Origin of the sequence: Curtobacterium sp. MCLR17_054, assembly GCF_003234335.2 — a bacterium.
GTDB lineage: Bacteria > Actinomycetota > Actinomycetes > Actinomycetales > Microbacteriaceae > Curtobacterium > Curtobacterium flaccumfaciens.
In genome coordinates this window covers 1645600-1702810 of record NZ_CP126263.1, presented here as the reverse complement: position 1 = coordinate 1702810, position 57211 = coordinate 1645600, and the positions used below count along the sequence as shown (strand labels likewise).

General features: G+C 71.4%; 55 protein-coding genes and 3 tRNA genes (2 of these 58 running past the window's edge). 27 read left to right on the top strand and 31 right to left on the bottom strand.

Going from position 1 to position 57211, the window contains the following annotated elements; genetic code table 11:
- Together DEJ08_RS08115 and DEJ08_RS08110 are read left to right on the top strand one after the other, a co-directional pair.
- Nucleotides 1-700 carry the 3' portion of an aldo/keto reductase gene (locus tag DEJ08_RS08115; RefSeq protein ID WP_181438999.1) on the top strand. Its footprint begins 260 nt before the window's first position, so only the last 700 of its 960 coding nucleotides appear in the window; its start codon lies beyond the left edge, outside the window; the stop codon is at nt 698-700.
- A gap of 152 nt (nt 701-852) precedes the next feature.
- A complete protein-coding gene (locus DEJ08_RS08110) occupies nt 853-1119 on the top strand; it encodes a hypothetical protein (protein WP_111046934.1) in 267 nt (88 codons plus the stop codon).
- Nucleotides 1120-1193: 74 nt separating this feature from the next.
- On the opposite strand, the gene DEJ08_RS08105 is transcribed toward DEJ08_RS08110, so the two are convergent.
- A complete protein-coding gene (locus tag DEJ08_RS08105; RefSeq protein ID WP_181439000.1) occupies nt 1194-2351 on the bottom strand; it encodes an alpha/beta hydrolase in 1158 nt (385 codons plus the stop codon).
- A 188-nt stretch (nt 2352-2539) separates the two neighbouring features.
- Between DEJ08_RS08105 and DEJ08_RS08100 the strand changes: the two genes are divergently transcribed.
- On the top strand, nt 2540-3196 hold the full coding sequence (locus tag DEJ08_RS08100) for a TetR/AcrR family transcriptional regulator (protein ID WP_111054659.1): 657 nt from the start codon (nt 2540-2542) through the stop codon (nt 3194-3196).
- A 45-nt stretch (nt 3197-3241) separates the two neighbouring features.
- Here the strand turns inward: DEJ08_RS08100 and DEJ08_RS08095 are convergent, their stop codons facing one another.
- Nucleotides 3242-4084: a hypothetical protein gene (locus tag DEJ08_RS08095; RefSeq protein WP_111054660.1), complete on the bottom strand. Its 843-nt coding sequence runs from the start codon at nt 4082-4084 to the stop codon at nt 3242-3244.
- Nucleotides 4085-4213: 129 nt separating this feature from the next.
- On the opposite strand from DEJ08_RS08095, the gene DEJ08_RS08090 reads away from it, so the two are divergent.
- A complete protein-coding gene (locus DEJ08_RS08090) occupies nt 4214-4726 on the top strand; it encodes a hypothetical protein (protein WP_146248500.1) in 513 nt (170 codons plus the stop codon).
- Nucleotides 4727-4741: 15 nt separating this feature from the next.
- Here the strand turns inward: DEJ08_RS08090 and DEJ08_RS08085 are convergent, their stop codons facing one another.
- The 5 genes from DEJ08_RS08085 to DEJ08_RS08065 all read right to left on the bottom strand — a co-directional run bounded on the left by DEJ08_RS08085 (nt 4742) and on the right by DEJ08_RS08065 (nt 10953).
- Nucleotides 4742-6100 carry a cation:dicarboxylate symporter family transporter gene (locus DEJ08_RS08085; protein ID WP_111054662.1) on the bottom strand — a complete coding sequence of 453 codons (1359 nt, stop codon included), beginning with the start codon at nt 6098-6100 and terminating at the stop codon, nt 4742-4744.
- A 105-nt stretch (nt 6101-6205) separates the two neighbouring features.
- Entirely contained in the window at nt 6206-7207 is a 1002-nt protein-coding gene (locus tag DEJ08_RS08080; RefSeq protein ID WP_146248501.1) for an endonuclease/exonuclease/phosphatase family protein, read from the bottom strand.
- A gap of 222 nt (nt 7208-7429) precedes the next feature.
- Nucleotides 7430-8110 (bottom strand): hypothetical protein, encoded by a 681-nt coding sequence (locus DEJ08_RS08075; RefSeq protein WP_111054665.1) that lies wholly within the window; start codon nt 8108-8110, stop codon nt 7430-7432.
- A 46-nt stretch (nt 8111-8156) separates the two neighbouring features.
- On the bottom strand, nt 8157-9401 hold the full coding sequence (locus tag DEJ08_RS08070; RefSeq protein ID WP_111046968.1) for a cytochrome P450: 1245 nt from the start codon (nt 9399-9401) through the stop codon (nt 8157-8159).
- 52 nt (nt 9402-9453) lie between these two features.
- Entirely contained in the window at nt 9454-10953 is a 1500-nt protein-coding gene (locus tag DEJ08_RS08065) for an FAD-dependent oxidoreductase (RefSeq protein WP_111054666.1), read from the bottom strand.
- A gap of 234 nt (nt 10954-11187) precedes the next feature.
- Between DEJ08_RS08065 and DEJ08_RS08060 the strand changes: the two genes are divergently transcribed.
- Nucleotides 11188-12516 (top strand): nucleotide disphospho-sugar-binding domain-containing protein, encoded by a 1329-nt coding sequence (locus tag DEJ08_RS08060; RefSeq protein WP_111054667.1) that lies wholly within the window; start codon nt 11188-11190, stop codon nt 12514-12516.
- Nucleotides 12517-12600: 84 nt separating this feature from the next.
- On the opposite strand, the gene DEJ08_RS08055 is transcribed toward DEJ08_RS08060, so the two are convergent.
- On the bottom strand, nt 12601-13356 hold the full coding sequence (locus DEJ08_RS08055) for a GntR family transcriptional regulator (RefSeq protein ID WP_111054668.1): 756 nt from the start codon (nt 13354-13356) through the stop codon (nt 12601-12603).
- Nucleotides 13357-13596: 240 nt separating this feature from the next.
- On the opposite strand from DEJ08_RS08055, the gene DEJ08_RS08050 reads away from it, so the two are divergent.
- A complete protein-coding gene (locus tag DEJ08_RS08050) occupies nt 13597-15768 on the top strand; it encodes a phosphocholine-specific phospholipase C (RefSeq protein WP_111054669.1) in 2172 nt (723 codons plus the stop codon).
- Nucleotides 15769-15933: 165 nt separating this feature from the next.
- A protein-coding gene (locus tag DEJ08_RS08045) for an IS5 family transposase (protein ID WP_284180522.1) occupies nt 15934-16828 on the top strand; the annotation gives its coding sequence in 2 pieces (ribosomal slippage) (nt 15934-16284 and nt 16286-16828; 894 coding nt in all).
- On the opposite strand, the gene DEJ08_RS08040 is transcribed toward DEJ08_RS08045, so the two are convergent.
- From DEJ08_RS08040 to DEJ08_RS08025, 4 genes are all read right to left on the bottom strand, one after another.
- Nucleotides 16825-17490, bottom strand: a complete 666-nt coding sequence (locus DEJ08_RS08040; RefSeq protein WP_111055362.1) for a hypothetical protein — start codon at nt 17488-17490, stop codon at nt 16825-16827. The genes DEJ08_RS08045 and DEJ08_RS08040 overlap by 4 nt on opposite strands.
- An 89-nt stretch (nt 17491-17579) precedes the next feature.
- Nucleotides 17580-18119, bottom strand: coding sequence for a GNAT family N-acetyltransferase (locus DEJ08_RS08035; RefSeq protein WP_111055363.1), 540 nt, complete (start codon nt 18117-18119; stop codon nt 17580-17582).
- 119 nt (nt 18120-18238) lie between these two features.
- Entirely contained in the window at nt 18239-18481 is a 243-nt protein-coding gene (locus DEJ08_RS08030) for a hypothetical protein (RefSeq protein WP_111055364.1), read from the bottom strand.
- 203 nt (nt 18482-18684) lie between these two features.
- Entirely contained in the window at nt 18685-19656 is a 972-nt protein-coding gene (locus tag DEJ08_RS08025; RefSeq protein WP_111055365.1) for an SDR family NAD(P)-dependent oxidoreductase, read from the bottom strand.
- A gap of 106 nt (nt 19657-19762) precedes the next feature.
- Between DEJ08_RS08025 and DEJ08_RS08020 the strand changes: the two genes are divergently transcribed.
- A complete protein-coding gene (locus DEJ08_RS08020) occupies nt 19763-20608 on the top strand; it encodes a helix-turn-helix transcriptional regulator (RefSeq protein ID WP_258367258.1) in 846 nt (281 codons plus the stop codon).
- A gap of 8 nt (nt 20609-20616) precedes the next feature.
- Here DEJ08_RS08020 and DEJ08_RS08015 read toward each other — a convergent pair whose 3' ends face one another.
- Nucleotides 20617-21549, bottom strand: coding sequence for an AraC family transcriptional regulator (locus tag DEJ08_RS08015; protein WP_111055367.1), 933 nt, complete (start codon nt 21547-21549; stop codon nt 20617-20619).
- A gap of 172 nt (nt 21550-21721) precedes the next feature.
- Between DEJ08_RS08015 and DEJ08_RS08010 the strand changes: the two genes are divergently transcribed.
- The gene (locus DEJ08_RS08010) at nt 21722-22078 is read left to right on the top strand and encodes a putative quinol monooxygenase (RefSeq protein ID WP_111030246.1); all 357 of its coding nucleotides are present in this window, start codon (nt 21722-21724) and stop codon (nt 22076-22078) included.
- A gap of 47 nt (nt 22079-22125) precedes the next feature.
- Here DEJ08_RS08010 and DEJ08_RS08005 read toward each other — a convergent pair.
- Together DEJ08_RS08005 and DEJ08_RS08000 are read right to left on the bottom strand one after the other, a co-directional pair.
- Nucleotides 22126-22198, bottom strand: a tRNA-Val gene (locus tag DEJ08_RS08005).
- A gap of 54 nt (nt 22199-22252) precedes the next feature.
- Nucleotides 22253-24427 (bottom strand): hypothetical protein, encoded by a 2175-nt coding sequence (locus tag DEJ08_RS08000; protein WP_111055368.1) that lies wholly within the window; start codon nt 24425-24427, stop codon nt 22253-22255.
- A 248-nt stretch (nt 24428-24675) separates the two neighbouring features.
- On the opposite strand from DEJ08_RS08000, the gene DEJ08_RS07995 reads away from it, so the two are divergent.
- The 5 genes from DEJ08_RS07995 to DEJ08_RS07975 are packed head-to-tail and all read left to right on the top strand — an operon-like array spanning nt 24676 to nt 28320.
- Nucleotides 24676-25320, top strand: a complete 645-nt coding sequence (locus DEJ08_RS07995; protein ID WP_111055369.1) for a SatD family protein — start codon at nt 24676-24678, stop codon at nt 25318-25320.
- On the top strand, nt 25320-26180 hold the full coding sequence (locus DEJ08_RS07990; RefSeq protein ID WP_111055370.1) for a hypothetical protein: 861 nt from the start codon (nt 25320-25322) through the stop codon (nt 26178-26180). Before DEJ08_RS07995 ends, DEJ08_RS07990 begins: the two co-directional genes overlap by 1 nt.
- 42 nt (nt 26181-26222) lie before the next feature.
- Nucleotides 26223-26756: a hypothetical protein gene (locus tag DEJ08_RS07985; protein WP_071405333.1), complete on the top strand. Its 534-nt coding sequence runs from the start codon at nt 26223-26225 to the stop codon at nt 26754-26756.
- 35 nt (nt 26757-26791) lie between these two features.
- Nucleotides 26792-27772, top strand: coding sequence for an aldo/keto reductase (locus tag DEJ08_RS07980; protein ID WP_111055371.1), 981 nt, complete (start codon nt 26792-26794; stop codon nt 27770-27772).
- On the top strand, nt 27769-28320 hold the full coding sequence (locus DEJ08_RS07975; RefSeq protein WP_111055372.1) for a hypothetical protein: 552 nt from the start codon (nt 27769-27771) through the stop codon (nt 28318-28320). Before DEJ08_RS07980 ends, DEJ08_RS07975 begins: the two co-directional genes overlap by 4 nt.
- An 18-nt stretch (nt 28321-28338) precedes the next feature.
- Here the strand turns inward: DEJ08_RS07975 and DEJ08_RS07970 are convergent, their stop codons facing one another.
- Both DEJ08_RS07970 and DEJ08_RS07965 read right to left on the bottom strand, forming a co-directional pair.
- Nucleotides 28339-29913 carry a phenylacetate--CoA ligase family protein gene (locus DEJ08_RS07970; RefSeq protein WP_258367252.1) on the bottom strand — a complete coding sequence of 525 codons (1575 nt, stop codon included), beginning with the start codon at nt 29911-29913 and terminating at the stop codon, nt 28339-28341.
- Complete coding sequence (locus DEJ08_RS07965; RefSeq protein ID WP_111055373.1) at nt 29910-30947, bottom strand: nitroreductase family protein; 1038 nt, start codon at nt 30945-30947, stop codon at nt 29910-29912. Before DEJ08_RS07965 ends, DEJ08_RS07970 begins: the two co-directional genes overlap by 4 nt.
- 106 nt (nt 30948-31053) lie before the next feature.
- Between DEJ08_RS07965 and DEJ08_RS07960 the strand changes: the two genes are divergently transcribed.
- The 5 genes from DEJ08_RS07960 (at nt 31054) to DEJ08_RS07940 (ending at nt 35532) form a co-directional block, all read left to right on the top strand.
- The gene (locus DEJ08_RS07960; RefSeq protein WP_181439057.1) at nt 31054-31428 is read left to right on the top strand and encodes a holo-ACP synthase; all 375 of its coding nucleotides are present in this window, start codon (nt 31054-31056) and stop codon (nt 31426-31428) included.
- An 81-nt stretch (nt 31429-31509) separates the two neighbouring features.
- Entirely contained in the window at nt 31510-31809 is a 300-nt protein-coding gene (locus tag DEJ08_RS07955; RefSeq protein WP_111055374.1) for an acyl carrier protein, read from the top strand.
- Nucleotides 31806-32981: an acyl-CoA dehydrogenase family protein gene (locus DEJ08_RS07950; RefSeq protein WP_111055375.1), complete on the top strand. Its 1176-nt coding sequence runs from the start codon at nt 31806-31808 to the stop codon at nt 32979-32981. The genes DEJ08_RS07955 and DEJ08_RS07950 overlap by 4 nt, the downstream gene beginning before the upstream one ends.
- Nucleotides 32978-33949: an amino acid--[acyl-carrier-protein] ligase gene (locus tag DEJ08_RS07945; RefSeq protein ID WP_220035473.1), complete on the top strand. Its 972-nt coding sequence runs from the start codon at nt 32978-32980 to the stop codon at nt 33947-33949. The genes DEJ08_RS07950 and DEJ08_RS07945 overlap by 4 nt, the downstream gene beginning before the upstream one ends.
- Nucleotides 33946-35532, top strand: a complete 1587-nt coding sequence (locus tag DEJ08_RS07940; RefSeq protein WP_111030254.1) for an alpha/beta fold hydrolase — start codon at nt 33946-33948, stop codon at nt 35530-35532. The genes DEJ08_RS07945 and DEJ08_RS07940 overlap by 4 nt, the downstream gene beginning before the upstream one ends.
- 173 nt (nt 35533-35705) lie before the next feature.
- On the opposite strand, the gene DEJ08_RS07935 is transcribed toward DEJ08_RS07940, so the two are convergent.
- Nucleotides 35706-36632, bottom strand: a complete 927-nt coding sequence (locus tag DEJ08_RS07935; RefSeq protein ID WP_181439058.1) for an alpha/beta fold hydrolase — start codon at nt 36630-36632, stop codon at nt 35706-35708.
- Between the two features lie 56 nt (nt 36633-36688).
- Nucleotides 36689-37177 carry a peroxiredoxin gene (locus DEJ08_RS07930; RefSeq protein ID WP_111055376.1) on the bottom strand — a complete coding sequence of 163 codons (489 nt, stop codon included), beginning with the start codon at nt 37175-37177 and terminating at the stop codon, nt 36689-36691.
- A gap of 241 nt (nt 37178-37418) precedes the next feature.
- Between DEJ08_RS07930 and aceE the strand changes: the two genes are divergently transcribed.
- The 6 genes from aceE to DEJ08_RS07900 all read left to right on the top strand — a co-directional run bounded on the left by aceE (nt 37419) and on the right by DEJ08_RS07900 (nt 45203).
- Nucleotides 37419-40163, top strand: coding sequence for a pyruvate dehydrogenase (acetyl-transferring), homodimeric type (gene aceE, locus DEJ08_RS07925; protein WP_071405343.1), 2745 nt, complete (start codon nt 37419-37421; stop codon nt 40161-40163).
- Nucleotides 40164-40170: 7 nt separating this feature from the next.
- Nucleotides 40171-41397, top strand: a complete 1227-nt coding sequence (locus DEJ08_RS07920) for a PucR family transcriptional regulator (protein ID WP_111055377.1) — start codon at nt 40171-40173, stop codon at nt 41395-41397.
- A gap of 112 nt (nt 41398-41509) precedes the next feature.
- On the top strand, nt 41510-42451 hold the full coding sequence (locus tag DEJ08_RS07915; protein WP_071405344.1) for an ACP S-malonyltransferase: 942 nt from the start codon (nt 41510-41512) through the stop codon (nt 42449-42451).
- Nucleotides 42448-43500 carry a beta-ketoacyl-ACP synthase III gene (locus tag DEJ08_RS07910; protein ID WP_071405345.1) on the top strand — a complete coding sequence of 351 codons (1053 nt, stop codon included), beginning with the start codon at nt 42448-42450 and terminating at the stop codon, nt 43498-43500. The genes DEJ08_RS07915 and DEJ08_RS07910 overlap by 4 nt, the downstream gene beginning before the upstream one ends.
- A 122-nt stretch (nt 43501-43622) precedes the next feature.
- Nucleotides 43623-43871 (top strand): acyl carrier protein, encoded by a 249-nt coding sequence (locus tag DEJ08_RS07905; protein ID WP_017886710.1) that lies wholly within the window; start codon nt 43623-43625, stop codon nt 43869-43871.
- An 87-nt stretch (nt 43872-43958) separates the two neighbouring features.
- Complete coding sequence (locus DEJ08_RS07900) at nt 43959-45203, top strand: beta-ketoacyl-[acyl-carrier-protein] synthase family protein (protein ID WP_027465338.1); 1245 nt, start codon at nt 43959-43961, stop codon at nt 45201-45203.
- 241 nt (nt 45204-45444) lie between these two features.
- Here the strand turns inward: DEJ08_RS07900 and DEJ08_RS07895 are convergent, their stop codons facing one another.
- The 6 genes from DEJ08_RS07895 to DEJ08_RS07870 form a co-directional block, all read right to left on the bottom strand.
- Nucleotides 45445-45924 carry a DUF3145 domain-containing protein gene (locus tag DEJ08_RS07895; RefSeq protein ID WP_081827276.1) on the bottom strand — a complete coding sequence of 160 codons (480 nt, stop codon included), beginning with the start codon at nt 45922-45924 and terminating at the stop codon, nt 45445-45447.
- Between the two features lie 179 nt (nt 45925-46103).
- Entirely contained in the window at nt 46104-46949 is an 846-nt protein-coding gene (locus tag DEJ08_RS07890; protein ID WP_111055378.1) for a DUF1684 domain-containing protein, read from the bottom strand.
- Nucleotides 46946-47980: an AI-2E family transporter gene (locus DEJ08_RS07885; RefSeq protein ID WP_309147174.1), complete on the bottom strand. Its 1035-nt coding sequence runs from the start codon at nt 47978-47980 to the stop codon at nt 46946-46948. The genes DEJ08_RS07890 and DEJ08_RS07885 overlap by 4 nt, the downstream gene beginning before the upstream one ends.
- 97 nt (nt 47981-48077) lie before the next feature.
- Nucleotides 48078-48152, bottom strand: a tRNA-Ile gene (locus DEJ08_RS07880).
- 13 nt (nt 48153-48165) lie between these two features.
- On the bottom strand, nt 48166-49377 hold the full coding sequence (locus tag DEJ08_RS07875) for a glycosyltransferase (RefSeq protein WP_111046959.1): 1212 nt from the start codon (nt 49375-49377) through the stop codon (nt 48166-48168).
- 158 nt (nt 49378-49535) lie between these two features.
- The gene (locus DEJ08_RS07870) at nt 49536-50450 is read right to left on the bottom strand and encodes a DMT family transporter (RefSeq protein WP_171907811.1); all 915 of its coding nucleotides are present in this window, start codon (nt 50448-50450) and stop codon (nt 49536-49538) included.
- A gap of 39 nt (nt 50451-50489) precedes the next feature.
- Here DEJ08_RS07870 and def point away from each other — a divergent pair, with 39 nt between their 5' ends.
- Nucleotides 50490-51065: a peptide deformylase gene (gene def / locus DEJ08_RS07865; RefSeq protein WP_111055379.1), complete on the top strand. Its 576-nt coding sequence runs from the start codon at nt 50490-50492 to the stop codon at nt 51063-51065.
- Between the two features lie 70 nt (nt 51066-51135).
- On the opposite strand, the gene DEJ08_RS07860 is transcribed toward def, so the two are convergent.
- Nucleotides 51136-51624 carry a hypothetical protein gene (locus DEJ08_RS07860; protein ID WP_071405350.1) on the bottom strand — a complete coding sequence of 163 codons (489 nt, stop codon included), beginning with the start codon at nt 51622-51624 and terminating at the stop codon, nt 51136-51138.
- 52 nt (nt 51625-51676) lie between these two features.
- Here DEJ08_RS07860 and DEJ08_RS07855 point away from each other — a divergent pair, with 52 nt between their 5' ends.
- Nucleotides 51677-53179, top strand: a complete 1503-nt coding sequence (locus DEJ08_RS07855) for an ArnT family glycosyltransferase (protein WP_111055380.1) — start codon at nt 51677-51679, stop codon at nt 53177-53179.
- A 13-nt stretch (nt 53180-53192) separates the two neighbouring features.
- Here the strand turns inward: DEJ08_RS07855 and DEJ08_RS07850 are convergent, their stop codons facing one another.
- The 5 genes from DEJ08_RS07850 to DEJ08_RS07830 all read right to left on the bottom strand — a co-directional run.
- Nucleotides 53193-53768: a pentapeptide repeat-containing protein gene (locus DEJ08_RS07850; RefSeq protein ID WP_244993470.1), complete on the bottom strand. Its 576-nt coding sequence runs from the start codon at nt 53766-53768 to the stop codon at nt 53193-53195.
- A gap of 131 nt (nt 53769-53899) precedes the next feature.
- Nucleotides 53900-55432, bottom strand: a complete 1533-nt coding sequence (locus DEJ08_RS07845) for a hypothetical protein (RefSeq protein ID WP_111055381.1) — start codon at nt 55430-55432, stop codon at nt 53900-53902.
- Between the two features lie 86 nt (nt 55433-55518).
- Nucleotides 55519-55591, bottom strand: a tRNA-Asn gene (locus DEJ08_RS07840).
- Between the two features lie 115 nt (nt 55592-55706).
- Entirely contained in the window at nt 55707-56717 is a 1011-nt protein-coding gene (locus tag DEJ08_RS07835) for a D-isomer specific 2-hydroxyacid dehydrogenase family protein (protein WP_258367255.1), read from the bottom strand.
- Nucleotides 56714-57211, bottom strand: partial view of an ATP-binding cassette domain-containing protein gene (locus DEJ08_RS07830; protein ID WP_111055382.1) — the 3' portion only. Its footprint extends 432 nt past the window's final position; 498 of the gene's 930 nt are visible here — the last part of the coding sequence; its start codon lies beyond the right edge, outside the window; its stop codon occupies nt 56714-56716. The genes DEJ08_RS07835 and DEJ08_RS07830 overlap by 4 nt, the downstream gene beginning before the upstream one ends.

Here is a 57211-nt window from a genome sequence, read left to right as displayed (position 1 = left end):
CCAGACGAAGACCGGTGTGACCGCGAACGGGCCGGATCTGGACCCGGAACGGATCCGGAGGCAACTCGCAAACAGCACGAAGACCCTCGGGCACGTCGACCTCTACCTCGCGCACACCACCGATCCCTCCACCCCCTGGGAACGATCGCTCCCGGTGTTCAGCGACGCCGTCGACGACGGCAGGATCCGCGCGTACGGCCTGTCCAACGTGAACGCCATCCAACTAGCCGACGCACTCGCGACCGCAGATCGCCTCGGACTCCACCGACCCGAGATCGTGCAAAACTCCTACTCCCTGCTCGACCGGAGCGACGACCGGGACGTCCTGCCTCTGGTCACAGCAGAAGGCCTCGCGTACACGCCGTTCTCCCCACTCGCGAACGGCATCCTTGCGGGACGCTACAGCGATGGGCAGCGACCACAGACCGGCAGCCGCGCCAGCACTGCGCCCCACGCGGAACGGCGCCTCGGCGACGCCGAGCTGATAAACACCGTACGTCGCTTCGACACACTCGCCGCCGACCACGGCATCTCACCCGCCGGACTCGCCCTCGCTTGGTTGCTCAACCACGCCGCTGTCACCGCTCCCATCGTCGCTTTCAGCAAGGAGCACCACTGGCGCAGTGTCGACGAGTCGCGTGCCTTCGACTGGGACACGAACCTCGACGACGCACTCGACACCCTGTTCGCGATCTCGTGACCTTCAGCGCTCCTGTCCCATGGACGCCGGACAACCAGCCGGAGGATCAGTGAGCCGACGACCATGCGGGCGATCGACCGAGGAGGACCGAACCAAGCTCAAACACCGAAAGCGGCAGCGTCCGGGCATCCGCCTCCTTGGACAGCTTTCGCGTGACCACCCTCTACAACTTCACCAACCCAACGGCGAAGCCCGGCCTGAACTCGGGCATGATCTCGACGGTGACGGACAAGAACATCGGTGGCACCGGCTCGGTGCTGAACATCGACTTCCTGGTCCGCGCTATCGACGGCCAGACGATCATGACGGCCAGCGCGAACGTCGAGAACGACTTCGGTTCCTCAGGGCGCCGGCACGCGTGCGCGCAGTGGGAGCACGACCAGTGGTCTCGCGTCGCTGCGCAACTCCAACGCGGCTAGCCCGCTAGGGCGCACGAGCCGCGGCACACCTGCGGCTCCGCCGCCTCAGTAGCAGGCGGGTTACGGGGCGTGGCCTAGGGGGCGAGGTTGCGCTTCTCCAGCCAGTTCTCGGTGACGGTCATCTTGACCTGGCCGCCGATGCTGTCCTCTGTGGCGTCGAATCCGTGCCAAGCGAAGGGGACCTGCACGATCGTCGCGTCGGCGCCCGCTTGTTTCGCCTGTTTCATCACCTCGTCGTTGCCCTTGGCGGGGATGAAGTCATCTCGCTCGGGCTGCAGGACGAGAGTCGCCGGGATCGCGGCGCTGAGGTAGGTCGAGGGCGACACTGCTCGGACGTGGTCGGGGACATCAGCAGGTGCGCCACCGAGGAAGAACCGCGTGAACTCCTGCGGGTTGAAGCTCGGCAGGGGTGAGGCGCCGTGGTCGTACGTGTAGTCGATGTTGCTCACGGGATACCCGGCCACGACGGCGTCGGGAACGGGGACCTTGCCAGCTCCGGGGCACGTGGAGGGGGCGGCACCCGCGGCGGCGGACCAGCCGAGGAGCATGGCGAGGTGGCCGCCTGCGGAGTCACCCATGACGGTCAGCCTGCCGGTGTCAGCGCCGACGTCCTTCGCCAGCTTGTCCGTCCAGGCCAGGGCGCAGGCGACGTCGGCGGGGGCTTCGTCCCATGTTGCGTGCGTGGCGTCCGCGAGCCGGTAGTCGACGTTGACGACGTACCAACCCCGATCGGCCCACCGCTGCGCGAGACTGTCGGACTCTTCCGCAGTACCGCCGTACCAGCCGCCGCCATGGATGTACATCATCACCGGCGCGCCCTTCGGGCCGCCCTTGGGTTCGTAGATGCGCGCTTGCTGGGCCTTGCCGCCAGCCGTGACGTAGGTCGTGATCTTGGTCGGGGTCACGGGCGTGTTCGTCAGCGCCAGAGTGCGGGCGAAGTTCACGGAACCGCCGTTCGCCGTCGCCGAATGCACCAGGGCTGCGGTGATGCCGGTCGAGGCGACCAGCGCCCCAAGGGCGAGAACAGAGGCGATGCCCCGGATCACGGGTCGTCGCCGTGCCCGCCAGAGGGGAACGCAGAGAAGAACAGCGATGACACTGACGATCACCAGGTGTGGCGCGAAATAGCCCCAGGCCATCGAGCCGCCGAGCGTCACGATGTTGCTCGTCGCGGGAACGAGGTTCCCGGCAGCGAGGACGACAACAAGGCCCCCCAGGACGGCGCCGACCACGGCAGCGACGGTCCGCGCCCACCGGAAACGCGCCGGACGGTCTCTGCCAGTCCGCTCGTCCTGCGGAGGTAGGGACTGGGGTGACTGCTCGTTCGTGCTCATGGTGCCCTTCATGCAAGCCGACGTGGTGAATCGAGACTACGTCTAAACATCGACGCCGTCTAGCTCTTGGGCGTTACACTCGGCGTATGAGTTCCCCTGCAATCCCGCGCGGACGCCGCGAGATGTTGAAGGCCCGCTCACGACGCGCGATCCTCGACGCGGCCATCGCGTTGGTCGCCGAGCGGGGTGGCCCCGCCTTCACCGTCGAAGAACTCGCCGAGCGTGCTGACATGTCTCGGGCGACGGTGTTCAACTACTTCCCTTCGGTGTCAGACGTCTTGGTAACGGCGAGTGTCGAGCAGTTCGAGACTGCGTGGGCGACGTTCGACGAAGTGAGTGCGGCCGCGCCAGGGACCGACGGTTCTCGTGCCGCTGTCTTTGACGAGGTGTCTCGGTCATTGCGCGCCACGAGCATGCCCGACGTGATCGTGTCCGTCGGAGCAGTCGTCGGGCGAGGCGACGAAGCGTCACCCCGGCACGAAGCCCTGCTCCGACAGGTCATGGACCGAACCTCGCTGCACCTGGCCGAGCACGTCTCCACCCGCTACCCGAGTTGGAGCCGTCTCGAAGTCGATCTGCTCGTTGGATCGCTCATGAGCGGCGTCACGGTCGCCTCGAGCCACTGGCTCCTGAACGAGGGCGGGAACCTCAGCACAGAGTCCAGGGCCACCTGGACCCGGATGCTCGACAGCGCAATCGAGGGGTCACGAACCGGCTACGGCGAGAACAACCGACCCACCTGAGCTGTCGATCCACTGCGCCGGAGCGACGACCCGACGACTCCCGGGTCAGCGCACGAGGCAGATCGTGCGGAAGTCGACGTCCGGACCGGGCCGTGTGTACGACGAGCCGCTCTCGAGCCAGTCGGCGGTCGGCGCGATCTGGTCGGGCACCATGTCCTCTTCCGACCGCGCGTCGATGCCCTCGGACGCCCAGTACTCCCGGACTCCGTCCACGTCGCGGTTCGCACCCTCGATCAACGTGTGGTCCTCGGGCAGCAACTCGTTGCCCTGCTCGTCGGTGTACTCCCCCGGGTCGTACCAGTACATCCACCGCACCCCCTGGTGGGCGTTCGACAGCTGGCACTCCTCGCTGTACGCGCCACCGGCTCGCTCACCATCGCGGTAGGCGGACTTCCGGTCGCCGCCGAGGATCCGCACCGTGCGGTCCCCGATCCGCTCGAGCGTGGCCCGGGCGTCACCGTCGGCGAAGTGCCGCTCGGCGGCGGTCGCCGGCTGCGCCCACTGCCGGGCATCGGCGACCATGCTCCGCACCTGTGACGTCAGGACCAGGCCGTTCCACGGTACGGCGATGACCAGCACGACGATCGCCGCGACCACGGCGGCCAGCGAGTGCCGCGGTTCGCGCCGACGAGCCCGGACCTGCACGACGAGCACCACCACGGGGATCCCCACGGCGAGCACGGCGCCGATGACCAGCCGCGTCAGGACGCCCCCTGCTCCGAGCCGGTCGTCCATCGACCCGAAGTCGCGCGCCAGGTACGCCCCGATCTGGACCGCCCAGCTCACGACGAGCAGCACCGGCAGCACGAGCGCGATGGTGATCGCGTTCCCTCGCCCCGTCGTCGGGCCCGTCCGCTGGTCTCGCCAGTCCTGCTGTTCCGTGCCCATGCCGGCCCCCGCCCCCGTGGTGTCCGGACCATCCTGTCAGCAGAACGCGATCGGGGCCCGAGCGACGCATCCGCCCACCCCCGAATCGGTGGTGCCGGAGTAGCCCTGGTTGCTGCCAAGATGACCGACGTGACCACGACCACGCCTCGCGCCGATCCCGACGCCGCTGCCGACGGCTTCGAAGGCGGCTGGTTCCGCATCGACGACGACGTGGAGCACCTGGACGACGTGGTGTGGCGACCCGCCACGGACGCGGACGACACAGCTCCCACCCCCGGCCCTGCCGCCGTCATCGTCGGTGGCGAGCCGCGCGACCACATCGGTTCGACGCTGCCGTTGGCGCAGCTGGCGGAGATCGACGTGGCACGTCAACGCACCGTGCGGAAGCTCTGGCTCAGCCCGATCACCTTCGTGGTTTGTCTGCTCGTATTCACCGCGCTCGAGGTCTCGGGTCTGCCGTGGCGGACGGACCTCGGCAGGGAGCTCCTGGTCGGACTCGGCACGGCCCTGCCCATCGACGCAATCTGTGTCGGCGTGTGGTGGCGCATCACCCGTGACCCCTCGGGCGCAGTCGTCCGCAAGATGGGCGGCCACCGAACCCGCCAGCAGTACGACCAGCAGCGCGCCGTCCTCGAACGCTGACCGCGCCGCGAGCCCTCACCGAACCGGCGCCGACACCGCGGCTGCACCCGCAGCACCCGCAGCAGACTCCGCCTCCGACGACGGCCGCACCCCTCGACCGGGCCGCAGCACCGCCTCCACCCGCTCCCGGTCGAGCTCGCCCTGCCACCGCGCCACCACGAGCGTCGCGACGCAGTTGCCGAGCAGGTTGACGCTCACCCGCATCGCGTCCATGATCCGGTCGGCACCGAGCAGCAGCGCGACGCCCGCGACCGGGAACAGCCCGAGGCTCGTCGCCGTCGCGGACAGCGCCAGGAACGACGACCCCGGCACCCCGGCCATGCCCTTGGACGTCAGCAGGAGCACCCCGAGTGCGGCGACCTGCTGCTCGAGCGTCAGCGGCACCCCGAACGCCTGGGTCAGGAACAGCAGCGAGATCGACAGGTAGATCGCGGCCCCGTCGAGGTTGAACGAGTACCCCGTCGGCACGACGAGCCCGGCAACACTGCGGGAGACACCGACCTCGGTGAGCCGGGTGATCATCCGCGGCAGCACGGCCTCGGTCGACGCCGTCCCCAGGGCCAGCCCGAACTCCGCGCGGGTGTGCCAGACGAACCGCCAGATCGGCACCCCGGACAGCAGCCGCCCGCCGACGAGCAGCGCCACGATGAACACCGCCGCTGCGCCGTAGCAGGCCGCGATCAGCAGCCCGTACGACCCCAGGGTGTCGATGCCGTACTGCCCGACCACGTACGCCATCGCCCCGAACGCACCGAGCGGCGACAGACGCATCACCCAGCCCAGGATCCGGTAGACGACCTCCAGGCACAGGTCGAGGCCCCGCACGAGCGGCCGCGCACGGTCACTGCCGATGGCGGCGATCGCCGCGCCGACGAACACCGCGAAGACGAGCACCTGCAGGATGTCGTTCGTCGCGAACGCGTTCACGACGCTCGACGGGATGAGGTCGAGGATGAACGTCCCCGCGTCCGGAGCCGTGCCGCCCGCGGTCTTCGCCGCCACGGCCGAGGCGTCGAGCGACGACGGGTCGATCCGCAGGCCGGCCCCGGGGCGCACGAGGTTGCCGACCAGCAGGCCGAACACGAGCGCGCACGACGACGCGAGCAGGAAGTAGATCATCGCCTTGCCGGCGATCCGTCCCACGGAGCGCAGGTCACCGACGTGCACGATGCCCGTCACCACGACGATGAACACGAGCGGCGCGATGACCATCTCGATCAGCCGGATGAACCCCTGCCCCACCACGTTGAGCACCGGCGCGGCCGCGGGGAAGCAGACCCCGACGGCGATGCCGAGGGCCACCCCGATCGCGATCTGCACGAACAGTGAGTGGTACCAGCGAGCGGGAGCACGATCCGTGGTGATGACGTCCATGCATCCACCCCACAGGGCGCGTGTTTCGTCGACGTTGCGAGTCTGTTCCCACCTCCCGCACCGCGCGCCCACCGAAACAGCGCCGCACGCCCACCGGAACAGGGGTCAGCTGCCGCCGACGACCGTCAGGGTCGGCCGGTGCCGAGCACCGGACTCGTCCTGGCTCGTCAGCACGCTCCACGACCGGACGACTCCGACCGACGGACCGACCAGGGTGTGGTCGATGGGCATCGCCAGCCGCGGATCGAGCCACGTCGGCCACGTACCGAGCGCCGCGGCGTGCACGGTGGACGCGGCGTCCCGGCACGAACCGAGACGTCCGTCGTCGAAGCTGTCGACCGATCCGTTGAAATCCCCCGACACGACCACGTCAGCGCCGCGGCCGCACTGCTCGCCGATCCACCGCAGATCGGTCCGCCAGCCCGCCAGGCCCCGCCCGATCGGTTGCGGCGCGTGCACGGCGACGATCGTCGGGATCGACGGCCCGGACACCGTCATCGTCTTCACCCGATCGATGCCGGGCGACATCGAGGCGCCGGACGCGCGGTCGGCCCCGACGAGCACCGCCACCTGCGTGCCGGCACCACCCATGAACACCCGCACCGGCCGACCGTGCTGCCCCATCGACCGCGCCACCGCGGTGGCGGCCCGTCGGTCCCCCGCGTCGGGGAGCACGACGACGTCCGCCCGTGCGGTCAGTGCCGCGGGGGCGATGCCCTGCGCACCGACGAGTCCTCCGTTGGTGTTCCACTCGAACACCCGGAGCGCACCCCGGGCACCGTCGCCCGGCCGCACGTCCCATCCCCGCACGCCGAGCACCGCCGTGTTCGCCACGGCGACGACGAGCAGGAGCGCACCGAGCGACGCTGCAACCAGCCGCACGAGTCGCGTGCGTCGCAGGACGACGGCGACGAGCACCAGGGCGAGACCGGCAGCGACCAGTCCCGCGGTCACGAGAGACCGGGCCGGCAGCACGGCGGCGAGCACCGGAGCCCGCCCCACACCGAGCCACGGAGCAGCGACGAAGACGGCACCGAGGACGGCACCGACCAGCAGCACGGTCACGACCGCCACGGCGGTCCGGACGGCAGCGCGACGACGAGGCACCCTCGGATCATCGTGGACGGCAGCCTGCAGCCGCCGGTGAACGACGACCTCGCGCTGAGGATCCTGCTGGATCCCAGCACCCGCCGCGCCCGCAGCGGCGCGGGGCACCGGCTCACGCCGTGGGGCGTCACGACACCGGACTGGAGGCCCGGTGCCAGCTGGTACCGGGCCTCCAGTCCGTCACCCGCCCACGTCGCGAGCCGCACGCGCGACCGCGGGCAGCTAGCTGCCGTTCGCCTCGACCACGCGCCACAAGAGCATGCCGACCGTCACGAGGGTGCCGAGCACCGAGACGACCGCCGCGACGACGCCGAGCCGGCGTCCGCGACCGGGCCGCACGATCGCGACCACCGCGAGGATCGACGCGACGAACTGGAACGGCCACCCGAGCACGAACACCGACGGCCAGCAGCTGCTGTACAGCCCGGTCAACGCGAGGAACAGCGCGAGCAGGGCGATCCCGAGCCGGTTCGCCCCGGCGGTCTCGGCGGTCCCGCCGTCCGAGTCGTCGTCGAGCGGGCCGCCCGGGTACGGGTTGTCGGGGCGGAGCGCCTGCAGCGCGTGGATCCGTTCGGCGTCGAGCGCACCGTCGCGGGCACGGGCGGCATCGGCCAGCGCGAGGGCGTCGTTGCCGTGCCCCGCGGCCTCGTGCTGGGCGATGGCCCACGCGAAGAGCGCGCGCTGTCGGGGGTCCGAGCGGGTCGCGGCGTCGACCGCCCAGCCGAGCGTGGTGAGGAAGAGCAGGCCCCCGAACGCGAGCAGGACCGCCCGCCCCGGCTCGTCGGGGTCCACCCGGAAGAGCACCACGCTGCACGCCACCATGCCGACGCCGAACAGGGCCGTCGCCCCGATCTGGCCGCGCCAGTAGCCGTTGCCCGAACTCGCCCCCGCGGGTGTGGTCATGCAGCGACCCTAGCCCCCGGGCTCCGCGACGCCGACACGGCTCCGGTCAGGCGGCGGGAAGGACTCCGTCGAAGGTGACACGGAGCTCACTCGGACCCCGGAGGAGCGCGTTGCGGCGGTACGGCGGCGGGTCGAGCACCAGCCTCGGGTTGACGAGCCGCCGGAACAGGGTGGCGAGGGCGATCTGGGTCTCCAACCGGGCCAGTGGGGCGCCGAAGCACGCGTGGATCCCGGCGCCGAAGCTCAGGTGGTCGTTGCCCGCGCGGTGCGGGTCGAACCGGTCCGGCTCGGGGAAGTGCCGTGGGTCGCGGTTCGCTGCAGCCCAGGCGATCCACACGGGTGCGCCCTCGGGGATGGTGACGCCTGCGACGGTGACGTCGGCGAGGGCGATGTACTTCGGGGTCACCTGCGCCGGCGGTTCGACTCGGATGAGCTCCTCGAACACCTGCGCGATGGTGTGCGGGTTGTCGCGGATCAGCTCGATGGTGTCGGGGTGGCGCAGCATGGTCAGGGTGCCGTTGGCGATCATGTTGACGGTGGTCTCGTGCCCACCGACGAGCAGCATGATCGACGTGTTGAGCACCTCCGTCTGCGACATCGGGCCGTCGGGGCCGTGGTCGTTGACGAGTCCGGAGAGCAGATCGCCCTGCGGTGTGCCGCGCCGCGACTCGGCGAGTGCGCCGAGGTACGCAGCCAGCTCACGGCTGGCCTCGTCTGCTTCGCGCCGCTTGACCGCGGCGTCGGCGTCGTCCGTGGCCTCCGGCGGCGCGATGATGGCTGAACTCCAGGCGTGGAAGCGGGGCTCGTCCTCCGGGGGGACGCCGAGCACGTCGCAGATCATCGCGACGGGCAGCGGGTACGCGAACGACTCCACGACGTCGATCTCGGTGCGTCCGGCGAAGCCGTCGATGAGGTCGTTCGTGATGGCATCGATGTCCTGTCGGAGCCCGTCGATGTAGTCGGCGGCGTGCGGCGGTCCGAAGTGGCGCATCGTCTGCCGGCGCAGGCGGTCGTGCACGGGCGGGTCCGTCATGACGAACGCCGACGTCAGCGCGGGTTCGCCCGGATCGGCACCCTCGGCGCGGTGCTTCGCCATGGGGTCGGAGCTGATCCGCGGGTCGTGCATGAGCTGCACGACCTCGTCGTACCCGGTGACGAGGAACGCACCGTTGTCGAGTTGCTGCACCGGGTGGGTGCGCAGCTGCGCGTAGAGGGGGTTGGGGTCGTGCCGGTTGTCCTGCTCGAGCAACGTGTCCCACGTCGTCGACGCGGTGTGCGGGTTGTTCGTCATCGTGTTCTGCTCCTGTCGTCTGGCTCTGATCGGTGGTGTCGGGAGCGGTCCGCTAGCGTGCTGCGGCCACTCCGGGGTTCCGTGACGGGTCGACGGTCGGGTCCTCGAGCGGGAAGGACGCACCAGCGGCGATCTGCGCGCGGTAGTACGGCAGCCACTTCGCCTGGTTGACGGCGACGGCGGCCACCAGGCGTCCGTCCCGGCCGAACGTGACGACGCCGGATCGCTCGTCGAGGGAACCCTGCGCGACCTGCGCGGAGTCCGCGACGGACGGCTCTCCGACGGCCTTGAGGACGTTGCCGAACTGCATCGTCCAGAAGACCGCGGTGCTCTCGTGCGGCACGTTGCCGTCGTGCACGAGGTTCCGCGCTGCGACGTCGGCCTGGCTGACCGCGGCGCCCCAGTGCTCGCTCGTCCAGGGGCCGGGGCCCGCCGACGGGTTCGGGTGCCGCGCGATGTCGCCGGCGACGAAGACGTCGTCCATCGGTTGCCCGTCGGTGTCGAGCGCCCGCTGCGCGACGTCGCACAGCACCCCACCGGCGTCCTGTGCGACACCGGACCCGGTGAGCCATTCACTGTTGGGAACGGCCCCGACAGCGACGACCGCCAGGTCGACGTCGACGGTGGAACCGTCGGTGAGTCGAGCACCGCAGAGCCGTCCGCTGTCGTCGTCGAGCAACGACGCCACGCCGGTGCCGGTCCGGAGGTCCACACCGTGTTCGCGCTGGACATCCGCCATCATCCGTCCGATCGCGGTCCCGAAGACCTTCACCATCGGAGCCGGCCCGCGATCGACGACGGTGACGGGGATGCCGAGCGTGCTGCACGACGACGCGATCTCGCCGCCGGTGAACCCACCGCCGATCACCAGCACTCGACCAGGTCGGTCCTCCAACCGGGTGCGGATCCGTGCGGCGTCGTCTGCCGTCCGCAGCACGAAGACGCCGTCCAGGGCGGCCTCGGACTCGACGGGCCACGGCCGGGAGCGACGTCCGGTGGCGATCAGCAACCGGGTGTACCGGATGCGTTCCCCACCGTCGAGGACGACCTCCCGGCCCGACGTGTCCAGCGAGACCGCTGCGTGGCCCAGGCGCCAGTCGACGTCCAGGTCGGCAGCGTGCGGGAGGGTCGTCGTGGTGGTGCCGACCACGCCGGTGAGCACCTGTTTCGACAGCGGCGGGCGGTCGTAGGGCCGGTGCGGCTCGTCCCCGACGATCGTCAGCTGGCCGGTGAACCCCGCTGCGCGCACCGTCTCTGCGGCTCGGAGGCCGGCGAGCGATGCACCGACGATGACGACCGCGTCGCTGGACGTCAACGGCGCGGCACCGCGCACGGCGGGGTCGGCGTGCCGGACCGGGAGGCGCGTTCCCCCGACACGGATCGCCTGCACCGGACACGCCGCCGCGGACTCCAGGACGCGAGAGCGTTCCTCGTCGCTCGGGTTCGGGTTGTAGACCAACGCTTCCTCCCCCTCGAACCGGAACACGCCGGGTGCGAGGAAGCAGCACTGGGCGTAGCTCTGGCACTTCGTCATGTCGACTGCGATGTCCATGGAGTCCTCTCGTCGGGGTGTGGTGGTCCTCAGCGTGCGCCGATCCGGAGCGCGAGCGGTACTGCAGCGGGAGCGCCCCGACTACTGCGGACGCAGTACGTCACCCGGGCGCCGACGTGTGTGCCGTCGTGTGCTCGAGGACTCTCACCCACACCCAGTCCGTGCCGCGCCACACGCCTGCTCGCCGCGCCTACGCTCCGAACGTCCGGCCATCCCCCGACGGAAGCGGCCCCCGTGTCCTCGTACCTGCTCTGCGCCCCGCCCGTCTACGGCCACCTCGCGCCCCTCGTCGACGTGGGCCGCGACCTCGCCGAACGCGGCCACCAGATCACCGTGCTGACGGGGTCCAAGTACCGCGAGCTCGTCGTCGGCGCCGGGCTCCGGTTCGTGGGGCTCCCGGCCGACGTCGACTTCGACGACGCCGACCTGCAGGACCGGCTCGCCGACGCCACTGCTGCCCGCGGGATCGCGGTCGTCCGCGAGGGCATCATCGCGATGTTCGTCCGGCCGATCCCCTCCCAGTACCGCGCGCTGACGGCCCTGCTGGCAACGAGCCGGTTCGACGCGGTGCTCGGCGAGGCGACGTTCACCGGGCTCGCCCCGTACCTCGCGCTGCCGCCGGGCGACCGCCTGCCCGTGCTCGGGATCGCGACCACCCCGGTGACGCTCACGAGCGTCGACGCCGCCCCCTTCGGCACCGCACTCGCGCCGGGTCGCGGGCCACTGGCGCGGGTGCGCAACCGACTGCTCACCGCCGCGATCCACCCCGTGCTCACCCGCCCGCTGCAACAGGCCGTCGACGCCGTGCTCGCCGAGGTGGGGGCGCCGCCGTCGCAGACCGGGACGTTCGACTTCGCCTACCGCTGCTTCGACACCCTGTTCCAGCTGAGCGTCGCGGAGCTCGAGTACCCCCGGCGCGAGCTCCCCGACTCGGTCCGGTTCGTCGGTCCGGTCGTGGCCCGCGCGGCACCGACGCCCGCGGCCGACCTGCCCGCGTGGTGGGGCGACCTGGACACCGACACTCCGGTGGTGCTCGTGACCCAGGGCACGATCGACACCGTCGACCTCGGCCGGCTCATCGCGCCGACACTCCGCGCGCTGGCGGACGAGGACGTCCTCGTCGTCGCGACCACCGGTGGCCGCCCCGTCGACCAGGTCGACCGCGCGCTCGGCACGGCACTGCCCGCCAACGCCCGGGTGGCGACCTTCCTGCCCTACGACCAGCTGCTGCCGCGGTGCAGCGCCGTCGTCACGAACGGCGGGTTCGGCGGCGTGCAGCGTGCCCTCGCACACGGCGTGCCGCTCGTGGTCGCAGGGTCGACCGAGGACAAGCCGGAGGTCGCCACCCGGGTCGCGTGGGCCGGGTGCGGGCAGAACCTGCGCTCCGGGACGCCACGGCCGGCGGCGATCCGTCGGGCGGTCCGCGAGGTCCTGGTGACGCCGACCCACCGCACCCGCAGCCGTCAGGTCGCCGCGTCGATCGCGGCCCTGCCGGACCCCGTCGACGTCATCGAGGCCGGGTTGGCAGCGGCCGCCGCCGCGGACGGCGCACAGCGACGCTGACCCCGCCTGCCGGCCCACGTCGTGGGGTCGCGTGGAGACGGACGGGAGGCCCGGTACCAGCTGGCACCGGGCCTCCCGTCCGGCTCATCCCGCGTCGTCGTGCCCGGTGCCGGTCCGCGGTGCCGGTGCCGTTGCGGACGCCGTCCGGATCCGGAGCGGCACGGTCCCGGCGACGTACCGGTCGTCGCCCGCCTCGAGCGGGCGGCCGTCCTCGGCGGTGCTGGACCGGCGCACCTGCAGGAGCGCCGCGCCGGGCCGGACCCCGAGGAGCGCGGCGTCGGCGTCGTCGGCCAGCAGCGCGTCCACGGTGGTGACGGCGGCACCGACCCGGATGCTGAACCGGTCCTCCAGGGTCGCCGACACCGACGTCTGCCCGCCCGGGATCGTCCGGATGACGGCGGCGACCCACGGCGCGTAGGCGGTGCGCTCGAGCATGACGTCGACACCGTCGAGGGAGCGCACCCGCACGACGTGCAGGACGGGCTCGTCGTGCGCGGCCCGGAACAGGCGCCGCTCGCGCACGGTGGCCGGTCGTTCCTCGACCGCCACGACCCGCCCGCCGGGCTCGTGCCCCCTGGCCCTGGCCAGCTGACCGAAGGACTCGAGTGCGCCGGCTTCGTGGCCGAGCGTCGTGGTGCGCACGCGCCAGCGGGAGCCGGCACGTGCCGTCAGGACCTGCCGGTCGCGGAGCAGCTCGAGCGCGTTCCGCACGGTGCCGCGCGCGACGGCGTAGTCGGCCGCCAGGTCGTGCTCGGCCGGCAGGAAACCCGTGGCGTCGAACTCACCGCGGAGCACCCGGTCGGCGATGTCCTCGGCGATGTCCCGGAACAGTGGTCGCACCCGGTGATCCTCCCCCGCCGCGGCAGGAGCTGTCCAGGTGGGTCGGAGTCTTCGCGGGGCCGACACCGGAACAACGGGGCCCAGCCGCGGCACACCTGGACAGGTCGATCCTGACTCCACCGGACGCGTTCACCCCGCCGCCACGGCCGGGCAAGGCACGGTTCAGCGCACCTCGTTGTCATGCTGACGGGCGCTCCTCCCCCGCAGCGCCCGCACTCCCACCGACCTGGAAGGCCCGCGATGAGCACGAGGAAGCCCGAACACGGCGCACCCGACGTCAGCCTGGACGCCGCACCACCGCTGACCCCGGACGCGCCGTACACCGCAGCGGTCCGCCCCGGCCTGAGCCGCCGGACGGTCCTGGTCGGCGGCGCAGCAGCGATCATGGTCGGCGTCGCCGCAGGGTCTGCGTTCGGACCGGGCGCGGCCGACCGCGCCAGCGCCGCAACCGCTCGTGCCGTCCCCACCGGCACGATCGCCGATGTCAAGCACGTCGTCGTGCTCATGCAGGAGAACCGGTCCTTCGACCACTACTACGGCACGATGCCCGGGGTCCGCGGGTTCTCGGACAAGCAGGCGCTCGAGCTGCCGACCGGACACGACGTCTTCCACCAGCCGGCGGCGGCCCGCACCGACGGAGGCGCCATGCTGCCGTTCCGGCTCGACACCACCCGGTTCAACGCGCAGAACGCCGACGGCCTCGACCACTCCTGGGGCGGTGGGCACACCGCGTGGAACGGCGGTGCCTGGAACCGGTGGGTCGACGCGAAGAGCGCCCAGACGATGGGCTACTTCACCAGCGAGGACATCCCCTACCAGCGCGCACTCGCCGGGGCGTTCACGGTCTGCGACGACTACCACTGCTCGCTCAACGGTCCGACGACGCCGAACCGCCTGTACCAGTGGTCCGGCACCATCGACCCCCGCGGCGCCCAGGGCGGACCGGCGACCGACAACCCGGCGGACTACGAACCGGTGTTCGCCTGGACCACCTACGCCGAACGACTGCAGGCGGCCGGCGTCACCTGGAAGACCTACGCCAACGACGAGGTCGGCGACAGCTCCGCCGACCCGTACGTCGGCGACTACGGCGACAACCCGCTCTGGCTGTTCGAGCAGTACCACCGCGCGCTCGCGTCCTCCGACCCCGCCCAGCAGGACCTCGCCGCACGTGCCGGGCTGCACGACGGGTGGAAGCCGAACTCCGGCAAGGGCCTCGACGTCACCCACCTGCTCAGCCAGTTCGGCCAGGACTGCGCGACCAACAGCCTGCCGACCGTGTCGTACGTCGTCGCCCCCTACGGCTGGAGCGAGCACCCGGCGGCCAGCCCGGACTACGGCGCCCACTACACGAACGCCGTCGTGCAGGCGCTCTTCAGCAACCCGGACACCTGGGCCTCGACCGTCCTGCTCATCAACTACGACGAGAACGACGGGTACTTCGACCACGTCGTCCCCCCGTTCGCCGAACCCGGCACCCCCGACGAGTACGTCGACGGCCTGCCCATCGGCATGGGCGCCCGCGTGCCGATGACCGTGGTGTCCCCGTGGAGCCGTGGCGGGTGGGTCAACTCGCAGGTGGCGGACCACACCTCCGTGATCCAGTTCCTCGAACACGTCACGGGCGTCCGCGAGCCGAACATCTCCGACTGGCGGCGGACCGTCTCCGGGGACCTGACGAGCTGCTTCGACTTCAGCGCCCCCGACGCGAGCATCCCCGGCGCCGACGTGGTCCCCGGCATCGAGCAGACCCGCGCGCTCGTCGCGGCCGCCGACGCCGACCAGGCGAAGCCGCCCATCGAGGAACCCGCGATCGGCGCGCAGACCGTGCCCGTCCAGGAGCCCGGCACCGTCCGCCGTCGGAGCCTGCCCTACCGACAGCACGCGGACGCGACCATCGACCACCGGACCGGTCGGGTCACCGTGACGCTCGCGAACGACGGTCGCCAGGGGGTCAACTTCCTGGTGTACCCGAACATCGCGATGCCGTTCGCCGCCCACCCGAAGACCGTCCCGGTGGGCGCCACCGCCGACTGGGCATGGGACACCACGACGACCGCCGGCGCCTACGACGTGAGCGTCTACGGACCCGACCGGTTCCTCCGGCGCTTCGCCGGCACCGTCGCGGTCGGTGGTCCGGCGACCGGCGGCGTCCCGCACGTCTCGGTCGTCCGGGACACCCGCGGTCGGCGCACCCTGCAGCTCCTGCTCGAGAACACCGGCAGGGCCGAGCTCCGCTTCGTGCTCGTGGCCAACGACTTCGTGGAGCACCGCGAGACCGCGCACGTCCGCGGTTCCGGGCACAAGACGATGCACTGGCCGCTCGACGAGTGGGGGTACTACGACGTGGTCGTCACCGCCGACGGTGTGCCCGGGTTCCGGTACCGCTTCGCCGGGCGCGCGGAGCGCTGAGGCGGGCCGACCCGCGTGGGTCGGCAGGGGCGGTCAGGCCGCGTCCACGACGGACGGGAGGCCCGGTGCCAGCTGGCACCGGGCCTCCCGTCCGCCTCGCGTCCCGTCGCTCGCGCTAGGGCGTGTCTTGTAATCGGTTGCTCGTGATTCCTGGATGCTGTTGGGGTGCCTCGCTTCCAGTTGCTCTCGGATGCTCAGTGGGTGTTGATCGCTGATTTGTTGCCCGGTCGGACGGGTCGCGCGGGGCGGCCGTTCGCGGACGCCAGGAGCATGGTCGAGGGCATCATCTACCGGTACCGGACCGGGATCGCGTGGCGGGACCTGCCGCGGACGTTCGGGCCGTGGCAGACGGTATGGGCTTGGCATCGCCGGCTCGCTGGCGATGACACCTGGGATATCGTCCTCGACCGGCTCTTGACCGCGGCGGACGCGGCCGGGCAGGTGGACTGGTCGGTGTCGGTGGACTCCACGATCGCCCGTGCGCATCAGCACGCCACGAACATCACCCGCACCACAGGGGGCTTCATCGAATTACACGGATCCTCGGTCCGAGCCGCCTGACCACGGGTTCGGCCGCTCCCGCGGCGGCCTGTCCACGAAGGTGCACCAGCTCGTCGACGGGCACGGGCTGCCGCTGGTGACACTGATCACACCCGGGCAGGCCGGCGACTCACCGATGCTGCTGCCCCTGCTGGCCGAGCTTCGCGTCGCTCGGCCAGTCGGCCGGCCACGCACCCGACCCGAGAAGCTCCGCGGTGACAAGGCGTACTCATCCCGAGCCATCCGAGCCCATCTGCGCGGTCGCGGCATCGAGGCAGTGATCCCGGAACCCCGCGACCAGCAAGGACACCGAAAGCGGCGCGGATTCCGCGGCGGCAGACCCGTCACCTACGACCCGATCGACTACAAACAGCGCAACGTCATCGAGCGCGGCTTCTGTCGGTTGAAGCAGTGGCGAGGCCTGGCGACCCGGTACGACAAACTCGCGATCGTCTACCGCGCCGCCGTCGTCCTCAACGCCGTCATCGCCTGGCTCCACCAATTGCAAGACACGCCCTAGGCGACGACCACCTGCGCGTTGACCAGGATGTCGTGCAGGTCGGGACGGAGCGCATCCTGCGAGGTCGTCCGGACCTTCACGATGAGCGCCGCTCCGGGCTTCGCGAAGGCGCGTGCGACCGTCGCCGACCAGGACCCGTCCGTGTTGTGCCCGGCGATCGACAGGAACTGCGCGGTGCCGCCGGTGATCGTCGGCAGGAGCTGCTCCTCGAGCCGGTCGGCCGGGAGCCCCGCCGCGGTGAACAGCTGCTCGGTGGCGGCACGGTCCCCGATCGTCGGGTCGAGGTCGGTGAGCCGCTGCTGCGTGATCGTCGCCACGGAGCCGTCGGCGTTCGTGTACTCACGCGACCCGGTGGTCGGGTCCTCGCCGGTCTGCTCCCAGCCGTCGAGTGCCGAGACCTGGAGCCCGAACGCGGGCAGCGTGCTCGCCGAGAGCGCGTCGCCGTCCTCGAACGTGAGGTCCTTCGTTGCCGAGTCGACGGTGGCCGGCGCGGTCGGCGTCTCCGTCGGTGCCTGGGTCGGCGCTTGTGTCGGTGTCGACGACTGCGTTGCCGCTCGCTCCGTCCCCGGTGCGGTGGTGCCGGTGCCGGCGCAGCCGGACAGTGCGAGCACGACGATCACGGTCGCCGTCCCCGCGGTGGTGATCCTGGATGTGATGGTCATGTGGTTCCCCCTCGGATCCCACCGTGCGCCCCGTGCACCGGTGGGTCCGCCTGGAGCCTACGGGTCCCGGCGGCGGCGCGCCGCTCGGGTCACACGTCCGGGTTCTGTCCAGACGCGCCGAGCGATCTCCGGAGCACGACGAAGTGCAGCCCCGCGACGCGAGCGACGTGTGCCGGGAACGGTCGGGTCTCCCCCGTCGCGATGAACCCGCTTCGCTCGTACACGCGTCGCAGTCCCTCGTGCACGCTGAGCACCTCGAGCTCGACGGACTCGCATGCCATGGCTTCCTCGGCGTACGCGATCGCCGCGGTCCGGAGCCGCCGGGAGATGCCTCGGGACTGCCACGCCGGGTCCACAGCGAGCATGCCGAGGTGCGCCGTCGCCCGGTCGGAGGCCCGCAGGTGACACGTCGCGACGATGGTGGCGTCGTGGACCGCGACGAGCACCACCGACCGCGGGGCACGGATCATCGCACGCACCTGGTCCGGGCTCGTCCGCTCCCCGGTGACCAGCTCGGCGTCGCTCACCCAACCCTGTTCGTTGGCGTACGCACGGACGACGACCGCAGCGACGGATGCCGCGTCCGTCTCGGACGCCGACCGGATCTCGAGCAGGGGTTCGTCTGTCACGACCGCATGCTCTCACGCAGCGCACAGGCATCTCGCCGAGCTCTGCGCACGCTCATGCACTGGGCGGGCGTGGGCGTGCTCCGGGCGCGGACGTGCTCTGGGCGCCGGCGTCGGGCCGGCTACGAGTCGTCGCCTGCGTTCCGAGCACGCTTCCGCGCCTGCGCGCGGGCGTAGGACACCGAGCCGATCTGCACGGCGGCGAGGATGATCCAGAGGACCGCCATCTGCGTGTGGAACCGGGACGGTTCGACGACGGCCAGGACGAGCCAGACCAGCGCGATGACCGCCCACACCCAGGCGAGCCACGGCAGGGGCTTGCCGATCAGCCGTTCGAGCAGACTGCGTCGCTGCATCTCGGTCACGGCGCTGACGCTACCGGACGCCGGGGTGATCGCCGAGGACCGCTACCGTGACCCGATGACACGTCGAACAGCCTCACGCCGGTGAGCGATCGCCCTCATCGCCCTGAGCGCTGTTGCACTCGTGACCTGCGTCGTAGCCCCTCCGGGGTGACGGCCACCCGCCACGCCTCGCCCGGCGGCTCGCTGCGACACTGCGGAGCAACTCAACGCTGGGCCGCAGGTCGCACGACGATCTCGTTCACGTCGACGTCGGGTCGCTCGGCCACCGCGTAGGAGACGGCGCGGGCGATCGCGTCGGCGGAGATCGACTCGGCACGGTAGACGACCATCGCGGCGGCGGCGGAGGGGTCGGTGATCGTTGCGGCGAGCTCGGACTCGGTGACTCCGGGCGACACGGTGGTGACACGGATCCCGCGCGGTGACTCCTGACGCAGCCCCTCGGTGATCGCCCGTGCTGCGAACTTCGTGCCGCAGTAGACGGCAGCCGTGGGCGAGACGTCGTAGGCACCGACGGATGCGATCGTCACGACGTGGCCAGTGCCCTGGGCGAGCATGGTGGGCAGTGTCGCCGTGATGCTGTGGAGGAGGCCGCGGACGTTGACGTCGATCATCCTGTCCCACTCGTCGACGAGGCCTGCGGCGAGGGGCGACAGCGGCATCACGCCGGCGTTCGCGACGAGCACGTCGATCCGCCCGAAGCGTGCCCGGGCAGCAGTCGCGAACTCCTGCACCGAGGCGAGGGCGGTGACATCGAGCGGTACTGGCATCGCCGTACCGCCCGCCCCCTCGATCTCGCTGACGAGTTCGTCGAGCCGGTCGGTGCGCCGGGCCCCGAGCACGACGGGGTGGCCGGCCGCGGCGAGGCGGACGGCCGTCGCGCGCCCGATGCCGCTGGAGGCGCCGGTCACGAGGACGACCTTCCGTCGGTGCAGCACCATGCCGGCGTGGTGCAGGACGTCGTCCCTGAAGTCGCCGTCCGCGGTGAAGCCGGTGTCGTCTCGGTAGTCGATGTGGTCGCCGTCGACCTCGTAGGTGCCCACGTAGGCCGCCTCACGGTCACCTCGGGCCTCCACGTAACGACCGTCGGGCCGCAGCTCGTGGCGGATGCGGCCGTCGGCGGTGACCCAGAGGCCGAGGTAGGGGTGAACGGGCTGGGGCGTGCTGCTGGTGTCCATGCCCCCAGCCTCGACGCCGCGCAGCCCCGGACCATCGCCCTGTCCTGCCGGGGTGCGGCAGGACCAGGGAGGCGGAGTTCCTGCCACCTACCCTGGTCCCGTGCCCATGCCCATGCCCGCCGACGACCTCACCCTCGCCGCGTACCTGCGCGCCGTCCGCGGCCGCCTCGCCCCGGAGTCGCTCGGACTGCCAGGCGGCGGTGTCCGCCGGGTTCCCGGGCTTCGCCGCGAGGAACTCGCGGTGCTCGGCGGCCTCAGCGTCGACTACTACACGCGCCTCGAGCAAGGGCGAGAGGTGAGCCCCGGCGCCGCTGTGCTCGAGGGCATCGCCGACGGGCTCGAGCTCGAGGGCGACGAGCGCGACCACCTGTTCGCGTTGGCAGGACTGTTTGCTTCCCCGCGAGTCCCCCGGATGGCGACGTCGGTGACGCCGGCTCTCGGGCAGCTGCTGGACTCGTGGTCGACACACCCCGCGTTCGTGATCGACCCCGCGCACGAGGTCCTCGCCGCGAACGCCCTTGCCCGTGCGGTGTACGCACCCTTCGGACGCCTCGACAACCTCGTGCGGATGGCCTTCCTCGACCCGACGGCTCGGCACTTCCACGCCGACTGGGCCCGCGCCGCCGACGCAACCGTCGCGAGCCTGCGGGCGGCGACCGCGGAGTTCGGGGGCGACCCGCGCCTCCTCCGTCTCATCGCGGAAGTGAACGATGCCAGCCCGGAGTTCGCGGACCGGTGGAGCACGCAACGGGTACAGCGCAAGACGACCACCGCGAAGCAGTTCGAGCACGCGGAGGTCGGGCGGCTGGAGTTCGACGCCCACACCTTCGCCGTCGAGGGGTCACCCGGCCTGCAGCTGGTCGTCTACGGCTGCGAGGCCGGCTCTGCAACGGCGCGCGCGCTGATCCTGCTCTCCATGGGCGCGGCGAGCACATCGACGATCAGCGAGTAGTGCTCCCGTCAATCGGCGCGCTCACCTGCGCGGGCGACCGTTCGGTACCGCCCGGGCGGGAGCGACCGTTCGCGGCTGAAGGCTCGGCTGAACGCGTAGACAGAGGTGTACCCGACGTCGGCGGCGATCTTCTGGAGGCCGTCGTCGGTGTCACGGAGTCGACGCGCTGCGAGGTCCATCCTCCAGCGGGTGAGGTACTCCCCCGGCGTGGTGTCCGCGAACGCCCGGAAGCGGCGCACCAGCGTCTGCTTCGACGTTGCGACGTCACGTGCGAGCGCCTCGGTCGTCCAGGGGTGACCGGGAGCCTCGTGGATCCTCGTGACAGCCCGCATCAGGAGCGGGTCGCGGAGGACTCCCCACCACGAGGCGCCGGGTTCTGGCGAGGAGGCGAGCCAGGTCCGCAGGATCGCGACGAGGAGGACGTCGACGAGACGATCGAGGACGAGGTGGGTCGCGAGGCCGGGACGAGCGAGTTCGTGCCCGATGAGTCGGACGATGTCCGCGAGGCTCGCGTCGAGCTGCTGGGCCCGGAGGTGGATCACCGGAGGAAGCAGGGCGAAGACCGGTGTGGATCCAGCGGGGTCGTGCGAGTACGAAGCGCCCAGGATCTGCGTCTGCTCGTCCCCGTCACCCAGACGCAGGAGGCCACCGTTGCGGCGTGCCTCGTCCGCGGCCGCGACGTCGCACGAGTGGATGTCGACGCCGGGCGCGCTGGAGAGCGCATGTGCGGCGCCGGTGGTCAGGACGACGACGTCGCCCGTCGTCAGGAGCCTCGGGGCACCGCCCTCGACCATCAAGTAGGCGACACCGGCAGTGACCGCGTAGACGACGGCGTCGCGATCCCGGACCCATTCCACGCCCCAGTCGCCGGCGGCCGCGATCCGGGCGCCGGCACTTCCCCGGACTCCGGAGACGTCGAGTACTTCGGAGAGGACGTCCACTTCGACGAACGTACGCCGGTCTTTCCGGATGGACCATGGAACCGCTTCGGTTGGTCCTCGCGGACATGAACCTGGTCCTCAGGAACATTGAACGTCGCACTGACCGCTCCTAGCGTTGGCGACGTCCGGAGCACTCGTTCGGGACGGCAACGACACGAAGGAAGCAGTCACCATGAGCACGACCGAAGACACCGTCCCCGATGGCTTGATGCCCGCCGACGTCCTGGCCTCGACGACCCCGGTGGCCGTCTACGGGTTCGCCCGCGCCCGGGCCGGCAAGGAGCAGGCACTCGAAGACGCGATCCGCGCGATCATCCCCACGGTGCGGTCCGAGCACGGCTACGAGCAGTACTCGGTGCACACCACGAAGGAGCAGCCCGGGGCGTTCGCGTTCTACGAGCGGTGGTCCTCCGGGGCGGACATCGCGCGCCACGTGCAGCAGCCGCACATGCAGGACTACTTCGGCAAGCTCGCGGAACTCGTCGAAGGCGACCTCGAAGCCGAATGGCTGTGGCCCCTCGGCGACTGACGGATCGCTGGCCGGTCCCGGTGGGAGACCGGCCAGCGGTGGCTCAGTGGGCCCTGCCGGGATCGAACCGACGACATCCACGGTGTAAACGTGGCGCTCTACCAGCTGAGCTAAAGGCCCTCACCACGATCCTAGGGCGTCAGCGCTCGATCGTCGTCGAACCAGGCGGGCACGTCACGACGCCCCGCACCGAGGTCGGTCGCAGCGGATCACGAGTCCCTTCGCGTCCTCGTCCCGGTCCTCCGGAACGCCATCGGACAGCACGATCGGGGTGTCGTCAGCGCTGAGGCCGATCGCCAGCGTGCTGGTGCTCGACCGTTCGTCCTGCACCGCCGGGAACCGGGCGATCGTCGTCTGCTCGGAGCTGGTGCACCGCGCATCACGGCACGAGAGCAGTCCCAGAGTGCCGCGTTCCTCGTCACGGACCGCGACGAGTGGCCGCCCCGATCGGTCGATGACGAACGCCGGAAGCAGGTTCGTCGGCCCGTTCGGCGTGATGTCCGTGTGCGACGAAGACGAGCACGACGCATCCGCGCAGAACGTCAGCCGTTGGGTCGAGACACCGTTCGACCGCGCAAGCACGACCGGGTTCCCGTCGCCGCCGATCGCCACCCGTGCGTCGTACGCCTCGTCCCACGCCCGGACCGGCTCCCCCGGCGGGATCGCGTGCGACAGGTCGCGGACGACGGGCTGGCCGCCGTCCGGGCGGAACGACACCAGCCGAAGGGCGGTGAAGGTAGGCGAACGACCGTCGGTCTCCGACACCAGCGAGACCACGGCGGTGCCGTCCGGCGCGACGGCGACGTCCACACCTTGGTGGTCCAGCGGTGGGATCCACGGCAGCGCCACCTGCCGAACCGTGTGTTCGGTGCAGGACACGTCCTCGCAGAACACGGCGACCAGGTGCGAGCGTCCTTCCGGTTCACCGCCGCGGGCGATCCCGACCACCACCGGCCGGTCGCCGGAACTCGCGACTGCCACGTCGGTCATCCAGTAGCTGACGCGCCCGTGATCGGTCTCCACGATGTCGACGGCGGCGACCGTGGTGCGGCGCCCTTCCGGGCGATCGACGGCCGGTGCCTCGTCGGCGGAGTCACGCTGCTCCGCCCGTCTCCCCGCGGGCCAGGCGGCATCGTCCGACTTCGGTGCCACATCGAGTTGGTCCGCGCGTGAGTGCACGACTTCGAGCTCGTACTGCTGCGCGACCTCGTCCTCGAACCGCACCTTCCAATGGGCAGTGAGCAGCCCGCCGTCGCCGGCGCTCCCGATCGCGGAGCCGCCGGTCAGGCCGGGCATCTCCATGGGGGTGTCGCACGACGCATGCCCACACATCCGCAGACGGCTGGGCGGTGTCGACGGCGTGCTCACGACCGCCGTCCGGCCTCCGATGTCCGCGATGTCGCCGCCGAGCAGGCCGCGCGCGTCGGCAGGGGCGGCGTCGTACTGCACGACGCCGAGCGGATTGCTCGAGACGATCACCGCGAACACCACCGCCGGGACGAGCACCACGCCCGCTCCGACGAGTCCAGGCCGCGCCCGTCGTCCCCGGGCCATCGGATCGGCCGGGTCGACCGTCAGCGGTGACCGAAGCCGACCGCCTTCGTTCCGCGTTGCGGCCCCACGCACCGCGATCGCGACGATGACCAGCACCAGACCGGTCACGGCGACGCAGCACCAGGCCACGATGACGCTGCTCCGGAGCACGGACGGCGGCAACAGGCGCAGCAGCAGCAGGACGCCGACCCCGAGCACCGTCATCAGCGCCGCTCCCCCGACGAGCGCGCGGCGCGGCGTCGCCTCGTGCCCACCACGGACGATGACCCGACCAGATCCCCAGGCGCGACGGAAGGCCGATCGACGGGGCACACCGGCCAGGAGCAACGCCCACCCGAGCAGCAGCGGCGCCACGATGACGACACCGACCGCCAGCACCACGACGATCACGACGGTGCCCCAGACACTTGCCCGCCACGACACGGCCGTGGCTGTCCCCGCCGCCACCGCCACCAACGCGACGAGAGCGGCCTCGACGACGAGCCGCCAGTGGTGGACCGACCACCGCCACGCATCGCGCGGCCCCGCGGTCGCATCATCCGTGGCCGCGAGCATGACCACGGTGGTTGCGGTCACCCCGAAACCGAGCCCGAGCGCCGCGATGACCGTGCCCACGGCGAGCAGGGCCACGGGCACCCCGGTCCCGTCGAGCGCCGCGAACGCACCGTTCACCAGGGCGACGCGACCGCCCGGCACGCCGAGCAGGAGCACCACCCCGGCCAGCAGCAGCCCGGCCGTGAACGGCACGACGAGGGCGAGCCCCGCGCGGCCCCCGCTCCACGCAATCGACGGCACGGGTGGTGGACCGTACTGCCGCCGCACCGCGGTCTCGGTCGAACCCGTCCTGGCGACACCCGTCCCCGGTCGTGCACCATCCATCTGCTCGTCCCCCTCCGACAGCGTCCGCCCATGCTGTCAGGTTCGACGCCAGACGTCCAGAAGGTGACATTTCAGCCGCGGACCCGCGCGCTGGCGAGCGTGGCCGCCCCAAATGGTTTAGCCCCAGGCTTACTTTCGACGATATGAAGCTCTACGCTTAACCCATGCAGTCCGAGCCCGTGATCGCCGTGATCGTCGACCTGGTCGACTCCCGCACGCTCGAGGACCGCTCCGCAGCCCAGCAGGACGTCGAGCACGCCTTCGACAGTACCCCGGACGTCAGCGCACTCGACCCCCTCCGCGCCACCGTCGGCGACGAGTTCCAGGTCATCTACGCCACGCTCACCGACGCACTCCTGGCCACCACGGCCGCGACCCTCGCACTCCCCCCAACCGTGCAGATCCGCCTCGGCATCGGCCGCGGGCAGGTCCGGACGATCGGCACCGGCGGCGCCGGCCCGCTGCAGGACGGCCCGGGCTGGTGGTCGGCGCGGGACGCCATCAACGAGACCCACCGGCGCGAGGACGGCCGGACCGCGTTCCTGCGGTCCTGGTACCACGACGCCGACGACCGCCACGGAACGACGGAGCGACTCGTGAACGCCTACTTCCTCAGCCGCGACCACGTCGTCTCGCGACTCGCACCCCGCGCCCGCCGGATCGCACTCGGTCTGGTGCAGGGCCGCACGCAGGCGCAGATCGCCGCGGACGAGGGCATCACCCCGTCGGCGGTGTCCCAGTCCGTGCAGAAGTCGGGCGTCGCCGCCCTGGTCGAGGGCCTGCGTGTCCTCGGGGACGGGGGCCGCTGATGCTCGCCGGAGTCCTCCTGACCCTCGTCGGGCTCGCCGACGTCGTCCGCGCACGGACCGGGACCGATGCGGCTCCACGGCGCGGGCTGACCGCCACGGTGATCGTCCTGCTCTGGGCCGCCGTGACGGCCGTGGCGGTGCTCGGCCTCGGCCTCGCCGTCTGGTCGGTGCTGGTCACGGTCGTCCTCGCAGCCCTGTGGGTCGCGACGACGATCCCGGTGCGGTCCGGGGGCGCACCCGGCGGTCGTGATCGGGCACTCCCCTGGCTCCGACGCTCCGGGTCCTGGCCGGCCGTCCTGCTCGCGGTCGCCGTCGCCGTGCTGCTGCTCTGGGTACCGGCTGCCGACGCCTCCGGCTTCGTGGTGGACTGGCACCGGGACGTCGGCCCGTCCTTCGTCGGCGCGGTGCCGCTCGCGGCGCTCGTCGCCGGCATCGGGTCCGCACTGTTCCTGGTCGACTCGGCCAACGTGGTCGTCGCCCAGGCGCTGCCGCCGGGGATGTCGCCCGACGCACGGCCCGGTGCAATGGCGGCCGAGCCGACCCGCCGGAAGCGCTTCGACCGGCGCCGCATCACCTGGGCACCCGGGGCGGACACGGACACGGACACGGACCGCACGGTCACCCTCAAGGGCGGCCGCATGATCGGCCCGATCGAGCGCCTGCTGCTCGCCGGGTTCTCGTTGGCCGGCGCCTTCCCCGTCGTGGCCGCGCTGATCGCCGCGAAGGGGATCGTCCGGTTCCCCGAGATCCGCCGCGAGACGACCGGGTACCAGGCCGAGTACTTCCTGATCGGCAGCCTGGTGAGCTGGGCGATGGCCTTCGCCGCCGCCGGCATGTGCTGGTTGCTGGCACTGGGCTGACGAACGCCCCGGCCCCCGATCACCGCAGGTACGCTCTCCCCCGTGAACGGTGTCGGAGTCGGTGTCCTCGACGAAGCCGGGCGGCTCCGCCTGCTCGGCGCCGGTGTGACGGGCGCGGCCTTCGCCGTCGTCCTGGTCATGCTGGTCCTGTCCTCGTGGACCGAGGCGACCACCACCGTCCTGGTCTCGGCCGGCATCCCGACCGCCGTGGCTGGTGCCGCGATCGCCGTCGTCCTGCAGCGCCGCGCCTGGCGTGCCGAGGGCGGCTACGAACGGTCGATCGTCGTGCGCGAGTGGATCGCCGACGGGCAGGTGCCCGCGGGTGTGCCGGCGGACCAGTGGATCCCGCTCGTCCAGGCGCAGGCCGACCGCGAGGGCGCCGGCTGGGGCAAGGTCGTCCTCGGCGTGCTGTGGATCGCGATGACCTGGTCGATGCGCGACCAGCACGGCACGCTCATCACGACGATGCTCATCCTGCTCTGGAGCGCGATGGCCCTGTGGGCAGCCGTCTGGGTCATCCCCCGCGCGCGGGCAGCGCGAGCGCTCCTGCGCCGCGGCGTCTCGACGATCGGCTGAACCCCGCCCGCGCGCGTCTGACTACGCTCGGACCCATGCAGAGTCGCACCCTCGGCCGCACCGGCCGCTCCGTCTCCCCCATCGGCCTCGGCACCTGGCAGTTCGGCGGTGACTGGGGTCCCGTCTCCGAAGCCGACGCCAACGCCGTCATGGACGCCTCCGTCGAGTCGGGCGTCACCCTGTTCGACACCGCCGACGTCTACGGCGACGGCCGCAGCGAGCAGCTCATCGGCGCGTGGCGTGCCGCGAACGCCGACGTGCCGCTGACGATCACCACGAAGATGGGCCGTCGCGCCGACCAGGTCCCCGAGAACTACGTCGCCGCGAACTTCCGAGAGTGGGTGGACCGCTCGCGGAAGAACCTCGGGCAGGACACCCTCGACCTCGTGCAGCTGCACTGCCCACCGACCCCGGTGTACGAGGACGACGCCGTCTACGACGCCCTCGACGCGCTGGTCGCCGACGGCTCCATCGCCGCCTACGGCGTCAGCGTCGAGACCGCCGACCAGGCCCTCACCGCGATCGCCCGGCCCGGCGTCGCGAGCGTCCAGATCATCCTCAACGCGTTCCGTCTCAAGCCGCTCGACCGCGTGCTGCCGGCGGCCCGGGAGGCAGGGGTCGGCATCCTGGCGCGCGTCCCGTTGGCCTCGGGGCTGCTCTCGGGCAAGTACACGACCGACACGTCGTTCGCCGAGGGCGACCACCGCAACTACAACCGCCACGGCGAGGCCTTCGACCAGGGTGAGACCTTCAGCGGCGTCGACTACGACGACGGCGTGCGTGCTGCGCAGACCTTCGCGGCGTCCCTGCCGGACGCCGTCTCGGTCCCGCAGGCGGCGCTCGCGTGGATCATCGCGCAGGACGGTGTCACCGCGGCGATCCCCGGCGCGCGCAACCCGGAGCAGGCGCGCTCGAACGCCGCAGCGGGCGACCTGCCGCCGATCGAGGGCCTCGACGCCACCGTGCACGACCTGTACGACACGTGGTTCCGCGCGAGCGTCCACGACCGCTGGTGAACCTGCGGAGCGTCGCGGTCGCGGTGGCCGCACTCCTGCTGCTGTCCGGGTGCGCCGCACCCGGAGCGGTCACCACCCGCGACGCTCCACCCTGGCCACGGCCGACCGACCTGACGGCCCGCGCCGAGTCCGCCGGGCTCCGGAACGTCTGGGGCGAACGGCTGGCCGAGCACGTGCACACGCACCTGACGATCCTGGACGGCGACGAGCCGGTGACCGTCCCGGCGAACATCGGGCACTCCGACGACCGGAAGTTCGCCGCGGAGATCCACACGCACGACACGTCGGGCATCGTGCACGTCGAGTCCCCGACGGAGCAGACGTTCACGCTCGGGCAGTTCTTCGACGAGTGGGGCGTCTCGCTCGGTCCGGAGCACGTCGGTGGTCTGCGCGGCGAACTGACGGTGTGGGTCGACGGGCACCGGCGGATCGGCAACCCGCGCTCGATCGAGCTGACGGACCTGCGCCAGATCGTCCTCGTCGTCACGACCGTCGGCGAGGTCCCGCACCTGCCGGCCCCCTTCGACTGGCCCCCGCAGTACGACTAGCGCCGGAGGCGGCTCGACTCAGGCCTCCTTCGCCGCGACCCACGACAGGTCCAGGTCCCACTGCTCGACCGACCCGGCCGGCAGCTGCCACACGTACTCGTTCTTGAGCTTCTTGCCGTCCTCGCGGAACGGCCCCGTCCGGTACGGGTAGAACGCCACCGTCGGCAGCGTGCCGGGCGGCGCCGTGCGGATCGCGTTCGAGAAGTCCTTGTTCAACCGCCGCAGCTCGGCGATCACGTCGCCCCGGGCGGCGTCCGCGTCGAACCCGCCGGCACCCGACGCGAGCTGGAACGCGATGTGCAGCTGCCGGTCACCGCGGTCGTCCTCGTAGCTGATCAGCCGGTGGTTCTCGACGGCCTCGAGCAGCTCCGGGTCGCCGTACACGACGTCCCGCACCACGTCGGGTGCGACGACGGCGCCGTTGTAGTCGACGGACAGGTCGGACCGGCCGTAGTGGAACAGCAGCGGCAGGTCGAGCTCGGCCTCCGCGGCGAGCGCCGCGTGTCCGGTCGCCCGCAGCACGGACCGCAGCTCCTTCATCCGCACCACGTGTCCGCGATCGTGGATGTTGTAGCGGATGCGTGGGCTGATGTTCTCGGAGCGGGCGATCGTGACGACGAGTTCGCCGAGGTCGTTCGTCTCGATCAGGTAGCCGAACGGGTTGAACTGGAACACCATCGGCAGCACCCCGTACTCGCCCTGCTTGGTCAGGGCGGCGGAGAGTTCCGGTGAGGCGGCGATCGCCCGGCGGAGCTGCACGCTGAACGGGGTCTCGATGCCGAGGTTGATCTCGAGATCGCTCGCCCCGTAGGAGCCGAGGACGGCCTGCGCGTACTGCTCGATGTGGGCGCGCATGTTCTCGCTGATGCCCTCGCCCCCGAACGCGGCCACGATCGTGTACTGGCTCCAGTCGAGCCGGTCGTCCTCGAACAGGGCCTTCAGGAACGGCGGGTAGCTGCAGATGATGTAGGTGAAGTCGGTGCCGAACTCGCGCATCGTCTGCACGATCTTGTCGCGGTCCGGACCGATCGACTTGATCATGGAGGACTCGGTGAGCGAGGCGGTCACGTTCATCCCGGTGGCCCAGGCGCCGAGCGAGAAGGCGTTGAGCACGAACGGCTGCTTGGACAGGTCCTTCGCGGTGCGGGAGAACCCGAGTTGCAGCAGCTGTCGGGTGGCCTGGCGTTCGTCGGGGCCGCGCACCCAGCTGGTCGGGGTGCCGCTCGATCCGCTGGACTCGTCGACGACGACGCCGCGTCGGGGCAGGCGTCCGTCGATGCAGCGCTCGGGGATGCTCCAGCGCTTGACGTAGGAGTCCTTGTCCATCTCGGGGAGCCCCGAGATCGCCGCGGCGATGCCGCCACGGGTGTCGAGCCTGGAGGCTCGTCCGGACTCCGCCAGGAACGCCCGGTACGCGGGGACCCGCTTCGCAGCCCGTTCCGCGGTCCGCCAGGCGCGCCAGCGTCCGAGGGTCCAGCGGAGCGGCTCGATGCCGGGCGTGAGCAGGAGCTTGTGGGTGCCGACGCGGGGCATGAACAGTGCGACGAAGGTCTCGACCACCCACACCACCGAGAACACCGCTGCGCGCTTCACCGGGCACCGCCGACGGTCATCGCTGCTGCGGGTCGGCGGTGTGCCAGGGGTGGTGGGTCGCTGTGTCCGAAGCGGAACAGCATCCAGGCCATCCGCCCGTCGGACTCGTCGACGCCCGCACGTTCCACGAACGCGGCGTGTGACCGCGGGTTGGTGATCACGGTGCCGAAGGGGTGCATGGCGATGCCGCGGGCGGAGAGCTCCAGCCAGATGCGCATGAAGACCCGTCCGGCCTCGACGTACTCGGCCGGGGTGCTGAACGGTCCCTCGAGCCAGGCGAGCTGTCGGACGCCCCGCATGGTGGACAGGTACACCCTGCGGAAGACCCCGCCGATGCCCGGGGCCTGCCAGAGTCCGCGGTGCTCCATGGCGAACCGGAGCACCCGGCCGGGCATGAGCATCGTCTCGGCGGACAGCCCGTCACCGGTGGCCGCTGCCTGTCGCTTCGAGAACCGCAGCCAGTGCAGGATCTCGTCGTGCACGGCGTCGTGCTGCAGGTCGTCGAACAGGGTCTCCTGGTTGACGCGCACGATCTCGTCGACCGTGGCCCGGTCGTCGGTGGTGCGGAAGCGCTGCCCGGCCGCCGACGCGATGGCGGACGCGGCCTCGATCGCGGAGGCGTCGACGAGCGTTGCGTCGTAGGGCCTGCGTGAGGTGCGCCGTGCGAGGAAGCCGGCCAGGGCCTCCCGGTCGTCCGCGGTGACCACGTGCGGACGCAACGTCACCGTGCCCAGCCGGTGCAGTCGGTCGTCCGCGCCAGCGTCGAGCCGACCGAAGTCCATCTCGGCGTGGTCGAGCCGTTCCTGCACGGTGAACCCGTGCGCCCGTGCCACCACGTCGAGCCCGGCCAGGAACACCCCGGCGCAGACGTGCCCGAACGGGATGCCGAACGACTCCGCCGGCAACCCCCGTCGCAGGTCGTAGAACACGGTCGCGGTGCGGTCGTCCTCGACGCGCACGACGATCGGTTGCGAGTTGTGCGGCGACGGGTAGTGCCGCGCGTCCTCGATGATGCCCGTCCACGGTGATGCCATCGTTCCCCCTCGGTGGTCCCTGGCGACGATCATACGAACCCCCGGCGTGCCCCATGCCGGTCAGGGCATGCACTGTGGACAACCGGTGCGTAGCCTGCTCCTCGTGATGACCATCCGCACCGGCACCGACCTCGCCGCGGTCGAGGACGTCATCGACGCCGTGACGGCGCACGGCGAGCGGTACCTGGACCGGGTGTTCACCCTGCGGGAACGCACCGACACCGGCGACGACCCGGAGCGCCTCGCTGCCCGGTTCGCCGGCAAGGAGGCCGTCGTGAAACTGCTCCGGCCGGCTCCGGACCAGGCGATCCCGCTGCGTGACGTCGCCGTCGTGCTCGACGCCGACGGTGCCCCCACGGTCGAGCTGTCCGGGGCGGCCGCGGCCCTGGCGGAGTCGATCGGGTGCGGCCCGATCGCGGTCTCGTTGGCACACGAACGGGGGCTCGCGGTGGCGACGGCGGTGGCCCTCTCGGAGCGCTGACCCGGCGCTCCGGACAGGGGTGCGGTTTCCCGCACCGGCACGGCGGTTTCCCGAGGGCCGTTCCTCTTTACGGTTGCAGTCATGGAACAGGACCCGAACCCCTCCAGCACCACCGCGACGATCGCCGACCCGGCCACCGACCGGGCCGTCCGTCGCGCTCTCGCCGAGCACGGCCGGCTGACGGTCGACGCGTGGGACGTCGCGTCGATCGCCGACCTCTACGCCCTCGGCCTGACCTCGCACGCCACCGTCAACGTGATGCTCGCGGTGGAGTCGGACCTCGACGTCGAGTTCCCCGACTCCGTGCTGAACCGATCCACCTTCGCGAGCGTCGAGTCGATCGTCGCCGCGGCGGAGCTCGCCGCGGAGCTCGCCTCGTGACCCTGGTCCTGCCGGCACCGTCGGTCGTCGACCGCTTCGCCGAGCGTGCGAGCGCGGTGGCCGAGGTCGCCGCACAGTTCGCCGACGAGGTCGACCGCGACGCCCGACCCCCGCGCGAGGCCATCGCCGCGATGCGGGAGTACGGCCTGCTCGCGGCAGCGGTGCCGACCGAGCACGGTGGCGAGGGTGCCTCCGTGGCGGAGCTCTCCGCGATCGCGACCGAACTCGGCCGGGCCTGCGCCGCGACCGGCATGGTGTTCGCGATGCACCAGGGCCAGGTCATGGCGCTCTGGCGGCACGGCGGCGACGGTGCCGGCGTGCTCGAGACGATCGAGGCCGTCCGGGGCGGGGCACTCGTCGCGTCGGCCACCACCGAGCGCGGCGTCGGCGGCGACGCGCGGCGGTCCACCTGCTCCATCGAGCCGACCGACGACGGCCGGATCCGCCTGCGCAAGGACGCGCCGGTGATCTCGTACGCCACCGAGGCCGACGCGGTGTTCGTCACCGCCCGCCGCGGCCCGGACGCCCCGGCGTCGGACCAGCGACTGCTCATCTGCCGCACCGACACGATGGTCCTGTCGCAGACGTCCACCTGGGACACCATGGGGCTCCGCGGCACGTGCAGCAACGGGTGGATCCTCGACACCGAGACGACGACCGACCGGGTGTTCCGCGACGACTACGCCGCGATCTCCGCCCAGACGGTCCTGCCGGTGTCGCACGTGCTCTGGGCCTCGGTCTGGCTCGGCATCGCGGTCTCGTCCGCCGAACGTGCCCGCAGCGCCGTCCGGAAGCAGGCCCGCGCCGCCGTCGGGACGACCCCGCCCGGTGCCCTCCGGCTCGCCGAGCTCCTGGTCGACCTGCAGGCCCTGGCCGACTCGGTGCGCCACGCCGCCGAACGGTTCGACGCCGCCGCCGACGACCCGGACGTGCTGGCCTCGAGCGCGTACGCCCTCGCCGCGAACGCCCTGAAGATCGGTGCGTCCGAGCGCGTCACCGACATCGTCACGAAGGCGCTGCGCATCGTCGGGATCGCGGGCTACGCCGCCTCGGGTCCGATGAGCATCGCCCGACACCTCCGAGACGCCCACGGGGCCGCCGTCATGGTGAGCAACGACCGTCTCCTCAAGAACGACGCCGACCTGGCCATCATGACGGGAGTGATCCTGTGACCATCACGGACACCACCACGCACACCACCGACACCACCACCGCGGACACCGCCGCCGCGCTCGACGCCGCTCGCGCCGCCCTCCGCGCCCGCCTGCTCACCGACGGCGTCCTCCTCGACCTCGGCACGCCCGGCCTCTACGGCCGCACCGGGGTCTTCGAGCGCGTGTACGCCGCGGTCGATGCCGCAGCGGTGCGCAGCCAGCAGCACCTCGGCGCCGAGGTCCTGCGCTTCCCGCCGGTCGAGCCGCTCGCGTCCTTCGAGCGCACCGACTACATCGCGTCGTTCCCGGACCTCGCCGCGTCGATCTCCGGGTTCACCGGCGACGACCGCACCCACCGCGCACTGCTCGCCGCCCGCGAGCGCGGTGAGCGCTGGGAGGGGTTCCTCGAGCCGGCCGACCTCATGCTCACCCCCGCGGTCTGCCACCCGGTCTACGGCCTGATCGGCGACACCGTGCCGCAGCAGGGCCGGTTCTTCGACGTCCTCGGCGACTCTTTCCGCCGGGAGCCCTCGCTCGACCCGATGCGCCTGCAGGCGTTCCACATGCACGAGTTCGTGCACGTCGGCACCCCCGCGTCCGCAGCGGCCCACCGCGACGGCAGCATCCCGGTGATGCGCGCGCTGCTCGAGTCGTTCGGGCTCGAGATCGACGTCGTCCCCGCCAACGACCCCTTCTTCGGCCGCGTCGGGCAGATGCTCGCCCGCAACCAGGTCGAGCAGGCGCTCAAGTTCGAGTTCGTGACGAAGGTCTACGGCCCCGACCACGACGCCACCGCGATCAGCTCCGCGAACCTGCACGAGGACCACTTCGGCACCTCGTTCGGCCTCCGCACCGAGGACGGAGAGGTCGCGCACAGCGCCTGCATCGCGTTCGGCCTGGAGCGCATCACCATCGCCCTGTTCGCCGCCCACGGCACGGACCTCGACGCCTGGCCGGCGTCCGCCCGCGCCGCCCTCGCCCTGTGACCACGCTGCACGGCTGGTCCGGATCGCCGGCGATCCGCGCAGCGGTCCAGCTCCCCGCCGCCGCGCGCGCCGGCGTCGTGATCTGCCCGCCGCTCGGGCAGGAGGGCGTCATCGCGTACCGCACGCTCCGTCTGCTGGCCGACCGCCTGGAGGCCCGTGGCATCGCCTCGGTGCGCTACGACCCGTCCGGACGTGGTGACGGCGCACCCGACACCGCGCCCGACGCGCAGGTCCGGTCCGCACGCCACGCTGCCGCCGTGCTCCGCACGACGGGGGTGCAGCACGTCGCCTTCGTCGGGCTGGCCTCGGCGGCCCTCGTCGCGGCGAACGCGGCCGCGGACACCGACGGCCTCGTCGTCTGGGACGCACCGGCCTCGGGGAAGGGGTGGCTCCGCCGGCAGCGCGCCCTCGCGACCATCACGATCGGCGCCGACCGCGTGGTCGACGGCGTCGAGAGCCTGATCGGGTTCGACGTCGAGCCGGACGAGGCCGCCGCACTCGCGGACCTCGCCTTCGCCCCGCGCACCGGGCCCACCGTCGCGCTCGTCCGTCCGGGTGCCCGGCCGCCGAAGCCGCTCGGTGGCGTCGAGGTGACCGAGGTCACCGGCAGCGCCGAGCTCCTCGACGGCACGAGCATCCACGCCCGCATCCCCGGAGCCGCCGTCGACACCGTCGTGGCCTGGCTCGACACCTGGGCACCTGAGACTGCGGTGCCCGTCCGCACCCCCGTCCTCGACGAGGTCCTCGACGTCGACGGCCGCGTGTCGGAGCGCATCGTCCACCTCGGCGTTCAGGGCCTGTTCGGGATCGAGACCGTCTCGTCCGCCCAGCACCACGACGCCCCCGTCGTCGTGCTCCACAGCGGCGGCGCCGAACACCGCGTGGGGGCCACCGACTACCAGGTCGAACTCGCCCGCGCCCTCGCCCGCGACGGCGCCCGGGTCGTCCGGGTCGACCGTCGTGCCACCGGCGAGAGCACCGGCGTGCACGAGGACGAGCGGAGCTTCCTGTTCGCGCAGGAGTGGGTGGAGGACCAGTCCGCCGTCGTCACCGCACTCGCCACCCCCTCGGACCGGCTCGTGCTCGTCGGCATGTGCGCCGGCGCCTGGGTCGCGGGCCGCGCCGTCGAGGAGGCCCCGCGCCTGGTCGTCGAGATCAGCCCGAACGACTACCGTCGCGTCCCGGCCGAGCCCGGCTCGTACGCCGACGGGGTCCGGGCCATCGACGCCCCGTCGCCCGCACGGATGTGGGTGCGTGAACGCTACAACCGCTTCGTGCCGAAGGCCGTCCGCGACCGGATCGCCCGTCGCGACCGGATGGGCGGGGTCGTCGGCCACGTCCGCCCGCTCGTCGAGCACGGCACCGACGTCGTCGTGATCGTCGCTCCCGAGGACGCCGCCCTGTTCGACCGACTCGGTGGGCAGAAGGCCGTCCGGCGCTGGCCCGGCGACGACCGCCGCGGATCGGTGTCCGTCGTCCGCGTCGAGGACGGCGACCACTCGCTGTTCTCCCCGACGATGCGCGAGGCCGTCGTCGCCGAGGTGCGCTCCCGCGTCGCGGCGACGTTCCCCGTCCACACCTGACGCGCCCGCCCAGGCGGACGGTCCGTGCGGGTGCATGTTCCGACGATCCACGTGTCGAACGACTCGTGGGGTGTCGCCCGATGCACGCGCATCCGATGCGGGCGCATGTTCCGACGATCCACGTGTCGAACGACTCGTGGGGTGTCGCCCGATGCACGCGCATCCACTTCGGGTCAGACGAGGGCGAGTGTCCTGGCGACGGCGTCGGGACGCTCGACGTGGGCGAAGTGCCCGCAGTCGTCGAGCAGCACCGTCCGGACCTGCGGCACGAGCGCCCGCAGCGCCTCGAGGTCCGAGACGCGGGCGAACACGTCGTCGCGCCCGGCGATCGCCGTCACCGGGCAGGTGATCACGCGCCACCGGTCGACGTCGTACGCAGCCGCCGACCGTGCTGCCTCGGTGAACTGCTCCGGCCGGAGCTCCTCGACGAAGGCCTCGAGCACGCTCGGGTCCAGGCGTCGAACGTGTGTGAACACCGGCGCCGCGACGAGCGGCAACAGACCGATCCGCGCGATCCACCGGAGCAGCGGACGAGCGGCGCCACCGGTCACCGTGAGGCCCGCACGCAGCAGGGTGAACGCCGGCAGGGTGCCGAGCGCCCGCACCGGGTGCCGAGCCGCACCGGCGGTCGCGACCGTGGTGCCGGACACCAGGGCGAGCGACCGCACCCGCTCGGGCGCCACCACCGCCAGGTGCAACCCGACGAACGCTCCCATGGAGTGCCCGACCACGTCGACCGCGCCGAGGCCCAGCGCACCGAGGACCGCCGACACGGCACCTGTGACGGCGTCGAGCCCGAGCGGACCGTCGGGAGCCGGCGATGACCCCCAGCCGGGCAGGTCGACGAGCACCAGCCCGCGGTCCCCGATCCCGTCCGCGGCGCGCAGCAACGGCGTCCACGTCGACCAGGAGCCGGCGACGCCGTGCAGCAGCAGGAGTGGGTCCGGGCCGGCGCGGTGGTTCACCACGACGGGCCCGGTCGGGGCCTCCACGACCGTGCGGGTCAGCCCCCAGGCGCCGGGCGTGACGCGCACCGGGTACGGGGCGTACGCATCAGCGGTGACCCCGTGACCACGCGGGTCGGTGTCGATGGCGTGCACCGGGCCTCCTGTCCGACCGTCGACGCGGACGCGTCCGTCAGGAGGGATTCGGAACGCTAGCCGACGGGGACGGGTGCCGAACAGGCGGCGAGCCGGTCGAGGGCCGCCTTGTACTCGGCGACGTCGCGCTGCAGGCCGGGCTCGGTGATGATCGAGGCCTTGATGCGGCCCTGCACGTCGATGACGAAGGTCGCGCGGGTGGCGAAGCCCTTGTTCTCGAGGAACACGCCGTACTCCTTCGAGACCGCGCCGTGCGGCCAGAAGTCGGCGAGCAGCTCGAAGTCGTAGCCGTGCGTCTCGGCGAACGACCGGAGCGTCGCCTTCGAGTCGACCGAGATGCCGAGCAGCTCGATGCGCTGGTCCTGGAACATCGTGATGTTGTCCTGCAGGGTGCAGAGCTCGTTCGTGCACCCGGACGAGAACGCCAGCGGGAAGAAGACGAGTGCGACCGGGCGGTTGCCACGGAAGTCGCTGAGTCGGACGTGCTCACCGAACTGGTTCGGGAGCTCGAAGTCCGGCGCGAGTGAGCCGATCTCCAGTGCCATCGCTACGTGTGCTTCTTCCTCGGGCGTGGGGTGTGCCCGTCGGGTCCGTGCGCCGCGGATCGCGTGTGCACGATCGGCCATGCTACGCCGACGACACGCGAATGCAAGCACCCGTCCACCTGCACGTCACCATCAGCATCAGCGTCGGTCCTGGGGCCTAGAGTGGACGGGGCCCCAGCCGGTCGCGACCCGACCACCGGAGCCACCATGTCCACCACCACGAGAACGAACGAGGTCAAGGGTGACGGTGAACGACCAGGACCCGTACAGCGCCGGGGCGAACGACCAGGATCCGCAGGAGACCGCCGAATGGCGTGAGTCCCTCGACGGGCTGGTCCAGACCCACGGACACCAGCGCGGTCGCGAGATCATGCTGAGCCTGCTCAAGCGGTCCAAGGAACTGCACCTCGGTGTGCCGATGGTCCCGACGACGGACTACGTGAACACCATCGCGCCGGAGAACGAGCCGGAGTTCCCCGGCGACGAAGAGCTGGAGCGCCGGTACCGCCGCTGGATCCGCTGGAACGCGGCCATCACGGTGCACCGCGCACAGCGTCCCGGCATCGGGGTCGGCGGCCACATCTCGACGTACGCGTCGAGCGCCGCGATGTACGAGGTCGGTTACAACCACTTCTTCCGTGCGCAGGACCACCCCTCCGGTGGCGACCAGGTCTTCTTCCAGGGCCACGCCTCCCCCGGCATGTACGCCCGCGCGTACATGGAAGGTCGCCTCTCCGAGGACCAGCTCGACGGGTTCCGGCAGGAGAAGTCGCACGCCGGCGGCGGCCTGTCGTCGTACCCGCACCCGCGCCTCATGCCGCACTTCTGGCAGTTCCCGACCGTGTCGATGGGCATCGGCCCGATCAACGCGATCTACCAGGCGCAGCAGGCCAAGTACCTGTCGAACCGCGGCATCAAGGACGCCATGGACCAGCAGGTCTGGGCGTTCCTGGGCGACGGCGAGATGGACGAGGTCGAGTCCCGCGGGCAGCTCCAGGTCGCCGCGAACGACGGCCTCGACAACCTGAACTTCGTCATCAACTGCAACCTGCAGCGACTCGACGGTCCGGTCCGTGGCAACGGCAAGATCATCCAGGAGCTCGAGGCGTTCTTCCGCGGTGCGGGCTGGAACGTCATCAAGGTCGTCTGGGGCCGCGAGTGGGACGACCTGCTCGCCCGCGACACCGAGGGCGCGCTCCTCAACCTGATGAACCAGACGCCGGACGGCGACTACCAGACGTACAAGGCCGAGAACGGTGCGTACGTGCGCGAGAACTTCTTCGGGCGCGACCCGAAGGCGCTCGAGCTCGTCAAGGACTACACCGACGACCAGATCTGGAACCTCAAGCGCGGTGGCCACGACTACCGCAAGGTCTACGCCGCGTTCAAGGCCGCGACCGAGCACAAGGGCCAGCCGACCGTCATCCTGGCGAAGACGGTCAAGGGCTACGGCCTCGGCCCGAGCTTCGAGGGCCGCAACGCGACCCACCAGATGAAGAAGCTCACGCTCGACAACCTCAAGCAGTTCCGCGACGAGATGCGCATCCCGATCTCCGACGCGCAGCTCGAAGAGAACCCCTACACGCCGCCGTACTACCACCCGGGCAACGACGACGAGGCGATCCAGTACATGCACGAGCGTCGTCGCGCGCTCGGTGGCTACGTGCCGGAACGTCGCACGAAGTACACGCAGTTCACGCTGCCGGACGACTCGAAGTACCAGGTCGTCAAGAAGGGCTCCGGCAAGCAGGAGGTCGCCACCACCATGGCGTTCGCACGCCTGCTGAAGGACCTGCTGCGCTCGCCCGACTTCGGCGACCGCGTGGTCCCGATCATCCCGGACGAAGCACGCACGTTCGGCATGGACGCCTACTTCCCGTCGGCGAAGATCTACAACCCGAACGGCCAGCACTACACGTCGGTCGACCGCGAACTCCTCTTGGCCTACAAGGAGAGCCCGCAGGGCCAGATCATCCACGTCGGCATCAACGAGGCGGGCGCCCTCGCGGCCTTCACCGCGGTCGGTACCTCGTACTCGACGCAGGGCGAGCCGCTCATCCCGGTCTACGTCTTCTACTCGATGTTCGGGTTCCAGCGCACCGGCGACGCCATCTGGGCCGCCGGCGACCAGATGACCCGTGGCTTCATGATCGGCGCGACCGCCGGCCGCACCACGCTGACGGGCGAGGGCCTGCAGCACGCGGACGGTCACTCGCCGCTCCTCGCCACGACGAACCCGGCCGTCGTCTCGTACGACCCGGCGTACGGCTACGAGATCGGCCACATCGTCAAGGCCGGCCTCGACCGCATGTACGGCACGAACGAGGACGGCTCGCCGAAGCACGCCGACCCGAACGTCATGTACTACCTGACGGTCTACAACGAGCCGCTGGTGCAGCCGGCCGAACCCGAGGGCGTCGACGTCGAGGGCATCCTCAAGGGGATGTACCTGCTCAAGGCGAGCGAGCACGACGGTCCGAAGGCCCAGCTGCTCGCGTCCGGTGTCGCCGTGCCGTGGATCCTCGAGGCGCAGCAGCTCCTCGCCGAGGACTGGGGCGTGTCGGCCGACGTGTGGAGCGTCACGAGCTGGGGTGAGCTGTACCGCGACGGTGTGGCCGCCGAGCAGCAGGCGTTCCTCAACCCGAACGAGCCGGCCCGCACGCCGTTCGTCACCGAGCGCCTGCTCGGCACCGAGGGCCCGGTCGTCGCCGTGAGCGACTTCATGCACCTGGTGCAGGAGCAGATCCGCCCGTTCGTGCCGACCGACTACGCCACGCTCGGCGCCGACGGCTTCGGCTTCTCGGACACCCGTCCGGCCGCTCGCCGCTTCTTCCACATCGACGGCCCCTCGGTCGTCGTCCGGACGCTGCAGCAGCTCGCCCGCCAGGGCAAGGTCGACGGCGCGCTCGTCCAGCAGGCGATCGACAAGTACCGCCTGCACGACGTGACCGCCGGCACCACCGGCAGCGCGGGCGGCGAGAGCTGATCAACCCGTGACGACGGTCCGCCCGGACCACGAGAGCCAGGAGAGCGCGCGCGAGCGTGCGCTCTCCTGGCTCCGTCAGGTGTCCGGAGAACTCTCCACCGCCACGATCAAGCGGCTCGAGGACACGCTCCCCTGGTACAGCGAGATGCCCCCGGGGCGCCGCTCCGCCGTGGGCCTCGTCGCCCAGGCGGGCATCACCTCGTTCATCAGCTGGCTCGAGGGCACCGCGTCGACGCCGTGGATCGCCGCGGCCGACGTCTTCGGGTCCGCCCCGCGGGAGCTCCTGCGCTCGGTGAGCCTGCAGCAGACCCTGCAGCTCATCCGCGTCGTGGTGACCGTGGTCGAGGAACGCGCCGCCGACGACGAGATGCTGCAGGAGGCGATCCTCAAGTACTCCCGCGACATCGCGTTCGCCGCCGCCGACGTCTACGCTCGCGCGGCCGAGGCCCGCGGTCTGTGGGACGCCCGGCTCGAAGCGCTCGTGGTCGACTCGATCCTCTCCGGCGAGTACGACGACGAACTGCCCTCCCGCATCGCCGCCCTCGGGTGGCACGGCCACGGCGAGGTCGCGGTGCTCGTCGGCACCGCGCCGAAGCAGCTCGAGGTCGACCAGGTCCGGCGGACCGCACGGCACATGGACGCCGACGTGCTCGTCGGGGTCCAGGGGTCGCGGCTCGTCGTGGTGATCGGCCGCGCCACCCCGCGCGACGACGTTCCCGAGGGCGAGGAGCCCGCCTCCTTCACGACCATCGCGCAGGCCCTCGAACCACTGTTCGGCGAGGGGCACCTGGTGCTCGGCAACGAGGTCCCCGGGGTCGTCGACGCCTCGACCAGCGCGAAGGCCGCCCTCGCCGGGTTCGCCGTCGCGCGTGCCTGGCGCGGCGTGCCCCGCCCGGCCCTCGCCGACGACCTGCTGCCCGAACGGGCCCTGGCCGGCGACCCGCTCGCCCGGTCGGCCCTGGTGCAGCGCATCTACGTCCCGCTCAAGGACCAGTCCACCGAGCTCCTGCAGACGCTGTGGTGCTACCTGGACACCGGCCGGTCGCTCGAGGCCACGGCGCGCGAGCTCTTCGTGCACCCGAACACCGTGCGCTACCGCCTGCGCCGGGTCGCCGACATCATCGGGTGGGACGCCACGCACGCCCGGGACGCCCTGATCGTGCAGTCGGCGCTCATCCTCGGCGCGATGTCCGAGTCCGCGACCGGCCGTCGCCGCATCACGCCCCGACGCTAGAGCGCTCCGGACGGTAGAGCGCTCCGGACGGTAGAGAACCGACAATGTCTCGCGGGGATTCGTGTGGGAAGTCCACACGGGCCCCGCGGGACGAGAACGCGAGGATTGTCCGGTGATCGTCGTCGTCGCGCCCGGACAGGGCTCCCAGACCCCCGGCTTCCTCGCCCCCTGGCTCGAGGACGCCACCGTTCGTGAACGAGTCGGGCAGTGGTCGGAGTCGATCGGCGTCGACCTCGCCGAGCACGGCACGAACTCCGACGCGGACACCATCAAGGACACCGCGCTCGCACAGCCCCTCATCGTGGCCGCCGGCCTGGTGACCGCCGACGCACTGCTCGCCGAGGGCCGTCGTGCGCTGGTGGGCGGGGTCGCCGGACACTCGGTGGGCGAGTTCACCGCCGCCGCGGTCGCCGGGATCCTCGAGCCGACCGACGCCGTCGCCCTGGTCGCCGAGCGCGGCCGGGCCATGGCGGACGCCGCAGCGCTCGAGCCGACCTCGATGGCCGCCGTCCTCGGTGGCGACGCCGACGCGGTGGCCGCAGCCCTCGCCGAGCACGGCCTGGTGCCCGCGAACCACAACGGTGGCGGCCAGACCGTCGTCGCCGGTGCCGCAGACGCCATCGCGGCCCTCGCCGCCGACCCGCCCGCCAAGGCCCGGGTGATCCCGCTCGCCGTGGCCGGTGCGTTCCACACCCGGTACATGGCCCCCGCCGTCGAGCGGGTCGCCCCGGTCGCGGCCGCCGCCACCGTGCAGGACCCGACCCTGCCGATCTGGACCAACGCCGACGGCTCCCGCGTCGACGACGGGCGCCGCTTTGTCGACCTCATGGTCCAGCAGATCGCGAGCCCCGTGCACTGGGACGCGGTCATGGAGTCCTTCTCCGCCGCCGGCGTGACCGGCATCATCGAGCTCGCACCCGCCGGTGCCCTCGTCGGCCTGGCGAAGCGCGGCCTCCGCGGCACGCCGACCGTCGCCATCAAGACCCCCGACGACCTGCCTGCAGCGATCGACCTGCTGCAGCGCGCGGGCCAGGAAGCAGACGCAACCGCATGACCGACCCGACCACCCCGACGGACGCCCCCACGGGCCTCCCGACCGGATCCGCGCGCCCGCTGCTCCAGCAGCGCCGCGGCCACGAGTTCACCCGGATCCTGGCGTTCGGCGCCGCCCGCGGCGAGAACGTCGTGCCGAACGACGACCTCGTCGGCCCGATCGACTCGTCCGACGAGTGGATCCGCCAGCGCACCGGCATCATCACCCGCAAGCGCGCGGGCAAGGACGTCGAGGCCGTCGACCTCGCCGAGGCCGCCGCACGCGAGGCCATCGAGAAGGCCGGCATCGAGCCGTCCCAGATCGGCGTCGTGCTCGTGAGCACCGTCACGCACACCGTCGCGACCCCGTCGATGGCGTCGCTGCTCGCCGAGCGCATCGGCGCCACCCCGGCCGCCGCGTACGACATCAGTGCCGCCTGTGCCGGGTACGCCTACGGGATCGCCCAGGCCGACTCGTTCATCAAGTCCGGACTCGCCGACCACGTGCTGGTCGTCGGGGCCGAGAAGCTCAGCGACGTCGTCGACCCGACCGACCGCTCGATCTCGTTCCTGCTCGGGGACGGTGCCGGCGCCGCCGTGATCGGCCCGAGCGACTTCCCGGGCATCGCCCCCACCATCTGGGGTTCCGACGGCTCGAAGTGGGACGCCATCGGCATGACCGCGACCTACAACGAGTGGGAGGCCGGGGCCCCCCGTCCGACCATGCGCCAGGCCGGCCAGACGGTGTTCCGCTGGGCCGTCTGGGAGATGGTCAAGGTCGCCCGCCAGGCGCTCGAGACCGCCGGCGTCCGCCCCGAGGACCTCGCCGCGTTCGTGCCGCACCAGGCGAACATCCGCATCATCGACGAGTTCGCCAAGCAGCTCGGCCTGCCCGAGACGGTGACGATCGCCCGCGACATCACCACCACCGGCAACACCTCCGCCGCGAGCATCCCGCTCGCCACGCACCGCCTGCTCGAGGAGCACCCGGACCTGTCGGGCGGCCTCGCCCTGCAGATCGGCTTCGGCGCCGGACTCGTGTTCGGTGCCCAGGTGGTCGTCCTCCCCTGATCCCCGTCCGGTCGCGCAACCGCGCGCCCGGTCCCCATCCCGACGAGCCTCCGCGCACCCGGACCCCGCGTGCCCTAGGCTGGTCAACGGTCAAACGACACCCCCCTTCAAGGAGAACACTCATGGCCCTGTCCAACGAAGAAGTCCTCGCCGGCCTGGCCGAGCTGATCAACGACGAGACCGGTATCGCCACCGACACCGTCGCCGCCGACAAGTCCTTCACGGACGACCTCGACATCGACTCCATCTCGATGATGACCATCGTGGTCAACGCCGAGGAGAAGTTCGACGTGAAGATCCCGGACGAAGAGGTCAAGAACCTCAAGACCGTGGGCAACGCGGTCGACTACATCGTCAAGGCCCAGGCCTGACACGAGCTTCCTGAGCGCCGCGGCCCGCGGACCCCTGCGGGCCGTGGCGCTCATCTTGTTCACCCCAACGAAAGAGCACGTCGTCCCATGACCAAGAAGACCGTCGTCGTCACCGGGATCGGTGCGATCTCACCCCTCGCCGCGACCGCCCCGGACACCTGGGACGCGCTGCTCGCCGGCAAGTCCGGCATCACCCGTATCGAGGACCCCCGCTACGCCGAGCTCGAACTCCCCGTGGAGTTCGCCGGCCAGGCGCGCCGGTTCCTCACCGACCAGCTCACCCGCCCCGAGTCGAAGCGCCTCGACCCCTCGTCGCAGCTGTCGCTCGTCGCGGCGCGCGAGGCCTGGGCCGACGCCGGCATCGACGACGAGTCGGTCGTGCCCGAGCGCCTCATCGTCGACTGGGCGACCGGCATCGGCGGCGTGAACACGCTGCTCGACGCCTGGGACACCCTGCGCGAGAAGGGTCCGCGTCGCGTCCTGCCGATGACGGTCCCGATGCTCATGGCGAACGGCCCCGCCGCCGCCATCGAGATGGAGTTCGGCGCCCGTGGTGGTGCCCGCACCTACCTGTCCGCCTGCGCGTCCTCGACCGAGTCGCTGGCCGAGGCGTACCGGCACATCGCCGACGGCGACGCCGACATCGTCATCACCGGTGGCGCCGAGGCCGCGCTGCACCCGCTCCCGCTGGCCGCGTTCGCCGCCATGCAGGCCCTGTCGCGCCGGAACGACTCCCCCGAGACCGCGTCGCGTCCGTACGACGTGACGCGTGACGGCTTCGTGCTCGGTGACGGCGCTGCGGCGCTCATCCTCGAGTCGAAGGAGCACGCGGAAGCCCGCGGTGCGACGATCTACGCCGAGGTCGCCGGCTCCGGCATCACCTCGGACGCCTTCCACATCACCGCGCCGGACCCCGAGGGCAGCGCCGCCGCCCGTGCGGTCCTGCAGGCCCTCGAGCACGCCGACGCGAGCATCGAGGACGTCGTGCACGTCAACGCGCACGCCACCTCGACCCCCGTCGGGGACGTCGCCGAGTACCACGCGATGCGTCGGGTCTTCGGCGACCACCTGGACGACGTCGTGGTGTCCGCGACCAAGGCCTCGACGGGCCACCTGCTCGGTGGTGCCGGTGCGATCGAGGCGGTCTTCACCGTCCTCGCGCTGCACAACCGCGTCGCCCCGCCGACGATCAACCTGCACGACCAGGACCCGGAGATCGTCATGGACGTGGCCCGCGAGCCGCGCGCACTGCCCGAGGGTGACCTGCTCGCGGTCAGCAACTCGTTCGGCTTCGGCGGCCACAACGCCGTGGTCGCGTTCCGTAGCGTCTGATCCGTCCCACCCTGCCAGGAGGCCCGTCCCGCGTCGTCGGGGCGGGCTTCCGTCGTTCCGGTGGCCGGCTGGAGTCCCGGCAACACGCCGTCGTGTCGCTGAGGCGCCCCGGAAACGACGAGACGCCGCCGTATTCGGCGGCGTCTCGAGTCTTCGGCGGCGTCAGGACAGCACGCCGGCGTGTTGCGCACCCGACGTCGGCGTCCGGCGCACCCGAGACGCCGGCGTGTTGCGTGTCGGGTCAGCCGACGCGGTGCAGCCAGACGACCGGGTTGCCCTCGGCCGCGTGGCGGAAGGGCTCGAGCTCGTCGTCCCAGGCCTGCCCGAGGGCAAGCCGGAGCTCACGGTGCAGTTCGAGGGCGTTGCTGCCCGCGACCTCCATCGCGTAGCGCACCCGGTCCTCGGGGATGACCATGTTGCCCGTGACGTCGGTCTGCGCGTAGAACACCCCGAGGTCGGGCGTGTGCATCCAGCGGCCGCCGTCCGAGGCGCTCGTCGGCTCCTCGGTGACCTCGTACCGCAGGTGTTCCCACCCGCGCAGGGCCGACGCGATCGCGGCACCGGCGCCCACCGCACCGGTCCACGTGTACTCGGTCCGGCGCGCACCGTCCTGTGCGGGCTGGTCGAGCCACGAGAAGTTCACGGCGCGGTTCATTGCGCGACCTGCTGCCCATTCGACGTGCGGGCAGAGCGCGCGGGGTGAGGAGTGCACGTAGAGCACTCCTGTCGTCGTTCCGTTCACGGTTCCTCCGATACGTCAGGTGCGACTTCCCCATCGACCTGGTGCGGAGGATCCTGACCCGAGGGGCCACGGAACCATCGGTATGCGATTGTGATGTCCCGACGGGACACGCCCATTATGCAGCGCCGCGGCTGGGAACGGCAAGGAACCGACCCCGATCAGTGCAGGACGGCACCGTTGGCGTCGACCGGGTGTCGCTCCCCCGCCGTGATCGGCACCGGGACGCGGTTGTCCTCCGGTGGGATCGGGCACGCGTACTGGTACGAGAACGCGCACGGCGGCAGGACCAGCAGGTTCCAGTCGAGCTCGACCGTGGACTCGGCGCCGGGGTCGTCGAGGTACAGGAACCGACCCATCGAGTAGGTGCTGCCCGGGTCGTCCTCCGGCAGGGCGCTCGTGGCGTCCTGCACGATGAGCTGCAGCCGCGGGGCTCCGCGGTGGGCAGCCGACCGGACGGCGACGAACCGCACCGTGGCACTACCCACGACGGTCTCGACGTGCCCGGCGACCGGCAGGGCGTCGCCGGCGGCGTCGCGGACGCTGCCACGGGCCTCCAGGTCGTCTCCCACCAGCGGGACGTACGTGCCGGACGTCACCCAGTCTCCGGACCACGCGAAGCGGGCGATCTGCGCGAAGCGGGCGATCGCCTCGGACGACGGGTCCCAGACGCGCAGGGTGTCGCCGCTGACGGTGCCGGCGAAGCCGTCCGGCAGCGCGACGGTCGACGGCACGACGGCGGTGTCCCCGGCCACCAGGACCGTACCGTCGACCGGGACGCCGTCGACGACGACACCGTCGGAGGCCTCGGCCGTCACGGTGAGTCCGCCGACGGCCGGGGCCCACGTCCCGGGGACCGGCCAGACCGGCTGCGGGTGGTCGACGTGCTGGGCGTTCACCAGGGCGAGCGGCCCACGGGCACTGCGCGCCCAGCGGTCACGATCGTGGACGTGCTCGGCGAAGGCGGCGACGACCGCGTCGTCCGGTGCGCCGGTGCCGCTCGTCACGCCTGCTCCTGGCGGGGGTAGATGACCTTCTGCACGATGATGATGACCGACGCCGCGACGGGCAGCGCCACGAGTGCGCCGAGCACTCCGCCGATCGTGCCGCCCGCGACCGCCGCGATGACCACGAGCGCGCCGGGCACCTGGACCGCACGCGACATGATGCGCGGGGAGATCAGGTAGGCCTCGACCTGCATGTAGACGAGGTAGTAGATGGCGGCGGCGAGGGCGGTGGCCGGCGACGCGAAGAAGCAGAGCAGCGAGATGACGATCGCGGCGGCGAGCGTGCCGACGAGCGGGATGAGCGAACCGAGGAACGCGAACGACGCGAGCAGCACCGGCAGCGGCGCGCCGATGATGAGCAGGAAGAAGAAGCTCAGGATGCCGTTGATCAGTGCCTGCGAGACCTGCCCGACGACGTAGCGGCCGACAGCCTGCGTGATCTGCTCGCTCACGTCGATGAAGTTCTGGCGGCGCGACGCGGGCACGAATCGGTACGTCGCACGCTTCATGCCCCGCATCGACGCGAGGAAGTAGAGCATCAGGATGATGACGATGAGCGCCCCGGTGACCCCGGACAGGATGCCGCTGCCGACCGCCAGGATCCCGCCGCCGACGCTGAGCAGGTTGCCCGGCTTCTCGACGAACGACTGCAGCGACTGCAGGGCGTGGTCGATGTCGAACGACCCGGCGAACTGCTTCGACAGGTCCTGCACCCACTGCTGCTGCGAGATGTCCTGCACGATGTCGGGGAAGTTCTGGATCAGGTTGGACGCCTGCTCCACCAGGATCGGCACGACGGCGAACACGATGCCGGCGAAGGCCCCGAGCACCGCGACCACGACGATCGTGATGGCCGACCAGCGCGGGATGATGCGCTCCAGGAACGACACGAGCGGGTCGATGCCGAGCGCCAGGAACAGTGCGACCCCGATGTAGACCAGCACCGTGCTCAGCTCGTTGATGATCGCACCGGCGAGCAGCGCGACGAGCACCCCGATGGCGCCCATGAACCCGAGGCGGAAGGCGTTCACTCGCACGCCGGTACCGCCACGGGTCACCTCGAAAGTGACGTTCGGTGTCGGTGCGTGGTCGTCCTGCGACGTGTCGCGCTTCCTTGGCATGTGCACGTAGGGCGGGCGGGACTCGAACCCGCGGATCGTTCGGTTATGAGCCGACTGCCTTGACCAGCTTGGCTACCGCCCCTCGCCGGAGACCCTCAGGCCACCGGCTCACCACGATACAGCGACTCGAACGTCGACAGCGTGCGGTTGATGTCGTGTGCCTCGATCATCGTCAGACTGCGATCCCGCATCGCGACGTACTCCGACTCGGACGCGGTGAGCACCGTCGTGAGCTTCGCCGCCAGGTCGTCCACGTCGCCCGGGGTGAACAGGTACCCGTTGCCGTCGATCAGGTGCGGCAGCGCCATCGAGTCGGCGGCGACGACCGGCAGCCCCGAGGCCATCCCCTCGAGCGACGAGATGCTCTGCAGTTCCGCCGTGGACGGCATCGCGAACACCGTCGCGTTGGTCAGGGCCTCCTGCTTGCGCTCGTCGGAGACGAAGCCCAGGAACCGCACACGGTCCTCGAGCCCGAGCTCCTTCGCCAATGCGGTGAGCTTCGGGATCATCTCGCCGTCGCCGACGATGGTCAGCGTCGCGGACAGCTCGGCGGGCAGCAGCGCCACCGCGCGGACGAGCACGTCGAGGTTCTTCTCGGGGGCCACACGGCCCACGAAGACGATGTCGTTGTTGACCGGGCGTCCCTCGCGCGCCACGTACCGGGACGCGTCGATGCCGCACGAGATCGCGAGGACCTGCTGGCCGGCGATGGCCTTCCGCAGGTAGTCGGCGGCCAGGTTCGTCGGCGTCGTGATGGTGTCCGCCAGCCGGTAGGTCTTGGCGGCGTCGCTCCACGCGATCTTCAGCGCGAGGGGCAGCGTCCACTTGCCGAACGGCGTGTACTCGAGCAGGTTCTCCGGCATGAAGTGGTTCGTCGCGATGACCCGGATGCCGCGGTCGTTCGCCTCGTGCACGATGCCGCGGCCGATGACCACGTGCGACTGGATGTGCAGCACGTCGGGCTTGACGGCGTCGAGGATCGGTCCGGTCCACTTCCGGACGCTCCACGGCCACACGAAGCGCAGCCACGGGTGCAGCGGCCACTTGTACGACTTCAGGCGGTGCACGACGAGCGTGACGCCGTGGTGCTCCTCGTCGAAGGTGCCGTAGTGGCGGCTCGAGGCCGGGGCCACGACGTGCACCTCGTGCCCGCGCTCGGCCAGGCCGACGGCGAGCTGCTCGGCGAAGGTGGCGGCGCCGTTGACGTCGGGGGCGAAGGTGTCCGCTGCGATCAGCACGCGCAACGGTCGGTGACCGCCCGTCGCTTCCGTCGGTCCGGCGGTGGCGGTGGTGGCGTCTCCTGACACGGCTGAGTTCGTCCTCTCGTGGGCGATGGCTGGTCGGCAGTGACGCTATCGCACCAGGATCGACGGTCGCGTCAGCCGCGCGGATGAGGGCGGCGACCACCCGGGGTGCGCGGCGAGTGCACCGCCGCGTGCGCGCCGGTCGCCCGCGCCGGCCGGCGTCAGGCCCGGGTCTGCGGGTGGTGCTTGGCGAGCAGGAACACCCCGGTGATGGCGATGCCCGCGGCCACCACGAAGCCCGCGACCGCGAACCACGGCGCCCCCGAGGCCTCGCCGAGCACGATCACGCCGATGCCGACCGCGACGATCGGGTCGATCACCGTCAGCCCCGCGATCACGAGGTCCGCCGAACCGCTCGAGTACGCGTTCTGCACGAAGTACCCGCCGAGCGACGCCGCCACGACCACCCCGACGATGGCGAGCACGGTCAACCAGTCGAAGGTGCCGTTCACGAACCGGTTCAGCACCACCTTGGCCAGCGTCGCCACGAACCCGTAGAGCACCCCCGCCCCGACGATGTAGTAGAGCGCACTGCGGTGCTTGGCGACCAGGCGGAAGGACACCAGCACGAGCACCAGCACGACGGCCAGGATCACCAGCACGGTGACGAGCTGCTGACGGGTGATCGCGCTCTCGTGCCCGACGAACGCCGCGATCCCGACGAAGATGCCGACACCGATGATGCACGTCCACACGGCCCGCCGGGCACGGCGACCGAGTGGCACACCGGACGACCGCGACGAGAACCACGTCGTGATGACGAGGGCGACGGCACCCAGGGGCTGCACGACGATCAGGGGCGCGAACGTGATGCTGATGAGCTGCAGCACCACCGCGATGCCGAGCATGAGCGTGCCGAGCACCCAGTAGCCACTCGAGACGAGCCCGACGACGTGCCGGACGCTCAGCCCCTTCGACTGCCGACCGAGACGCGCCTCGACCCGCTGGACCCCGCGGCTCTGGAACTGCGCCCCGAGCGACAGGAACACCGCACCGATCAGCGCCACCGGGATCATCAGCGCCTGGAACGGCGTGAGGTTGCTCACGGCGTCGGGCAGCTGGAGGTCCGTCGTCACGCGTCGAGGCTACCGTCCCCCGCCGGATAACCTGGGTGAATGGCCGTTCTCCCGATCCGCATCACCGGCGAACCCGTCCTGCACGAGCGTGCAGCCGAGGTCACCGCGTTCGATGACGACCTCCGCACCCTCGTCGCCGACATGCTCGAGACCATGGACCTGGCACCGGGCGTCGGCCTGGCCGGACCGCAGGTGGGTGTCGGCAAGCGCCTGTTCGTGTACTCCTACACCGACGACGACGACGTCCTGCACCGGGGCGCCGCCGTGAACCCCGTCCTGTGGATCACGCCCCCGGTGCCCGAGTCCGTCGAGGAGCTCGACGAGGACGAGGAGTCCGAGGGCTGCCTGTCGATCCCGGGCGAGCGGTTCCCGCTCCGCCGCTCCGAGGGCGCCCTGCTGCGGGCCTTCGACGAGCACGGCACCCCGTTCGAGGTCGAGGCGCACGGCTGGCTGGCCCGGATCTTCCAGCACGAGTACGACCACCTGGACGGCTGGCTCTACGCCGACCGCCTGGTGCACGCGTACGGCAAGCAGGTTGCCAAGGCGATCCGCAAGAGCAGCTGGGGCGGCCCCGGCCAGTCCTGGTTGCCGGGTCGCGACCACCCCGAGGGCTGACGCCCGTCGGCGTCGGCACCCGGTGCCGTCCAGCCCGTCGCTGGTCCGGCGGGCGGCCTAGAGGCCCGGCTCAGCCCCGGTAGGCAGCCAATGCGTCCCGCAGGCGGTCGGTCTCCGGGTGCCCGGGGCAGTACCGCAGGAGCCCGGCGGCCACGTGCGCACCGCGCGCGTCGGCGACCGCCGACGTCCACGGCGCCGAGCCGCGGACCGCGCACGTGCTCGCGAGCTCGACGAGGGTCGCGTCGCCGCGCGCCGCCGCCACCGCGGCCTGCTGCTGGCTCGACGGCACCGACCCGGTCAGGCGCTTCGCCGAGCAGTCGGCCCGCTCGGCCTCCCACACCGCCGAGTAGGTGGTGTAGGTCTCGCTGTCCGATCCGTCGGCGGCGCAGACGAACGCGAAGACCACGGGCGACGCGCCCGAGCCCAGGCCGGTGTCCGAGCTCGTCGGGTCCTCGGACGCGTCGGTGTCCGGGCCGACACTGCTGCAGCCGGTGAGCACCGCCGTCACGGCGACGACGACGCCCAGGAGCGTGAGTCGAGGCGAACGGGAACGGTGCACCTGTGAACGCTAACAGCAAGCGCTGCGGACGACCCGTACGGCGGCTCCTGCGATGATGGTCCGGCATCGCCCTGTCCTGGAGGTCCTCATCCCCCGCCTGCACTCCCGCCCCGTCCGTGCGACGGCCCTCGTGGTCGTCGCCCTGGCTGCTGTGTTCGTCGCCTACTGGCACCTCGGCCGTCCGACCATCGTGAACGACGAGTTCGTGTACCTCCGCGCGAGCTGGGCCTACGTGCACGGGAACTTCTCGCTCAACCTCGAGCACCCGCCGCTCGCGAAGTACGTGTACGGCGTGGCGCAGCTCCTGGTGGGACAGGGGCCGCTCGGACCGAGGCTGGTGGCTGCGACCGCGATGCTCGGCACGGGTGTCGTCCTGTTCCTCTGGCTGCGACGCGAGGTCGGCTTCTGGACCGGCCTGACCGCGGCGGCGATGTGGTGGCTGACGCCGCGTGGCTCGGGCTCGTCCTGGGCGGAAGCCGGGTCGGTCATCGGTGTCCGCATCGACCGGTTCGCGATGCTCGAACCCCTCATGGTCTTCTTCGCCGTCGCCTCGCTCGCCGCGGCCTGGCGCTGGATGCGGACCGGCAACCGGTGGTGGGTGGCCGCATCGGGTGCGCTGCTCGCACTGTCCGTGACCTCGAAGGTGTCGACGGCAGTGCTCGTCCTCGCCGTGGGAGCACTCCCCCTGCTGTTCCGTCGGTGGCGCGACCTGGGGGTCGGTGCGCTGTACGGCGGCATCGCGTTCGTGGTCGTGTTCGTGGTCGTCTACCTGCCGGTCGGGCTCTTCGGGGCCATCGGGCAGATGCTCCGGTTCCAGGCGCAGCAGAACGCCCACGGGCACCCGACGACCATCCTCGGGACGATCTACCCGGCGGCACCGTGGTGGGCGAACTTCGCCTTCCTCGCCGACGGCACGGGCTGGTTGCTGCTCACCGTCCTGACCATCGGTGTGGTCGCCGCCCTCGTCGTCCGACCGGACCGCCTGGTCGCGTACCTCGGCATCGCCCTCGGTGTCTTCCTCGTCTTCTACGTCATCGTCGCCAACGTCTCGCTGCCGTACTACTACGACGCGTGGATGCCGTTCATCATCGCCTTGGCGGCGATCGGGTACGGGCGGCTGGCGACCGTCCGGCCGCCCGTCGGACGCATCACGGCCGCAGTGCTCGTCGCCGCGCTGCTCATCCCCGTCGCACGGCTGGGCGTCGCCGTCGTGCAGACCCGTCCGAGCGGGATCGCTCTGCTCTCGGATGCTCTGAAGGTCCGCGGACACGACTCCGAAGGCGTCCTCTTCAGCCAGTTCAGCGCAAACACCTGGCGCATCTACTTCGGGGACCGTGGCTCCATGCGCCCTGAGAACGGACCGTTCGACGCCGTCGTCGTCGGCTCGGACACCCGGCGGACCATGCCCGAGCAGGTCCGGACGTTCCTCGACGAACACGCTGCAGAACTCCAGCACTTCCGGCTCGACTACCTCGACGTCTACGTGCCCCGACAGGGCATCATCGAGGACAACAACCGGGACGGCACGCTCAGGGTCGAGCCCGACGCTCGCTGACCGCGATCGAGGTTCAGCTGTCCTGTCCGGCGACGACGACGTCCACCGGCGCCTCGAGACGACCGCCGTGTCGTGCGTCCGTGCGGATCTGGCACCGGACGGTCGTCGTGCCGACCGGCGCGGTGACCACACGGTCACTGCAGTTCGGAGAAGTCAGTCCGAGTGGCAGTTCCAGTCGGAGCACGACGCGGACTGCTGTGCCGTCGGTGCTCCGGACCGAGAGCGCTCCGGGTTCCAGTGCTGTGCCCCGGACGCTCATCTGCTCGATCCGAGCGCCCGACAGGTCGGCACCGGAGACGTCTGCACCGTCGATCCGGGCGGAGGAGAGATCAGCGTCCGCGAGCCGGGCTCCGCGCAGATCAGCACCGCGCAGATCGGCGGCGTGCAGATCAGCCTCCCGGAGGTCCGCGCCGCGCAGGTCGGTCGAGCGCAGGTCGGCTCCGAAGAACACGGTCTCGGAGAGGTCTGCGTCACGGAGGTCAGCACCACGCAGGTCTGCGAGCCGGAGGTCGGCCGTCGAGAGATCGACCGATGACAGGTCGGCTCCGGGGCACGCCGTCGCCGTGGCCGGCCCCGGCTCGGACACCACCGCACAACCGTCGACATCGTGACTCGTACCCCCGTCGTCGCCCGGCCTGAGGAAGGCTGCGACACCGATCACCACGACGAAGGCAGCTGAGGCGACTCCGACGCTCACCCCACGGGCGCGACGGGACGCGCTCACGACTCGACCCCGGTCAGCCATCTCGGCAGGACGTCGAGCCCCCAATCGGAGTACCACGCGGCGGAGTGTGCGTAGGGGAAGAACGCGCTCAGCGGGTTGTACAACACGAAGAGCGCGGCGAGCACCACGCCGACCACGGCCGTCGCGACGGAACGCGTTCGCGGTCGGAGACGTCGGAGCCACGTCCGGACACCGACCAGGACGACGACCACGGCCAACGGCATCGCTGGCAACAGGTAGCGACCGGAGAACGCGTACGACTCCCCCAAGTTGACCATCGTGGCGGCGTTGAAGCAGAGGACGGCGAACGTGTAGGTCGCCGCGACCGCGGCGCACCAGGTGAGCGCCGGATCGTGCAGGATCCGTCGGGCCTGCGTCAGCGCGATCCCGATGCCGACGACGGCGCTCGAGGCTCCGAACACGACGACCGACGGGTTCGGACGCCACGGGAACGAGGCGCCCCAGAAGAAGAACAGTGACTGGAAGTAGATCGTCACCCATGACCACAGGAAGGACAGCGGCGCGAATGCCGGCAGCGTTCCGTTCACCTCGGCCAGGTCGTGGGCGCGGGAAGCGGCGTAGTTCCGGCGGAAGATCGCGTAGTCCATGCAATCGGCACGACTGTGCAGGGCAGTACAGGCGGGGTTCACCGCGTGGAACTGCAACAGGTTCAGACCGAAGCGCTCGATCGCGAGAGCGGTCAGCACACCGCCGATCACGAGCAGCACGATCGACTGTCCGGGTCGCGCGCGGAGTCCCCCGACGGTTCGCTGCACCGGGTGCCGCAACCACGACCAGCCGGCGGCGCGGTACCGCAGCAGGATGGCGAAGAACCCTCCCGCGAGCACGAACGGCGCCTGCGAGTACTTCATCAGGAGGGCGAACAGCGCTGCGACGGCCATCCAGGCCAGCGTGCGCAGTCCCCCACCGCGGACGAAACGGACCGCGACGGCGGCGAACACGAAGAGCGCTGCCATGGCCGGGGCGTCGTAGCTCACCGACGCGGCCTGCCAGGTGAACCGCCCCGTGAACGCCGTCGCCACGATCGCGAGCAGCCCGATCGACGCGGGGACGCGAGCGTGCTGGAACAGCGACCGGAGCGCGATGAGCCCCGAAGCTGCCCACAGCACGTCCACGGCACGGAGAACGAAGACGACTTGCTCGTAGTCGAGCCCGATCGCGAGTGCTCCGCGCGCGGGGAACGACATCAGGTAGTGGTACAGGTACAGCGGCGACCGGACGAGCTCGCCCATCCAGAGCTGCGACGGGTCGACCTGCTGCAGGTAGGGGCCCGCGAGCACGGGGCGCTCGGCGTAGAGCAGGATGTTCCAGACGTGCCCTCGCTCGTCCGGGGCCGCGGCCACGTGGACGTGGAACCACCCGGCGAAGGCGAACCCCATGACGACGAAGACCGTCAGCACCACCACGAACGACGCTCGTGACGACAGTGCGACGTCCACCGCCTGCACGACGGACCGCCGCTCCGTTCGCTCCGAACGTCCGCGGCGGGACTCCCGAGTGTTCGTCATGACGGAACGATCGTACAGGGAGCACCGAACGCGCACGACGACAGCAACGCAAAAGATCCCCACCCCGAAGGGATGAGGACCTGTCGCTCCCCGAGTTGGACTCGAACCAACAACCTGCCGGTTAACAGCCGGCTGCTCTGCCAATTGAGCTATCGAGGATCACTGTCCGCTGGCGAATGACGTGCGAACAACGGGTAACAGCATAGCAGGACGCTGAGGCCCTCCACCGCATCGGACACGCAGCCCGGGCGCGCCGCGCTTCGAGGTCCCCGTGTCAGTACCCGGCGACCGGGTCGACGACGCCGACGAAGCCCCCGCCGTCGCCCCCGAGGAACGCCGCGGCGTTGAGCCGGACGCGCTCGGCGAGCAGCGGTGCGACCATCTCCGGGGTGTCGGCCTGGTGCGGGGTGATGACCGCGCCGGGCTCCGACCAGAGCGGGTGCCCGTCGGGCAGCGGCTCGGGGTCGGTGACGTCGAGGCCGACCGCGGCGATCTCCCCCGCGCGCAGGGCGGCGACCAAAGCGTCGGTGTCGACGAGTCCGCCGCGGGCGATGTTCACGAGCCGGGCGGACGGCTTCATGATCCGGAACTGCTGCTCGCCGAAGAGCTTCGCGGTGCCCGAGGTCATCGCCGCCGCGATCATCACGACGTCGGCGTCCGGCAGGACCCGGTCGAGCTCGTCGGTGGTGACGGTCCGCGCGGCTCCGGGCACGGGCTCGGGCGAGCGGCGCACGACCGTGACGTCGACGTCGAACGGCGCGAGCAGCCGGAGGTACTCGAGGGCGATCCCGCCCGCACCGATCACGACGACGTTCCGCCCGTACAGCGAGACACCCTCGGGCTCGGTCGCCCACGACGACGCACGAGCGCGCTTCTGCAGGACCCGGAGCGTGCCGAGGGTCAACGCGAGCGCGTGCTCGGCGACCGGCTCCGCGTAGGCGCCCTTGGCCGAGGTGAACAGCACGCGGTCGCCGTGCTCCTGGATCAGGTGCGCGAAGGCGTCGACGCCGGCGAACGGCAGCTGCACCCAGCCCACCCCCGGCGCCGAGGACAGCGCGTCGGCGAGGCCGGCCGGGTCACGGGGGTCGAGCCAGACGACGCCGCGGGTGTCGGCGTCGAGCGGCGCGACGGTGCCGCCGGCCTCGGTCACGGCGTCCACGTGCAGGTCCGTCGGTTCCGGCAGCACGGCGACCGGCCCGGGCTGCGGGGCGTCGATCGGCAGCGGTGCGCCCGACGTGGGGACGACGGCGCGGTGGCCGCGGGGGCCCTGGGTTGTGGCGCTCACGCGTTCTCCTGACGGTCGGTGCGCGGGCCGGTGCCGGCGGCGAGCGGACGACGCGGCGCCGACGAACGGCGGGCCGCGGTCGGTGCCGGACGACGCTTCACGCCGCGGGCCGCGGTCGAGGCGAGGGTCTTCACGTAGGGGTCGACCGGGTTGTCGAGGACCTCGTCGAAGGTGCCGAGCCCGACGAGCCGGGCATCGGCCATCACGGCGACGCGGTCGGCGAGGGCGCGGGCCTCGCGCAGGTCGCTGGACACGACGACGGCGGAGAACTGTCGGCCGCGCTGCAGGGTCGCCAGGGCCTCGAGCACGGACTGCCGTACGAGCACGTCGACGCCGCGCGCTGGTTCGTCCGCGACCAGGAGCTGGGGTTCGAGCACGAGCGCCTTCGCCAGGGCGACGCGCTGGCGCTGCCCGCTCGAGAGCTCCCACGTGTTCAGGCGCATCGCCCCGAGCGGCAGGTGCACCGCGTCGAGCAGCCGGGCCACGATGAGCCC

Bases quoted from the DNA above. Each gene is read 5' to 3' on its own strand.
- DEJ08_RS08100 (WP_111054659.1), top strand. From the start codon at position 2,540: ATGAGTTCCCCTGCAATCCCGCGCGGACGCCGCGAGATGTTGAAGGCC.
- DEJ08_RS08095 (WP_111054660.1), bottom strand. From the start codon at position 4,084: ATGGGCACGGAACAGCAGGACTGGCGAGACCAGCGGACGGGCCCGACG.
- DEJ08_RS08085 (WP_111054662.1), bottom strand. From the start codon at position 6,100: ATGGACGTCATCACCACGGATCGTGCTCCCGCTCGCTGGTACCACTCA.
- DEJ08_RS08075 (WP_111054665.1), bottom strand. From the start codon at position 8,110: ATGACCACACCCGCGGGGGCGAGTTCGGGCAACGGCTACTGGCGCGGC.
- DEJ08_RS08070 (WP_111046968.1), bottom strand. From the start codon at position 9,401: ATGACGAACAACCCGCACACCGCGTCGACGACGTGGGACACGTTGCTC.
- DEJ08_RS08065 (WP_111054666.1), bottom strand. From the start codon at position 10,953: ATGGACATCGCAGTCGACATGACGAAGTGCCAGAGCTACGCCCAGTGC.
- DEJ08_RS08050 (WP_111054669.1), top strand. From the start codon at position 13,597: ATGAGCACGAGGAAGCCCGAACACGGCGCACCCGACGTCAGCCTGGAC.
- DEJ08_RS08040 (WP_111055362.1), bottom strand. From the start codon at position 17,490: ATGACCATCACATCCAGGATCACCACCGCGGGGACGGCGACCGTGATC.
- DEJ08_RS08025 (WP_111055365.1), bottom strand. From the start codon at position 19,656: ATGGACACCAGCAGCACGCCCCAGCCCGTTCACCCCTACCTCGGCCTC.
- DEJ08_RS08020 (WP_258367258.1), top strand. From the start codon at position 19,763: ATGCCCATGCCCGCCGACGACCTCACCCTCGCCGCGTACCTGCGCGCC.
- DEJ08_RS08010 (WP_111030246.1), top strand. From the start codon at position 21,722: ATGAGCACGACCGAAGACACCGTCCCCGATGGCTTGATGCCCGCCGAC.
- DEJ08_RS07995 (WP_111055369.1), top strand. From the start codon at position 24,676: ATGCAGTCCGAGCCCGTGATCGCCGTGATCGTCGACCTGGTCGACTCC.
- DEJ08_RS07990 (WP_111055370.1), top strand. From the start codon at position 25,320: ATGCTCGCCGGAGTCCTCCTGACCCTCGTCGGGCTCGCCGACGTCGTC.
- DEJ08_RS07980 (WP_111055371.1), top strand. From the start codon at position 26,792: ATGCAGAGTCGCACCCTCGGCCGCACCGGCCGCTCCGTCTCCCCCATC.
- DEJ08_RS07965 (WP_111055373.1), bottom strand. From the start codon at position 30,947: ATGGCATCACCGTGGACGGGCATCATCGAGGACGCGCGGCACTACCCG.
- DEJ08_RS07960 (WP_181439057.1), top strand. From the start codon at position 31,054: ATGACCATCCGCACCGGCACCGACCTCGCCGCGGTCGAGGACGTCATC.
- DEJ08_RS07955 (WP_111055374.1), top strand. From the start codon at position 31,510: ATGGAACAGGACCCGAACCCCTCCAGCACCACCGCGACGATCGCCGAC.
- DEJ08_RS07930 (WP_111055376.1), bottom strand. From the start codon at position 37,177: ATGGCACTGGAGATCGGCTCACTCGCGCCGGACTTCGAGCTCCCGAAC.
- DEJ08_RS07910 (WP_071405345.1), top strand. From the start codon at position 42,448: ATGACCGACCCGACCACCCCGACGGACGCCCCCACGGGCCTCCCGACC.
- DEJ08_RS07905 (WP_017886710.1), top strand. From the start codon at position 43,623: ATGGCCCTGTCCAACGAAGAAGTCCTCGCCGGCCTGGCCGAGCTGATC.
- DEJ08_RS07900 (WP_027465338.1), top strand. From the start codon at position 43,959: ATGACCAAGAAGACCGTCGTCGTCACCGGGATCGGTGCGATCTCACCC.
- def (WP_111055379.1), top strand. From the start codon at position 50,490: ATGGCCGTTCTCCCGATCCGCATCACCGGCGAACCCGTCCTGCACGAG.
- DEJ08_RS07855 (WP_111055380.1), top strand. From the start codon at position 51,677: ATGATGGTCCGGCATCGCCCTGTCCTGGAGGTCCTCATCCCCCGCCTG.
- DEJ08_RS07845 (WP_111055381.1), bottom strand. From the start codon at position 55,432: ATGACGAACACTCGGGAGTCCCGCCGCGGACGTTCGGAGCGAACGGAG.